This is a genomic window from Clostridium sp. OM05-9, assembly GCF_003481465.1.
Classification (GTDB): domain Bacteria; phylum Bacillota; class Clostridia; order Lachnospirales; family Lachnospiraceae; genus Coprococcus; species Coprococcus ammoniilyticus.
Map to the genome: position 1 here is coordinate 130587 of NZ_QULF01000003.1, position 57671 is coordinate 188257.

At 43.4% G+C, this 57671-nt stretch carries 63 protein-coding genes and 6 pseudogenes; 66 read left to right on the top strand and 3 right to left on the bottom strand.

Translation table 11 applies throughout. The features are described from left to right. From DXB77_RS05995 to DXB77_RS06255, 47 genes and pseudogenes are all read left to right on the top strand, one after another. Positions 1-1008 (top strand): annotated as a pseudogene (locus tag DXB77_RS05995) (hypothetical protein); the annotation flags it as partial. 138 nt (positions 1009-1146) lie between these two features. Continuing rightward, entirely contained in the window at positions 1147-1608 is a 462-nt protein-coding gene (locus tag DXB77_RS06000; protein ID WP_243100152.1) for a DUF5640 domain-containing protein, read from the top strand. Next, positions 1548-1922, top strand: a complete 375-nt coding sequence (locus DXB77_RS06010; RefSeq protein WP_001129922.1) for a TnpV protein — start codon at positions 1548-1550, stop codon at positions 1920-1922. The genes DXB77_RS06000 and DXB77_RS06010 overlap by 61 nt, the downstream gene beginning before the upstream one ends. Before the next feature lie 366 nt (positions 1923-2288). Continuing rightward, complete coding sequence (tet(O), locus tag DXB77_RS06015; protein WP_005357924.1) at positions 2289-4208, top strand: tetracycline resistance ribosomal protection protein Tet(O); 1920 nt, start codon at positions 2289-2291, stop codon at positions 4206-4208. 51 nt (positions 4209-4259) lie between these two features. Further along, entirely contained in the window at positions 4260-4433 is a 174-nt protein-coding gene (locus tag DXB77_RS06020) for a cysteine-rich KTR domain-containing protein (protein ID WP_002779755.1), read from the top strand. A 490-nt stretch (positions 4434-4923) separates the two neighbouring features. After that, complete coding sequence (locus DXB77_RS06035; protein WP_105116765.1) at positions 4924-5433, top strand: sigma-70 family RNA polymerase sigma factor; 510 nt, start codon at positions 4924-4926, stop codon at positions 5431-5433. A gap of 94 nt (positions 5434-5527) precedes the next feature. Next, complete coding sequence (locus DXB77_RS06040) at positions 5528-5953, top strand: sigma-70 family RNA polymerase sigma factor (protein ID WP_000323895.1); 426 nt, start codon at positions 5528-5530, stop codon at positions 5951-5953. Positions 5954-6036: 83 nt separating this feature from the next. After that, positions 6037-6511 (top strand): annotated as a pseudogene (locus DXB77_RS06045) (sigma-70 family RNA polymerase sigma factor). A gap of 154 nt (positions 6512-6665) precedes the next feature. Further along, positions 6666-7691: an AAA family ATPase gene (locus tag DXB77_RS06050; RefSeq protein ID WP_001170964.1), complete on the top strand. Its 1026-nt coding sequence runs from the start codon at positions 6666-6668 to the stop codon at positions 7689-7691. Between the two features lie 524 nt (positions 7692-8215). Next, entirely contained in the window at positions 8216-9181 is a 966-nt protein-coding gene (gene mobV / locus DXB77_RS06055) for a MobV family relaxase (RefSeq protein WP_001820668.1), read from the top strand. Between the two features lie 8 nt (positions 9182-9189). Next, on the top strand, positions 9190-10044 hold the full coding sequence (locus tag DXB77_RS06060; protein WP_000743700.1) for a ParB/RepB/Spo0J family partition protein: 855 nt from the start codon (positions 9190-9192) through the stop codon (positions 10042-10044). 45 nt (positions 10045-10089) lie between these two features. Then, entirely contained in the window at positions 10090-10320 is a 231-nt protein-coding gene (locus DXB77_RS06065; protein ID WP_001206986.1) for a PC4/YdbC family ssDNA-binding protein, read from the top strand. A 71-nt stretch (positions 10321-10391) separates the two neighbouring features. Beyond that, entirely contained in the window at positions 10392-10583 is a 192-nt protein-coding gene (locus tag DXB77_RS06070) for a hypothetical protein (protein ID WP_001820669.1), read from the top strand. Between the two features lie 54 nt (positions 10584-10637). Further along, positions 10638-12494 carry a recombinase family protein gene (locus DXB77_RS06075; protein WP_001820670.1) on the top strand — a complete coding sequence of 619 codons (1857 nt, stop codon included), beginning with the start codon at positions 10638-10640 and terminating at the stop codon, positions 12492-12494. 59 nt (positions 12495-12553) lie between these two features. Further along, complete coding sequence (locus tag DXB77_RS06080; RefSeq protein ID WP_347559476.1) at positions 12554-12796, top strand: macro domain-containing protein; 243 nt, start codon at positions 12554-12556, stop codon at positions 12794-12796. Positions 12797-13024: 228 nt separating this feature from the next. Then, entirely contained in the window at positions 13025-13753 is a 729-nt protein-coding gene (locus DXB77_RS06085) for a MerR family transcriptional regulator (RefSeq protein WP_055223570.1), read from the top strand. Next, a complete protein-coding gene (locus tag DXB77_RS06090) occupies positions 13753-14640 on the top strand; it encodes a CPBP family intramembrane glutamic endopeptidase (RefSeq protein ID WP_118662835.1) in 888 nt (295 codons plus the stop codon). The genes DXB77_RS06085 and DXB77_RS06090 overlap by 1 nt, the downstream gene beginning before the upstream one ends. A 160-nt stretch (positions 14641-14800) precedes the next feature. Beyond that, positions 14801-15535 (top strand): MerR family transcriptional regulator, encoded by a 735-nt coding sequence (locus tag DXB77_RS06095; protein ID WP_118662836.1) that lies wholly within the window; start codon positions 14801-14803, stop codon positions 15533-15535. A gap of 118 nt (positions 15536-15653) precedes the next feature. After that, a pseudogene (locus tag DXB77_RS06100) lies at positions 15654-16031 on the top strand (site-specific integrase); the annotation flags it as partial. Positions 16032-16085: 54 nt separating this feature from the next. After that, positions 16086-16388 (top strand): type II toxin-antitoxin system RelB/DinJ family antitoxin, encoded by a 303-nt coding sequence (locus DXB77_RS06105; protein ID WP_015553867.1) that lies wholly within the window; start codon positions 16086-16088, stop codon positions 16386-16388. Continuing rightward, positions 16388-16708, top strand: a complete 321-nt coding sequence (locus DXB77_RS06110; protein ID WP_015553868.1) for a type II toxin-antitoxin system RelE/ParE family toxin — start codon at positions 16388-16390, stop codon at positions 16706-16708. Before DXB77_RS06105 ends, DXB77_RS06110 begins: the two co-directional genes overlap by 1 nt. A 66-nt stretch (positions 16709-16774) precedes the next feature. Continuing rightward, the gene (locus DXB77_RS06115; RefSeq protein ID WP_004851524.1) at positions 16775-17359 is read left to right on the top strand and encodes a hypothetical protein; all 585 of its coding nucleotides are present in this window, start codon (positions 16775-16777) and stop codon (positions 17357-17359) included. Positions 17360-17524: 165 nt separating this feature from the next. Further along, entirely contained in the window at positions 17525-18193 is a 669-nt protein-coding gene (locus DXB77_RS06120; RefSeq protein ID WP_008402220.1) for a hypothetical protein, read from the top strand. A gap of 270 nt (positions 18194-18463) precedes the next feature. After that, positions 18464-19099, top strand: coding sequence for a CHC2 zinc finger domain-containing protein (locus tag DXB77_RS06130; RefSeq protein WP_008402222.1), 636 nt, complete (start codon positions 18464-18466; stop codon positions 19097-19099). 16 nt (positions 19100-19115) lie between these two features. Beyond that, complete coding sequence (locus DXB77_RS06135; protein ID WP_118662912.1) at positions 19116-20339, top strand: virulence-associated E family protein; 1224 nt, start codon at positions 19116-19118, stop codon at positions 20337-20339. 266 nt (positions 20340-20605) lie between these two features. Further along, positions 20606-20770 (top strand): transposon-encoded TnpW family protein, encoded by a 165-nt coding sequence (locus DXB77_RS06140; protein WP_004853612.1) that lies wholly within the window; start codon positions 20606-20608, stop codon positions 20768-20770. A gap of 112 nt (positions 20771-20882) precedes the next feature. Beyond that, entirely contained in the window at positions 20883-21329 is a 447-nt protein-coding gene (locus DXB77_RS06145; RefSeq protein ID WP_226801020.1) for a hypothetical protein, read from the top strand. A gap of 147 nt (positions 21330-21476) precedes the next feature. Next, a pseudogene (locus DXB77_RS06150) lies at positions 21477-22379 on the top strand (TraM recognition domain-containing protein); the annotation flags it as partial. A 129-nt stretch (positions 22380-22508) separates the two neighbouring features. Then, on the top strand, positions 22509-22769 hold the full coding sequence (locus DXB77_RS06155; protein WP_008402226.1) for a Maff2 family mobile element protein: 261 nt from the start codon (positions 22509-22511) through the stop codon (positions 22767-22769). Positions 22770-22882: 113 nt separating this feature from the next. Further along, positions 22883-23551, top strand: coding sequence for a response regulator transcription factor (locus DXB77_RS06160; protein WP_118098757.1), 669 nt, complete (start codon positions 22883-22885; stop codon positions 23549-23551). Continuing rightward, entirely contained in the window at positions 23548-24561 is a 1014-nt protein-coding gene (locus DXB77_RS06165) for a sensor histidine kinase (RefSeq protein WP_118662839.1), read from the top strand. The genes DXB77_RS06160 and DXB77_RS06165 overlap by 4 nt, the downstream gene beginning before the upstream one ends. Positions 24562-24672: 111 nt before the next feature. Continuing rightward, positions 24673-25440, top strand: coding sequence for an ABC transporter ATP-binding protein (locus DXB77_RS06170; RefSeq protein WP_118098759.1), 768 nt, complete (start codon positions 24673-24675; stop codon positions 25438-25440). After that, complete coding sequence (locus DXB77_RS06175) at positions 25430-27637, top strand: ABC transporter permease (RefSeq protein WP_118575385.1); 2208 nt, start codon at positions 25430-25432, stop codon at positions 27635-27637. The genes DXB77_RS06170 and DXB77_RS06175 overlap by 11 nt, the downstream gene beginning before the upstream one ends. A gap of 161 nt (positions 27638-27798) precedes the next feature. After that, a complete protein-coding gene (locus DXB77_RS06180) occupies positions 27799-28242 on the top strand; it encodes a sigma-70 family RNA polymerase sigma factor (RefSeq protein WP_118592188.1) in 444 nt (147 codons plus the stop codon). Beyond that, on the top strand, positions 28235-28435 hold the full coding sequence (locus tag DXB77_RS06185; RefSeq protein WP_015536790.1) for a helix-turn-helix domain-containing protein: 201 nt from the start codon (positions 28235-28237) through the stop codon (positions 28433-28435). Before DXB77_RS06180 ends, DXB77_RS06185 begins: the two co-directional genes overlap by 8 nt. A 585-nt stretch (positions 28436-29020) precedes the next feature. Next, on the top strand, positions 29021-29419 hold the full coding sequence (locus DXB77_RS06195) for a plasmid mobilization relaxosome protein MobC (protein WP_002569238.1): 399 nt from the start codon (positions 29021-29023) through the stop codon (positions 29417-29419). Then, the gene (locus DXB77_RS06200; RefSeq protein ID WP_118662840.1) at positions 29391-31013 is read left to right on the top strand and encodes a relaxase/mobilization nuclease domain-containing protein; all 1623 of its coding nucleotides are present in this window, start codon (positions 29391-29393) and stop codon (positions 31011-31013) included. The genes DXB77_RS06195 and DXB77_RS06200 overlap by 29 nt, the downstream gene beginning before the upstream one ends. A gap of 184 nt (positions 31014-31197) precedes the next feature. After that, positions 31198-31410, top strand: coding sequence for a hypothetical protein (locus tag DXB77_RS06210; protein WP_005927784.1), 213 nt, complete (start codon positions 31198-31200; stop codon positions 31408-31410). Continuing rightward, positions 31400-32143, top strand: a complete 744-nt coding sequence (locus tag DXB77_RS06215) for a phage replisome organizer N-terminal domain-containing protein (RefSeq protein ID WP_118592189.1) — start codon at positions 31400-31402, stop codon at positions 32141-32143. The genes DXB77_RS06210 and DXB77_RS06215 overlap by 11 nt, the downstream gene beginning before the upstream one ends. Next, the gene (locus tag DXB77_RS06220) at positions 32140-32994 is read left to right on the top strand and encodes an ATP-binding protein (RefSeq protein WP_118662841.1); all 855 of its coding nucleotides are present in this window, start codon (positions 32140-32142) and stop codon (positions 32992-32994) included. Before DXB77_RS06215 ends, DXB77_RS06220 begins: the two co-directional genes overlap by 4 nt. Beyond that, positions 32991-33179, top strand: coding sequence for a transposon-encoded TnpW family protein (locus tag DXB77_RS06225; RefSeq protein ID WP_002569233.1), 189 nt, complete (start codon positions 32991-32993; stop codon positions 33177-33179). Before DXB77_RS06220 ends, DXB77_RS06225 begins: the two co-directional genes overlap by 4 nt. Positions 33180-33290: 111 nt before the next feature. Beyond that, positions 33291-34901 (top strand): recombinase family protein, encoded by a 1611-nt coding sequence (locus DXB77_RS06230; RefSeq protein WP_118097225.1) that lies wholly within the window; start codon positions 33291-33293, stop codon positions 34899-34901. A 114-nt stretch (positions 34902-35015) separates the two neighbouring features. Next, the gene (locus DXB77_RS13445) at positions 35016-35135 is read left to right on the top strand and encodes a hypothetical protein (RefSeq protein WP_347475348.1); all 120 of its coding nucleotides are present in this window, start codon (positions 35016-35018) and stop codon (positions 35133-35135) included. Beyond that, positions 35084-35302: pseudogene (locus DXB77_RS06240) on the top strand (SDR family oxidoreductase); the annotation flags it as partial. The gene DXB77_RS13445 and the pseudogene DXB77_RS06240, both read left to right, overlap by 52 nt. A 92-nt stretch (positions 35303-35394) precedes the next feature. Beyond that, positions 35395-35700: a thioredoxin gene (gene trxA / locus DXB77_RS06245; protein WP_008402246.1), complete on the top strand. Its 306-nt coding sequence runs from the start codon at positions 35395-35397 to the stop codon at positions 35698-35700. 12 nt (positions 35701-35712) lie between these two features. After that, positions 35713-36033 (top strand): rhodanese-like domain-containing protein, encoded by a 321-nt coding sequence (locus DXB77_RS06250; RefSeq protein WP_008402247.1) that lies wholly within the window; start codon positions 35713-35715, stop codon positions 36031-36033. 1 nt (position 36034) lies between these two features. Continuing rightward, positions 36035-37726, top strand: coding sequence for an FAD-dependent oxidoreductase (locus tag DXB77_RS06255; RefSeq protein ID WP_118662843.1), 1692 nt, complete (start codon positions 36035-36037; stop codon positions 37724-37726). A 121-nt stretch (positions 37727-37847) separates the two neighbouring features. Here the strand turns inward: DXB77_RS06255 and DXB77_RS06260 are convergent, their stop codons facing one another. Beyond that, positions 37848-38507 carry a Crp/Fnr family transcriptional regulator gene (locus DXB77_RS06260; RefSeq protein ID WP_226801021.1) on the bottom strand — a complete coding sequence of 220 codons (660 nt, stop codon included), beginning with the start codon at positions 38505-38507 and terminating at the stop codon, positions 37848-37850. A 118-nt stretch (positions 38508-38625) separates the two neighbouring features. On the opposite strand from DXB77_RS06260, the gene DXB77_RS06265 reads away from it, so the two are divergent. The 19 genes and pseudogenes from DXB77_RS06265 (at position 38626) to DXB77_RS06355 (ending at position 55428) form a co-directional block, all read left to right on the top strand. After that, positions 38626-39399, top strand: coding sequence for a DUF134 domain-containing protein (locus DXB77_RS06265; RefSeq protein WP_118662844.1), 774 nt, complete (start codon positions 38626-38628; stop codon positions 39397-39399). Positions 39400-39587: 188 nt separating this feature from the next. After that, positions 39588-39797 (top strand): DUF6219 family protein, encoded by a 210-nt coding sequence (locus DXB77_RS06270; RefSeq protein WP_008402252.1) that lies wholly within the window; start codon positions 39588-39590, stop codon positions 39795-39797. 3 nt (positions 39798-39800) lie between these two features. After that, on the top strand, positions 39801-40256 hold the full coding sequence (bcp, locus tag DXB77_RS06275; protein ID WP_008402253.1) for a thioredoxin-dependent thiol peroxidase: 456 nt from the start codon (positions 39801-39803) through the stop codon (positions 40254-40256). Then, positions 40256-41005: a peroxide stress protein YaaA gene (gene yaaA / locus DXB77_RS06280; RefSeq protein WP_118662845.1), complete on the top strand. Its 750-nt coding sequence runs from the start codon at positions 40256-40258 to the stop codon at positions 41003-41005. Before bcp ends, yaaA begins: the two co-directional genes overlap by 1 nt. Before the next feature lie 127 nt (positions 41006-41132). Continuing rightward, positions 41133-41540, top strand: a complete 408-nt coding sequence (locus DXB77_RS06285; RefSeq protein WP_008402256.1) for a transcriptional repressor — start codon at positions 41133-41135, stop codon at positions 41538-41540. Continuing rightward, positions 41533-42714: a rubrerythrin gene (rbr, locus tag DXB77_RS13375; protein ID WP_118662846.1), complete on the top strand. Its 1182-nt coding sequence runs from the start codon at positions 41533-41535 to the stop codon at positions 42712-42714. The genes DXB77_RS06285 and rbr overlap by 8 nt, the downstream gene beginning before the upstream one ends. Positions 42715-42741: 27 nt before the next feature. Then, entirely contained in the window at positions 42742-43686 is a 945-nt protein-coding gene (locus DXB77_RS06295) for an L-lactate dehydrogenase (protein WP_118662847.1), read from the top strand. Positions 43687-43713: 27 nt separating this feature from the next. After that, positions 43714-44088, top strand: coding sequence for a desulfoferrodoxin family protein (locus DXB77_RS06300; RefSeq protein WP_118662848.1), 375 nt, complete (start codon positions 43714-43716; stop codon positions 44086-44088). 550 nt (positions 44089-44638) lie between these two features. Further along, on the top strand, positions 44639-44794 hold the full coding sequence (locus DXB77_RS13265) for a hypothetical protein (protein WP_242997342.1): 156 nt from the start codon (positions 44639-44641) through the stop codon (positions 44792-44794). A gap of 79 nt (positions 44795-44873) precedes the next feature. Then, positions 44874-45212 carry a hypothetical protein gene (locus DXB77_RS13270; RefSeq protein ID WP_226801023.1) on the top strand — a complete coding sequence of 113 codons (339 nt, stop codon included), beginning with the start codon at positions 44874-44876 and terminating at the stop codon, positions 45210-45212. Between the two features lie 30 nt (positions 45213-45242). Continuing rightward, on the top strand, positions 45243-45449 hold the full coding sequence (locus tag DXB77_RS13115) for a GNAT family N-acetyltransferase (RefSeq protein ID WP_226801024.1): 207 nt from the start codon (positions 45243-45245) through the stop codon (positions 45447-45449). A gap of 32 nt (positions 45450-45481) precedes the next feature. Beyond that, positions 45482-45610, top strand: a pseudogene (locus tag DXB77_RS06320) (linear amide C-N hydrolase); the annotation flags it as partial. A gap of 337 nt (positions 45611-45947) precedes the next feature. After that, entirely contained in the window at positions 45948-47945 is a 1998-nt protein-coding gene (locus DXB77_RS06325; protein ID WP_118662849.1) for a LacI family DNA-binding transcriptional regulator, read from the top strand. A gap of 472 nt (positions 47946-48417) precedes the next feature. Beyond that, a complete protein-coding gene (locus DXB77_RS06330; protein ID WP_117808616.1) occupies positions 48418-49434 on the top strand; it encodes a sugar ABC transporter substrate-binding protein in 1017 nt (338 codons plus the stop codon). Positions 49435-49602: 168 nt separating this feature from the next. Then, a complete protein-coding gene (locus DXB77_RS06335) occupies positions 49603-51102 on the top strand; it encodes a sugar ABC transporter ATP-binding protein (RefSeq protein ID WP_118662850.1) in 1500 nt (499 codons plus the stop codon). 1 nt (position 51103) lies between these two features. Then, positions 51104-52123 carry a ribose ABC transporter permease gene (gene rbsC / locus DXB77_RS06340; protein ID WP_008402271.1) on the top strand — a complete coding sequence of 340 codons (1020 nt, stop codon included), beginning with the start codon at positions 51104-51106 and terminating at the stop codon, positions 52121-52123. Between the two features lie 21 nt (positions 52124-52144). Then, a complete protein-coding gene (locus DXB77_RS06345; RefSeq protein ID WP_008402272.1) occupies positions 52145-53623 on the top strand; it encodes a glycoside hydrolase family 32 protein in 1479 nt (492 codons plus the stop codon). 21 nt (positions 53624-53644) lie between these two features. Then, entirely contained in the window at positions 53645-54610 is a 966-nt protein-coding gene (locus DXB77_RS06350) for a carbohydrate kinase (RefSeq protein WP_117808615.1), read from the top strand. Between the two features lie 332 nt (positions 54611-54942). Then, a complete protein-coding gene (locus DXB77_RS06355; RefSeq protein WP_117808614.1) occupies positions 54943-55428 on the top strand; it encodes a YaiI/YqxD family protein in 486 nt (161 codons plus the stop codon). A gap of 130 nt (positions 55429-55558) precedes the next feature. On the opposite strand, the gene DXB77_RS13275 is transcribed toward DXB77_RS06355, so the two are convergent. Further along, positions 55559-56833, bottom strand: a complete 1275-nt coding sequence (locus tag DXB77_RS13275; RefSeq protein ID WP_243100153.1) for an ATP-binding protein — start codon at positions 56831-56833, stop codon at positions 55559-55561. 15 nt (positions 56834-56848) lie between these two features. Further along, on the bottom strand, positions 56849-57583 hold the full coding sequence (locus DXB77_RS06365; RefSeq protein ID WP_118662851.1) for a LytTR family DNA-binding domain-containing protein: 735 nt from the start codon (positions 57581-57583) through the stop codon (positions 56849-56851). Positions 57584-57671 lie beyond the last annotated feature (88 nt).

The following is a 57671-nucleotide window of genomic DNA, read 5'->3' on the forward strand; positions in this document are numbered from 1 at the left end:
GCGCATACCGCCGGCGAATGGATTATCGACACCCCGGCAACAGCTACCACAAGCGGCTCAAAGCATAAGGAATGCACCGTCTGCGGTTATACGATGGCAACTGAAACCATCCCGGCAACCGGCGGCGGTGAGCATACTCACAGCTACGGCAGCGAGTGGAAGAACGATGCCGACAACCACTGGCATGAGTGCTCCTGCGGCGATAAGAAAGATACAGCAGCGCATACCGCCGGCGAATGGATCATCGACACCCCGGCAACTGCTACAACCGACGGCTCAAAGCATAAGGAATGTACCGTCTGCGGTTATACGATGGCAACCGAAACTATCCCGGCAACCGGCGGCGGTGAGCATACTCACAGCTACGGCAGCGAGTGGAAGAACGATGCCGACAACCACTGGCATGAGTGCTCCTGCGGTGATAAGAAAGATACAGCAGCGCATACCGCCGGCGAATGGATCATCGACACCCCAGCAACTGCTACAACCGACGGCTCAAAGCATAAGGAATGCACTGTTTGCAAGCGTGTACTGGAAACCGGTACGATTCCGGCAATCGGCAGCGGTGAGCATACCCACAACTACAGCTCTGACTGGAAATCCGATTCTATTAACCACTGGAAAGAATGCTCCTGCGGCGATAAGGCTGATGTTGCAGCACACAGCTTTAAGTGGGTGGTAGATAAGGAAGCAACTGCAACCAAAAAGGGTTCCAAGCATGAAGAATGCAAGGTTTGCGGCTATCAGCGTCCAGCGGTAGAGATTCCGGCTACCGGAACACCGACAGAGCCTACTGATCCTACAAAACCGACCAATCCGAGCAAGCCTGATGATACAACAAAGCCCGGAAGCACCAACGGCAGCGAAAAATCTCCTCAGACCGGAGATAACAGCAATATGATGCTGTGGTTTGCGGTGCTGTTCGTAAGCGGCTTCGGCGTATTGGGAACTGTCATTTACGGCAAAAAAAGAAAGAACAAGCTGAATAATTCAGCTACAGACCTTTAAGCAAAAGGCGGTGACGGGAGGTTCCCGCCACCGCCTTTTTGCTGAGTCTGAGATTGGAGAAATGTTATGCAGGATTATCAATCCCCACGTTCCGGCGAACACCGGCAACCAGGGCGGTATTTGAGTGAATCGGAACGAATGGCTCAAAGAAATAAGAAAAAAAAGAAAAAGCAGAAACAACGCCGTATGCTGTTTGGCGGTGCTGCCGCTGCATTGATTGTTATAGTAGTTGTCATTGCACTTATCGTGAAAGGCTGCTCCGGCAGAACGGATGCGCTTGCGGGCACTTGGGATTTTGACGGAACTACGACATATGAGTTTGACGGAAATGGAACCGGCGCAATGGTGCTTCCCTCCATATCCTACGACTTTACATATACGATTGACGGCAATAAGCTCGTAATCGACTATTCAAATGAATCTGTACACGATTCTACTTATGAATTTACCGTTGACGGCGATATCCTCACAATGGTCGGAGGATGTAGGACGGATTTTGCGGACATTCAAAATAAAAAAGAATGTGGAGGTAACAGACAATGGCAAAATCATTATTTGAGGAACTGGGCGGCAAATACGAAAGGCAAGGGGATTATTTGATACCGTGCTTAACTGTACCCGCCGAAGAAGAACAGGCAATAGGCATCTGGGGGCAACGGCATTTAGATTATCTAAAACAGTACCGTAAAGTTACATACACCAATCTTCTTACAAGCGGCAGGCTAAACGCCTACCTTGCCGACATCAACAGACAGGCACAGGAACGCTTTGAAAGGCTCATAGAGGGTATGAAACAGGCACAGGGCATAACGGAACAGCTAAAGGCAGAAAACGCCTTAGAATGGACAGGATGCCTCAATAACATAAGGGCTTGTGCGAGGGAGATTGTGGAAAAGGAAATTATTTTTGCATAAACAGATGATTAGTGGCAGGGGGAAATCCTGCCGCTTTTTCTGCTTTAGTTTGTCAGCTTGACAAATAAAGGGTTAAGGAATATAATTAGATTCAGTATTATACAAGGAGTTAATAAATATGCGGCAAGGTATTCTTAAATAAACTGTCAATTTGATAGTGGGAACAAAAAGTAGCAGTCCCGTTTCACTTTTAATATGGGGCTTAGTTTTTTGTACCCAGTTTAAGAATACTTTTATCATGTAATTTTATATGCCCGAAAACATATAAGTGTTTTGGGGCTATTGGAGTTATTTACCCAGTGATAGGAGTATTTATCACTGGGTATTTTTATGCCCTTTTTTGGGTGTTGATAGGAGGAAAATCACATGAAAATAATTAACTTAGGCATTCTGGCTCACGTTGACGCAGGAAAGACAACATTAACGGAAAGTTTATTGTATACCAGTGGTGCAATTGCAGAACTAGGGAGCGTAGATGAAGGCACAACAAGGACAGATACAATGAATTTGGAGCGTCAAAGGGGAATCACTATCCAGACAGCAGTGACATCTTTTCAGTGGGAGGATGTAAAAGTCAACATTATAGATACGCCAGGCCATATGGATTTTTTGGCGGAAGTATACCGTTCTTTATCCGTATTAGACGGAGCAGTATTATTAGTTTCTGCAAAGGATGGCATACAGGCACAGACCCGTATACTGTTTCATGCACTACAGATAATGAAGATTCCGACAATTTTTTTCATCAATAAAATTGACCAAGAGGGGATTGATTTGCCAATGGTATATCGGGAAATGAAAGCAAAGCTTTCTTCGGAAATTATAGTGAAGCAAAAGGTTGGGCAGCATCCCCATATAAATGTAACGGACAATGACGATATGGAACAGTGGGATGCGGTAATTATGGGAAACGATGAACTATTAGAGAAATATATGTCAGGGAAACCGTTTAAAATGTCAGAACTGGAACAGGAAGAAAACAGGAGATTCCAAAACGGAACGTTATTTCCCGTTTATCACGGAAGCGCTAAAAACAATCTGGGGATTCGGCAGCTTATAGAAGTAATTGCCAGTAAATTTTATTCATCAACGCCTGAAGGTCAATCTGAACTATGCGGGCAGGTTTTTAAGATTGAATATTCAGAGAAAAGGCGGCGTTTTGTTTATGTGCGTATATATAGCGGAACATTGCATTTGAGGGATGTTATTAGAATATCTGAAAAAGAGAAAATAAAAATCACAGAGATGTATGTTCCGACAAACGGTGAATTATATTCATCCGATACAGCCTGCTCTGGTGATATTGTAATTTTACCAAATGATGTTTTGCAGCTAAACAGTATTTTGGGGAACGAAATACTGTTGCCGCAGAGAAAATTTATTGAAAATCCTCTCCCTATGCTCCAAACAACGATTGCAGTAAAGAAATCTGAACAGCGGGAAATATTGCTTGGGGCACTTACAGAAATTTCAGATGGCGACCCTCTTTTAAAATATTATGTGGATACTACAACGCATGAGATTATACTTTCTTTTTTGGGGAATGTGCAGATGGAAGTCATTTGTGCCATCCTTGAGGAAAAATATCATGTGGAGGCAGAAATAAAAGAGCCTACTGTTATATATATGGAAAGACCGCTTAGAAAAGCAGAATATACCATCCACATAGAAGTCCCGCCAAATCCTTTCTGGGCTTCTGTCGGGTTGTCCATAGAGCCGCTCCCTATTGGAAGCGGAGTGCAGTATGAAAGCAGAGTTTCACTTGGATATTTAAATCAATCGTTCCAAAATGCGGTTATGGAGGGGGTTCTTTATGGCTGCGAGCAGGGGCTGTATGGATGGAAAGTGACAGACTGTAAAATCTGTTTTGAATATGGATTGTATTATAGTCCTGTAAGTACCCCCGCAGACTTTCGGCTGCTTTCCCCTATCGTATTGGAGCAGGCTTTAAAAAAAGCAGGGACAGAACTATTAGAGCCATATCTCCACTTTGAAATTTATGCACCGCAGGAATATCTCTCACGGGCGTATCATGATGCTCCAAGGTATTGTGCAGATATTGTAAGTACTCAGATAAAGAATGACGAGGTCATTCTGAAAGGAGAAATCCCTGCTAGATGTATTCAAGAATACAGGAACGATTTAACTTATTTCACAAATGGGCAGGGAGTCTGCTTGACAGAGTTAAAAGGATACCAGCCAGCTATTGGTAAATTTATTTGCCAACCCCGCCGCCCGAATAGCCGTATAGATAAGGTTCGGCATATGTTCCACAAGTTAGCTTAACAGCTTGCAAAAGTCATATAAAATGAGATTTGAAAGGATTAGAGACTAATTATGATGAAATGCGAATGGATATTGTGTCCTGTTTGTGGGAGCAAAACCCGTAATAAAATTAGGAAGGACACTGTTTTGGAGAATTATCCCCTTTATTGTCCAAAATGCAGACAAGAAAGATTGATTAAAGTTGACAACTTGAAGATAACTGTCATCAAAGAGCCAGACGCTTAAGACGCAGAGCCGATGAAATTGTGGAACAATTCACGAATCATCGGCTCTTTTTGTTTCGTATTTGAAAGAACAAACTCACCAAATAAAAAAAACGATATTCGGGTGGGTTATTTTGTTATACCCTAAATTACCCTCTGAATTTGTTTTTAAATTTGGAGGGATTTTTTTATGTCCTTTTTTCGGGCAGTTATCTATCTGCTCATACGAAGCAAAATTTATCAATACATAGCATATCAGAGAACGGCAGGAAACCAGTTAAAAAAATTTCTGCCAGTGCAACGGTACTTCTCACCTTGAAAGTAGAAGTACAATCTCCATACAATAGAATTACTATTTCCTATAACCGTAAAGGTCACAGAGCCTTTGCGGTTTTTCTTTTGTCGATTTTTGTTGGAAAGTGCCGTAGGGCTGTTTCTGATATGCGGTGTCGTTCTCCGCCTCTCCATCTGGATTTTTTACATTTCAAAAATTCAGATGGGAGGTATTTATGGTGAAATATGCACCAAGAAAGGTATATATCAGAGAAAGTGGCGGCTATGTGGAATTATCCTACACGGAGTTCTGCCGTTGCAGGGAATCCGACCAGACCTATATGGACAAGCTGTTTATCCCCATTCAAGGCTGTCTGCTTGAAGTCGTGAGGGAGCAATACACAGACTTCTACCGTGACAAGGAACGGTGGCGTTATCTGCAAAAATTAGATACAAAGAATAGACTGCTATCTCTCGACGGATTTACGGACAGCGAGGGGAATCCTCTGGACTTTATCACTGATGAAGCGGTGGACATTGCAGAAACCGTTGTCAATGCGGTCATGGTGGACAGGCTGAAAGCCGCCCTGCCTTTGCTGTCGGATAGTGAACAGGAGCTGATACAGGCAATCTTTTTTGACGGACTTTCCGAGCGTGAAGTCGGGGCGAGGTTGGGCATAACCCAGAGCGTTGTAAACAAACGCAAAGCCAGAATCCTAATAAAACTAAGAAAGATAATAGAAAATTAAAATTTAAGGCGTTCAGCCCCCTTGTTTTTTCCTTTGGGAAGATGAGGGGGCTTTTCTCTGCCCTCTCAATCAATTCTGATTGGAGGAAGTAAGAATGGCATACAACCACGGACGGGAGGACAGGAAATGGCGTATCTGGAAAGAAGCGGAGGAAAAGCTGCTGCGTGAGTGCGGCGTTGATGAAGCGACCATTGAGCAGATACGCATGGCGGACAGGGCAGACTTCAATTCCAACAGGCGGTTTTACCGATGGACGAATGACGTTGCGGAATATCTTGAGGACATGGCAGGCAGGGAGCGGCAGGCGGAAGTGGGTACGGTTGCGGAGTTACTGGAAGAGATTGAGAGCGAAAATCTCTATCAAGTATTAGTCACGGTGGACGGGCGTACCTTGAAAATCGTCCTGCTGAAAATGCAGGGGTATTCCACAAAGGAGATTGCCCCGCTTGTGCATTTGACGACTGGTGCCATCTATGCGAGGTTAGACCATCTGCGGAAGAAGCTGCGGAAAATTTTATAGCTTCTAAAACAGCCTGCCATCCTGCGGGCTACTGGGTGAGGGATGGAAATCCCCTCACTCATTTTTTGCAGGAGGACAACAGGATGGCATACAGGGTTAAGGCATACACGCTTCGGGAGGAATCCACGGAAAGCGGCACAAGGTATTTTATCAGCTTTAAGGACGGGCAGGGCAAATCCCACGAGTTGGAAGTGTCGGAACAGTTCTTTATGGAGTTTCGGCAGATGGAGCGCAGGAACAGGAATCTTTTCTAATGGGACGAGCGGCACAGGGAGTTTAACGAGGTATGGGACGAAACCCTTTACAGACGGGCGTTGCGTGTGCCTAAGAGCCTTGATGAACGCATGGTTGAGGAAGAACGGAATGAAACGCTCTATAAGGCGGTTGGGAGCCTTCCAGAGATACAAAGGCGGCGTTTCCTGCTCTACTACGAGTATGAGTTCAATTTTTACCAAATCGCCGCTATGGAGCATTGCACCGCTTCGGCAATACAGAAATCTGTTGCGATTGCAAAGGAGAAAGTAAAGGCGGAAATTGAAGAAATATCTCCAACCGTGACCGACACCGCCCGAAAAAGAAATCTGTTTTTTATTTGTGTGGGATTGGCGGCATTACATACTCTCACTTTTTTCCGTGGGAGTAAATCTATTTTTAAGGAGGTCAACGCCTATGTGCAACGAAAACAAAGACACCGCCCGAAAGGAGGAAAGCCATGCAGAAGTTACAGACAGTCAACGCCGAAACGCTCCTTTATGAACCGCTTGAGAAACCATCCTTTGTGGTGGACAGCCTTATCCCGACAGGCTTATCGCTGTTCTGCGGCTCACAGAAGATAGGCAAAAGCTGGCTCATGCTGAAGCTATGCTTATGCGTGTCGCAGGGAATCCCTTTATGGGATATGCCGACAATGGAGGGCGATGTGCTTTACCTCTGCCTTGAGGACACGTTCTGCCGCATACAGGACAGGTTATTTCGTTTGACGGACGAAGCAAGCGGGCGGCTCCACTTTGCCGTGGCAAGCTGCAAGCTGTCAGACGGTCTTATCGTGCAGCTTGAAGATTATCTGAAAGATTACCCAGACAGCAGGCTCATTGTCATTGATACCTTGCAGAAAGTCCGTACAGCTTCAAAAGACAATGCCTATGCAAGCGACTATGGGGACATCTCCCTCATCAAAGACTTTGCCGACAGGCACTCTCTGGCGGTCATTGTCGTACACCACATCCGAAAGCAGAATGACAGCGACGTGTTCAACAAGGTGTCTGGGACGACAGGATTAACGGGGAGTGCGGACGCTACCTTTGTTCTGGAAAAGGAGAAACGTGCGTCTGACACCGCCAAGCTGTATGTGACGGGCAGGGACACGCCTTATCAGGAATACACGCTGCGTTTCCGTGATTGCCGTTGGGAGCTTGTGGAGCGGAAAACGCAGGAGCAGCTTGCGAAAGAAACGATACCAGATGTCCTTTTTCGGTTGGTGGATTTTATGAGGGATAAGGAAGAATGGATAGGCACGGCAACGGAACTGTTAGCCGCTATGGGGGAAACGGAAACCATACCCACGGTGATTACGAAATGGCTGAATGAATACCGCACCACATTTTTAAGCGAGAACCGTATCTGCTACCAGTACAGCCGCAGGAAAGACGGCAGGCGGATTGCCCTTGCAAGGAGGGCGGGTGACAGCGGTGATGGTGGTGACAGCGATATTAGGATACCCCCCTGTTACTGTCATTGACGCTTAAAGCCATGTAAAGCTGGCGGCTCTGCCCTGCGGGTGACAGCAGTGACGGTGGTGACAGTGATTTTAGGATACCCTGCCGCTGTCATCCCTACGGGAGAACACCCCGTAAACGCAAAATGCAGGCGTGAGATTTACTCGCCCTTTTCGGTCGTGTAAAACCACCCCTGCGGTCAGAAAAATCATTCCGATTTTTCCGACTGCGTTTACAGGGTGTAACACACTACACTTTGCCCTGCAAAGTCGTGTGCCAGACGTTCCCTCTGGACTCCCTTAAGGCAGGGCTGTGCCCTGCTATCCTACGCCTTACGGCTTCGGATAAAAGAATGGCGGCATGACGGTGACGGCTCTTGCGAGGGGGGTATCCCAAAAACACCGTCATCATCGACATGACCGTCATGCAGGGGGTGAGGGTGACAGTTGCGGCAGTCGGCAGGGGGTATCCCAAAACTGCTGTCACCACCGTCACCGCTGTCACCCCAAAGGACGGTCACCCGCCGAAAGAAAGGAGGAATCCGCCTATGCCTTATGCAATCCTGCGTTTCCAGAAACGAAAAGCGGGCGGCGTTGCGGCTTGTGAACGCCACAACGAGCGGAAGAAAGAAGCCTACAAAAGCAACCCAGATATAGATATGGAACGCTCTAAAAACAATTACCATCTCATAGCACCACCAAAGTACACCTACAAGAAAGAGATTAACCGCATGGTAGCCGAAGCGGGGTGCAGGACAAGGAAAGACAGCGTGATGATGGTGGAAACGCTCATCACAGCTTCACCAGAATTTATGAACCAGTTACCGCCCGAAGAACAAAAAGCGTATTTCCAGACGGCTCTTGACTTCATTTCGGAGCGTGTTGGAAAGCAGAATATCCTCTCCGCTGTCGTCCATATGGACGAGAGAACGCCCCATATGCACCTCTGCTTTGTGCCGATTACGCCAGACAATAAGCTGTCAGCGAAAGCTATCTTAGGCAACCAGAAATCATTATCCGAGTGGCAGACCGCCTACCATGAGCGGATGTCCTCACGGTGGAATCAGCTTGAACGGGGGCAGTCCTCAATGGAAACCAAGCGGAAACACGTCCCCACATGGCTCTATAAATTAGGCGGCAGGCTTGATAAACAGTATGAAGAAATCGTGTCTGCCCTATCCGACATCAACGCCTTTAACGCAGGGAAGAAAAGGGATAAAGCGTTAGATTTACTCTCTGCATGGCTGCCAGACGTGGAGAAATTCTCTAAGGAAATCGGGAAACAGCAGGCGTATATCGACAGTTTGAAAGAGAGAATTGGGCAGGAATCAGACTATGCGGGGCGTATGCGTGATGAAAAGTACGAGCAGGAACTAAAGGTGCAGAAAGCGAATCAGAAGATATTTGAATTGCAGAGAACCAACGAGCAGATGGGGCGGCTGCTGTCAAAAATACCGCCCGAAGTGTTGGAAGAATTGCAGAAAAATCATAGAAGCAGAGCGAAAGAAAGGTAGATATGTGAATGAAGAAACAGGATTTTAAGGTGTTAAAGACCAAAGACTTGTACCCGTTCCCCGACAATCCGTTTCATGTGGCAGAAGATGAAACACTGTCAGAGTTAGCGGAAAGCATCAAGGAATTTGGCATTGTCACGCCGATAATCACACGCCCGAAAGAGGACGGGGACGGTTATGAAGTGATTGCAGGACAGCGGCGTGTCCGTGCTTCTGAACTTGCAGGGATAAATACCGTGCCTGCGTTTGTCCTGCCCTTAGACCGTGACCGAGCCATCATCACCCTTGTAGACAGCAATTTGCAGCGTGAGAATATCCTGCCATCGGAGCGGGCGTTTGCTTACAAGATGAAATCCGAAGCCATGAAGCGGCAGGGTTTCCGCACAGACTTAACCTCGTCACAAGTTGTGACGAAGTTGCGGACGGACGACAAGGTGGCACAGGGCTTCGGCGTGGGCAGGATGACCGTGCAGCGTTTTATCCGCCTGACGGAACTGATACCGCCGATTTTGCAGATGGTGGACGAGGGGAAAATCGCCCTCACGCCTGCGGTGGAACTGTCCTTCTTGAAGAAAGACGAGCAGGAAAACCTCTTTGCCACGATGGAGAGCGAAGAAGCAACGCCCTCACTCTCACAGGCACAGCGGATGAAACAGTTAAGCCAGAGCGGGCGGCTTGACATGGATACGATATTTGCGATTATGACGGAGGAAAAGGGCAACCAGAAAGAAACCTTGAAAATCAACACAAGCAAGCTGAAAAAATACTTTCCGAAGAACACAACGCCGAAGCAGATGGAGGAAACCATCATCAAACTTTTGGAGCGTGAGTTGCAGAGGAAACGCAACCGTGACAGCCGCTAATCTTCTTTTTTCGGGAAGTAAATACAGAGAGTTGAGGTATGGAGAATGAGAGAAATCCAGTATGAAATCGTAAAGGAAATCGCAGTATTGTCTACGGGCGACAGTGGCTACACAAAGGAAATCAATCTCATTTCATGGAATGGGAAAGAGCCGAAGTATGACATCCGCAGCTTTTCCCCGAACCGTGAAAAGTGCGGCAAGGGAATCACGCTGAACGCTGATGAAGCGGCGGCACTCCTTAAAGCATTACAGAAAGAATTAAACAGCGAGGATTAATGGTATCTGATTGGCAGGGCGGGGACATTTCCAAACTCTTCCCTGCCCTGTCTGGAAAGGAAGATTTAAGTATGGGCGAGGATAAGAAAGCAGATAAAAAGAGAAAGCGTATCGTGCCAAAAGCACCAGTGCAGATGATAATCAGCCGTGAATATGTCGGCACACAGACCGTTACAGAAGCGTTTGTCCCGATTATCTCCGAGGATATTCGGAAGAAGATTGCCGAGGGCGACACCTTCGACAATGAGGGGCTGTCCGCTTAGAATGTACGCAATGGGACATGAAAACAGATAGGACAGATACGGAGGTTTTACAGTATGGCAGGAATCAAAGAAGAAAAGAAAATCTATTTAGTCGGCATTTATTGCCGCTTATCTAAAGACGATGGTACGGATAACGAGAGTGCGAGCATTGCGACACAGAAATCCATCCTCACGGATTATGTGAAAAAGCAGGGATGGCACATAGCAAAAACGTATGTGGACGATGGTTATTCTGGTACAAATTTCCAAAGACCAAGTTTCCAGAATATGATAAAAGACATTGAAAGCGGTCTGATAAACTGCGTGATTACGAAAGATTTATCCCGTCTGGGGAGAAACTATCTTGATTGTGGGTTATATCTGGAAGTTTTCTTCCCAGAGCATAACGTGAGGTATATAGCGGTCAATGACGGCGTAGATACCTTGAATAAATCTGCTATGGACATCACGCCTTTCCGCAACATTTTAAACGAAATGTATGCCGCTGACATATCTGTTAAGATAAAATCGGCATATCGGGCGAGGTTTCAACAGGGGAAATTCATGGGAACTACCGCCCCTTATGGCTATATCAAAGACCCTGCCGACCACAACCATCTGCTGATAGATGATAAAGTGGCACATGTTGTAAAAGAGATATTCGACCTTGCATTAAAAGGGAATGGAGTTGCCAAAATTTGCAGACATCTTAATAAACAGCATATCCTACGCCCTGCCGCTTATGCGGCGGAGCGTGGCGAAACAGGCTTTGAACGTCATTTTGAGGGGAACGAGGACAAACGCTATATTTGGAGTGGGAACAGCGTGAGGAGCATTTTAAGAAGCCCGATATATGCGGGAAATCTTGTAGGCTACAAACGGATTGCCGCCAATATGAAAAGCAAGAAACGCCCCTCTAAGCTGCCCGAAGAATGGGAAGTGATACCCAATACCCATGAGGGAATAGTCACGCAGGAGGAATTTGATATTGTCCAACAGCTTATTACAAGTCGTAGGCTTCCACAGAACAAGGGAGGATTTGTAAATATTTTTGCAGGCGTTATCAAGTGTGTGGACTGCGGATGTGCTCTGCGGGCAATGAACGTACACAGGAGGAAACGCCCAGAGATTATCGACTGTGTACAGTATTCATGTAATAATTATGCAAGAAACGGAAGAAGCGAGTGTAGTGCCCACAATATAGAAGCAAGGGATTTATTCAATGCCGTTCTTGCCGACATCAACTGTTTTGCGGATATGGCAGTGAATGATGAAAAGGCGGTCAGGGCCATAGAAAAGCGGCTCACGGAAACAGACCAGAGCAGGGCGAAAGCATTAGAGAAAGAACGTAAGAAGCTGAACAAACGCCTTGCGGAACTGGACAGGCTGTTTTCCTCTCTCTACGAGGATAAGGTCATGGAGCGTATTACCGAGCGGAATTTTGAGATGATGTCGGGGAAATACCAGAAAGAGCAGCTTGAAATTGAAGCAAGGCTGAAAGAGGTGACGGAAACTCTTAATGAAAGCTACGAGAAATCACGGGGAATCCGTGACTTCCTCGCCCTTATCCGAAATTATCAAGGCTTAAAAGAACTGGATGCAACAGTTATAAACGCACTCATAGACAAGATACTTGTTTCGGAGCGTGAGAAGATGGCAGACGGAACAGTGAAGCAGGAAATCAAGATTTACTATAAATTCATCGGCTTTGTCGATGAATTACATATCATACCTACAAAACGGTGGGCAGCAATGCCCGCTAAAAATTGTACGGTGTGCGGCGTTGAATATGTCCCGGGCTCTGGTGCATCAAGGTATTGTCCTGCTTGTGCCAAGAAGATACGGAGGGAGAAATCAAACGAGAGCAAACGCAGGAGCAGAGAACAGAAAAGGATAGCATGTATGAACTGTCCGCAAAAAATGACCGACTGATATGGAATGCAGGAAGGAATAGAGAAGAGGAACTTCTTGCTAACTGCTATTTTAATTCTATGAAGCTGGCAATGGATAATGGAATCAGGTCTATTGCATTTCCTTCTATATCAACTGGAGTATATAGTTTTCCGGTTGAGTTGGCAGCAAAGATTGCAGTACATACAGTAAATAGGTTCTTGCAGGATAATCCGGATTGTTTTGATCTGGTGGAGTGGGTGCTATTTGATACTATTTATCATTTTACAGCTATTAGTTGTACTGATATATTTTATATATCCTCTTACGGTAAAAAAATATAAAATCATTTACTGGTCTGTATCTGAAGCCTTAGTCATTATTACAGTTCTCTTTTGGGGAATATTTATTGTCGGTCCGATTTGGTTAAAATAAGCAAATTTGAATTTCTCTCGCTGTCTGGTTTGATATAAAAATTTGATTATTTGAAAAAATCAAAAAATAACGTAGCGTGATATATTGCTTGTCACGCTACGTTATGTACTAATATGGACCTTGAAAGGAGGCAGGATATGTCATTATACACAACAGGAGAGCTTGCAAAGAAGTGCAACGTTTCAGTAAGAACGATTCAATACTATGATGAAAGAGGTATTTTGGTGCCAACAGATTTGACGGAAGGGGGACGAAGACTGTTCTCCGAAGAGGATGTTGCCACATTGGAAACGATTTGCTTTTTAAGAGATTTGGATATCTCTATAAAAGATATTGCTGAAATATTGGAATCCGAAGAGTCAAAAAAGGTAATCGAACTTTTGCTTGATGAGCAAGAAAAAAATATTCAGGCGGATGTCAAGAAAAAAACGAAACAATTAGAAAATATTAAAGGCATAAGAAGTTCTTTGGCTTCTTTCAAGGATGGGTCGCAAAAAACAATTCATGACATATCATCGATTATGGAGGAAAAAGAAAAGCGAAAGAAAATGTACAAAAAAATGCTGATCATAGCAATTCCGTTAGAAATTGTCGAAATTGTTACTTTTGTGATTGGTATATTAAAAGGAATCTGGTTGCCATTTTTTGTGGCCATGGCAGTGATTCCTATTTGTGTAGCAATTATGTTTGGCTATTGGTACAAGCGGGTAGAGTATCTCTGTCCGGAATGCCATACCAGATTTCAGCCAAAGAAATTAGAAGCATTCTTTGGAAATCATACGCCAAAGACACGAAAGCTAACTTGCCCTACCTGCAGGAGGAGAATCTGGAGTTTGGAAGTATATAGAAAAGAGGTGGATGCATAATGGAAACAATTAATTTGAGTAAGAAACAATTTGTGATATACATGGCAGTCGCATTTGGACTAGCTTGGATTTTAGAAATGATAGCAAGTGTTTTTAGTAATAATGGAAATCAGATAGTGTTTACTGTTATAGTGATGATTACCATGTTTATGCCGTTCCTTGGTGTACTGGTAGCCAGAATCCCGCTAAAAGGTATGGGATGGGTACCACATTTAAAAGGGAAACTTCGTTATGTATTCTTTGCCCTTTGGATGCCGGCGTTATTAAGTATCCTTGGAGGGGTCTTGTTTTTTGTGATTTTCCCGGATACATTTGACTCTGAATTTATGACGTTAAGAGGTCTTTTAGAGGAAGCGGGAGCGTTGGAACAGTTCGAGGCACGGGGTATCACGATACCAATGTATCTGCTGATTACGTCTGTTCAAGCTGTGACAATTGCACCATTTCTGAATATGTTTGTCGCATTAGGCGAAGAGGTTGGTTGGAGAGGTGCGCTGTATCCATATTTGAAGAAGAAGCTGGGTGTTACTAAGGGTCGAATTGTAGGTGGTACTATTTGGGGGGCTTGGCATTGGCCGATTATGATTTTGGCTGTATATGAGTATGGTAAAGAATATATTGGCGCACCGGTACTTGGTCCGATTGTGTTCTGTGTCGCTACTATTATGATGGGGATATTATTTGATTATGTATATGAAAAGACAGAGACCATCTGGTTGCCATCTCTTATGCATGGTGCTACCAATGCATTTACTATTTTTGCATATCTGGTAAAACCTGATTATTCCAATATGGCAATACTGGGACCGGCATATATCGGTATTATCAGTATGATTCCGATGATTGTTATGGCGGTCATTATTTGTGTAAAGAAGAAGAGGGATTGAGTATTAAATGGATATTCAATCGCACTAACAAATTTCAGTTTGTAGAATCAAGAAAATCGGAATTTATCAAACTGTTAATTTTGAAAATTTCTTTGAAAAACTATTGACTCCTACGCAACGTAATAGTTTACGATATGTTTATCGAGAGGAGAAAATGACAATGATGACAGTGAATGAGGTAAGTAAATTAACAGGAGCGAGTATACGCACTCTGCAGTATTATGATACCATTGGTCTCTTAAAACCTATTGAATATACAGAGTCAGGTTATAGGTTGTATGACGATACATCCTTGGAAAGGCTGCAACAAATTTTACTGTTTAAAGAATTGGAATTTCCGCTTAAGGAGATTAAAAAGATAATTGATGCCCCTAACTTTGACAGGAATAAAGCATTAGAGCAGCAGATTGAATTGCTTACTATGAAAAAAGAGCATCTTGAAAATCTTATTAGTTTCGCTCGAGGAATAAAAGGAATAGGAGTGAAATATATGGATTTTAAAGTATTTGATACAACAAAGATTGATGAGTATTCTAAACGAGCAAAAGAACAATGGGGACAAACCTCTGAGTATAAGGAGTTTGAAGAGAAAACAAAGAACTGGACGAAAGATGATGAAGCTACTGTTGCAAATGAGTTTATGCAATTATTTGTTGAATTCGGACAAATGAAAGAAATGGACCCAGAAGATGAACAGGTGCAGTTGCAGGTAAGGAAACTTCAGGATTACATTACAGATCATTTTTATACATGTTCAGATAAGATTTTATGCGGTCTTGGAAGAATGTATGCCGGTGGAGGAGAACTTACGGAAAATATTGATGATGTTGGAGGAGTTGGCACAGCAGAGTTTGCAAGTAAAGCTATTGATATATTTTATATGAGCGGAAGGTAAATCCCAGTAATACGCTCTGTTGATGTGCTGGTTTTTCTACGATATACTCCTTCAAAAAGGAGTGTGCTCTTATGGGTAGAGAAATTTATGACATCATCAATGACATGGCAGAAGTATTAAATGCATCGCAGATGGCAAAGGAGACAAAGAGAGGAAAGCATATTTTGATGCTAAGACCAAAATTCATTTGTTGAATTATATTGAATCAAGGATAGATAATAATATAGCGTTATTTGTGTCGTTAAACAAACCATACAGTAGACTTACTGAAAGCGGTGTGGAGTTACGATTACGAGAAATGGGGAAGAAGTTAGGTGTAGAAAAGGTACACCCACATAAGTTCAGAAGGACTATGGCCACCAGAGCAATTGAGAAAGGTATGCCGATTGAACAGGTACAGAAAATTCTGGGACATGAGCAAATAGATACAACGCTCAGATATGCAATGGTTAATCAAAACAATGTGAAGCTATCGCATCAAAAATATATTTCATAGATTGATTTGTAACGCAAAAGACGTTACAATAAAAGAAAGATGGAGGTGTATTCTATGGGAAAAACAGCAACATTAAATATAAGAGTAAATCCAGATGTAAAAGAAAATGCAGAAAGTGTATTGGCACAATTAGGGATACCAATGGCTACTGCTATAGATATGTATTTAAAACAAATATCATTAGTAGGAGGAATTCCCTTTTCTATTGTATTACCAAAAGCGGCTAATTCAGTGAATGCAGATATGATGTCTGTTACACAGATTCATCAAAAGTTAGAAAAAGGATATGCCGATATAGAGAAAGGAAATGTTGAGGATGCAGCTAGTGCGTTTGTGGCATTTAGAGAGAGGCATTAATGAAGCAATATAAGGTAGAGATTACAAAAGAAGCTTTGCAGGATATGGAAGATATATACAATTATATTGCTATAGATTTGCTTGCTCCGGATAATGCAATGGGACAATATAATCGCATTGCTGATGAAATACTTACATTAGACACTTTCCCGGAACGATTTAGGATTATGGATTCTGAGCCGGAAAAGAGAATGGAGTTGCGTAGAATGCTCGTCGATAATTATTCAGTATTTTACACAATCCGTGACGAAAGGGTAATTGTAACGGATGTGTTATACACGGCATCTGATATAGAAGCACGTTTGAGAGGCGAGCTATAAAAGCACGCGTTTATTTGAATTTGTCGACTTGTTAATTTCCAATTTTTAGTGATAGGGAGATACACAATGAATGGTTTGATTATAAAGGTACTCAGCATAAGTATTGCGGTAGTAACCGTAGTATACTTGATTATTTATAAAGGAAATACCATGATTACAAAGATATTTAGCGTGTGTATTATAGCAGCAATGGTAATATACTGGATTGTTTATGAAAGAAATACAAGAAAGCGAAAAAAACAGGAATTACAGCGTGATGACTATTTATTTGCGAAAGAAAACGATTTGCCGTTACAGATAAATTGGAATGAGATAAATGACTTTTTGTCAGATTCCGGATATGGTGTAAATATGCCAATGGAGAATTGGTTTATGATGGATTGGGCGAGACAGCCCTGTGTGGAGAATGGTATAAAAGAAGGAAAGTTTTCTATGAAAGGGTTTCGAGTGTTACAAGCTTTAAGTAACGATATGAAACACATTTTTTATGATGTGAGGTTTAATTATGACCGTGGTCCGGATATAGAAGATAAAAATAGGAAGTACGAAGCCGTAAAAAAGGTGTTGGATACAAAATACGCCGGTTTGTCAGAAGAAGTACGGAAAAATATATATGACCAATTTGTTAAGATATATGAAAGAAAAATCTAATTACAATACAAAGGAGGAAGCCGTTGGTTTTTTAATGAATGAAACTAATCTTACATATGAAGAATGTTCTAAAGCCAACGATTTCCATATTAGACTAAATAAGAAAAATTAATATACAATTCCAGTTTATAGAGTTAAAAAATATAAGTTAAGGAGGCATGTATTATGAAAAAAGTAATCTATCTGCTTGTATTATGTATGGTGCTGGGAATGGCTGGATGTGGAACGAATCAAGAAAATAAAGAACCTGTGTCTGGAAATGTGTCCGTAGAAACAGAAAATAAAGAAAATGATGATGTAGTACAAAATGAGCAAATAGCAGATACTGGCTCATATCCTCCATGTGTTATGGTTGATGGTGTTATATATAAAGACACAGGATATGTAGCGTCAATGCCTGGTTGTGGAACAATGGATGGAGAAATTGTGTCAACAGTGGCAGGGACAGAGTTACCATCTGAAAATAATCAATCAAATTTCGGAAGCGGATATCATTATCAAAGGAGTTCTGAAGGTCAGCTCATAGTAGTCATTGATGACGAACGAATCATATTTAGAGATATTGAAAAAGATGATACGTCTATTCCAATAGAGGTTATCAATTTTAATGCAAAAGTAAAAGAAATTACCGATGATGGAGAACTTCTTGTAACGCATGTGAGTACAGCTGAAGGCTTTTGTCAGATGAATGATGGAGAGTATTATGTATCGGCAGAAAATTTAGCGGAAGATGTTCAGGTGGGAGATATCGTTACAATATGGTTTAATGGAATGATTCAAGAAACATACCCTGCTCAATTGGGGGTAGTTTATAGAATCATTAAAACACAATAATTAGTCAAATTCCAGTTTGTAGGGAACAACAGATAAGACAATTTTATAATAAAACAGCGTCAGAGCATTTATGTGTAAAAAGCATGAATGCTCTTTTTTGTGCATTTATGGATAAAGAACAGGAAAGCAGCTTTTGGACAAGTTGTCCAGAAGTTCAAATAAAAATGAAGGAGGACACCTGATGTATAGCAAAAATGGTATTCCGTGGGTAAGACCACCCACACATGACAGAAAGCACAAAAAAGCAAGGGGAGAGGAATTGGGATAAGCATGAATGTATTTGCAGTAGTGAAAGAAAATGTCACTGCAAGGCAGGTGGCTATGCAGTATGGCATCAAAATCAACCGGAGTGGGCTGGCTTGTTGTCCGTTTCATAAAGACAAGACTCCCAGCATGAAGATTGATAAGAGATACTATTGTTTCGGCTGTGGAGATACCGGAGATGCGATAGATTTTGTGGCAAAATATTTCGGGCTTGCACCAAAGGAAGCTGCAATGAAGATTGCATCTGACTTTGGACTGAATTATGACGCAACCAACCGGGCACCACCGAAAAAGATGGCACCAAAGAAAACACCGGAGCAGATACTGGATGAAGAGCAGAAGCAGTGTTTTTGTGTTCTGTCAGACTATTATCATCTGTTAAGGAAATGGAAAACAGAATATGCACTGAAGAGCATGGATGAGGAATGGCATCCCTGCTTTGTAGAAGCTCTGCAGAATATCAGTAAAGTGGAATATCAGCTTGATACTCTCCTTGAAAAGGATATCCCTGACAGAGCTTCTGTTGTTTCTGACATTGGAAAGGGGGTGAAGTCGATTGCAGGAAGAATTGAAGAGTATCGGAGAAGTCAGGGCGATGCTGGAGAGCACAGAAAAGGGAGAAGTCAGGAAAACAGTCGGTAACTATCGTCTGATTTTGATGAATGACCCTAATCTGCAGGGTGCATTCCGTCTGAACATGTTTACGGATAAAATCGACATTACAAGGGATTTGGGATGGTATCGTGAAAGCGACAGCCTGACGGATGTTGATTTGAAATTCCTTGTTGTCTACCTTGAAAAGCATTATGGATTATCCAACGAAAAGCGGATTGAGGATGTGATAAAGGTCGTGGCAAATGAAAACAGATACCATCCGGTTCTTGACCGCATCAATTCCATAACATGGGATGGCAGGGAGAGGATACGCTATGCACTGCATCATTTCTTAGGGGCAGAGGTCAGTGAGTACACCTATGAGGTAATGAAGCTTTTTATGATAGGGACGATAGCAAGAATTTCATGCCTGGGCATCAAGTTTGAAGTAATGCTCTGCCTGGTAGGTGGTCAGGGAGCCGGTAAATCCACTTTTCTGCGTTTCCTTGCCATGGAAGATGACTGGTTTACGGATGACTTGAAGAAAATGGATGATGATAATGTATACCGAAAAATACAGGGGCATCTGATTATAGAGTTCCCTGAAATGGTGGCAATTCTCAATGCCAAGAATGTGGAAGATACCAAGTCCTTTATGAGCAGACAGAAAGACACTTACAAGACCCCATACGACAGGCATCCCAAAGACCACAAGAGGCAGTGCGTGTTTGCCGGTTCATCAAATTCGCTGGATTTCCTGCCTATGGACAGGTCGGGAAACCGAAGATTTCTGCCTATTCTTTGCAATATGGAAGAGGCGGAAACTCATATACTCGATGATGAAAAGACATCAAGGGAATATATCGACCAGATGTGGGCAGAGGCTATGGAAATCTACAGGAGTGGCAAATGCCAGCTGAGGCTTCCGAAAGAGATGGAAAAAGAGCTTTGTGAGTATCAGAAGCAGTTTATGCAGGAAGATACCAAGAAAGAGCTGATTCTTGACTATTTGGAGCATTACGAGGGAAGCATGGTATGTTCAAGGCAGTTATATTCTGAGGCATTGGGAAATGACGGAAATCCGGCACAATGGGAAATTCGTGAGATTAATGACATTATGAATAACTGCAGTGATTGGATTGCCTTTAGTAATCCAAGACATTTTCCTGAACCATACCGCAGGCAGAAAGGATGGGAGAAGCCTGACAACAGAGGTCAGGATTTTCAACCGATAACCAAGGAGCAGATGGAGCAGTTATCATTGCCACCGGAGTGGATGGAGAGATAAATGCCTGATAGGTTGTCGGCTGGTTGTCTATCCCGTTGCCAACCCCGTTGTCGGTTCTATGTTCTATAAAACCTTATATTTACTATGTTTTTAAGGGATATATATAGTTCTGACAACGAAAGCAACGGAATATTTGAGAAAAAGTAAATTTAGGAAAAGTAACTATAAATAAAAGGAATTGAGAGTTTTTAGAGGTCGGTTGTCAGCTTCCGGTTGTCAGCTGAAAGAGGCTCTTCCTTACCAGGCAGACATAAAGGAGAACACAAATGGAGAATAGAAAATCACACACACCGGTAGCACTCAGAAAGCAGATAGGTGGCACAATGTATGTTGTGAGAGTGCATTTCAATGAGGATGCCGAAGAAAGCATGAAGGACAAGATAAAGAGGCTGATTGAGAATGATGTTAGGGCAAATCAGCATACGGCATAGGTAGAAAAGCATATGGAAAACTTGCATATATTGTGGTATAATTAGTATGTTCAATAAGAGCGAAAAATAAGAATATTCTTAACAGATGAATTTATGGAAGGGGGAATTTATCATGAGGAAGAATGTAAAAATCATTGTTGGTGTCGTTGTGCTTATTCTTGTACTCGTTGTTGGTTCTTTTGTAGGACTCATAATTAACCGTACCAACGACCATAAATTTGGGAGATATGTATCAACGGAAGGTCCTTGGGGAATGACTGCCACCTGGGTATCGGAGGACAGTGCCAGTTATCTTGTCTGCAAGAAGGAAAACGATGAACCGTTTGCCAATGTTACAGCCTATTTTCAGGGTGTGGACGGTTGGCAGGCCTATGAGTTGAATAGCATCGATAGAATTGTTTATCTGGACATTGTAAAAGATGGCGTTGTTGTTGACGGCACCAGCGGCTATATGAAATTTGATGGAACTACATTTACTATTACAGATCTGGACAAAGATACCTTTGGTGCAGATGAATTTCATTATGTCATTACCGATAAGGAGTTCAGTCCCGAATAAAGTGTCAAACCTATTCCAGTTTGGGCATGAGGTTGCCGAAAATCAAAAGTGAATAAAAATGACTTTATAGCCATTGTGGAGAAATCTACAGTGGCTTTTTTCATGCAATGAAATGTATGGGTACTAAAAAGTCTTTGACATTTTGTTTCAGGTAAGACAGCCAAGAGTATTCTGGTTTCCTGTGGTGCGAGACTTGCACCATTTGACATCAAGGAAGTCAGGGAGATAACAGCATATGATGAACTCGACTTAGGGGACATCGGTAGAAGAAAGATAGCATTGTTTGTCATTATTTCGGATACAGATGATTCCCTTAATTTTTTGGTATCAATCATGTACACACAGCTTTTCAATCTGCTCTGTACGATTGCAGACGATGAATACCATGGAAAGCTCCCGGTACATGTTAGGTGTATCTTAGACGAGTTCACAAACATCGGACAGATTCCGAAGTTTGACAAGCTGATTGCAACCATACGAAGCAGAGAGATATCGGCTTCCATTATCCTACAGTCTAAGGCACAGTTAAAGTCAATTTATAAGGATAACGCAGAGACGATCGAGGGTAACTGCGATACATTTCTGTTTTTAGGTGGCAAGGAAAAGTCAACATTAAAAGATCTGTCGGAAGTGCTGGGTAAGGAAACTATTGACACATACAACACATCTGATACCAGAGGAACATCTCAGTCCTATGGTCTGAACTATCAGAAACTTGGACGAGAGCTTATGAGCCAAGACCGCCTGGCTCTTATGGATGGCGGCAAATGTATATTGCAGGTGCGTGGAGTAAGACCGTTCTTTTCAGATAAGGTTGATATAACCGCACACGAGATGTACAAAGAGCTTTCGGATTTTGACAAGAAAAATCAATTTGATATTGAGAAATATGTTTCCGAATATGGCAGACCGAAGTTTTCCAAGAAGGATAAGTTCATAGAACTTGACCTTACCGGAGTGAAGTATCCGGATGATCTGGTGAACTTTGCCATAGAGGAAGCCGGGATGATGAAGAAAGCAGAGCAAAACGAAGCAGCGGCTTTACAGTAAAAAGAATAAATGAGGGGAGAATCCTTCATGTGTGTATTTGCCGCTGCTCCTGATCTATCACCACAATAGACCGCTCTTATTATATCACGGAGGGTCGAAAAATAAGAGATTAAAAGGAGATTATTTATTATGAATTTACTTATGAATTATGCCATGACTGCCATGTCAGGCTCTAACTTACTTTCAAGTGTTGCGTCATTTTTTGCTTCACACAAGCTGCTTGCAAACCTGCTTATCCTGCTTGACTATACATCGTTCCTTACAAGCGGTGTATCAGCACTCAAGGTCGTTATCATTGCAGTAGGCGGTGGTCTTGCAGTTCTTGGCGTTGTAAATCTGCTTGAAGGTTATGGTAATGATAACCCGGGTGCAAATGCTCATGTGCGGTAAAGTAACACACAAAAATTTGATAGACAACCGCCCATTATTCCGTTACTATTCTTCAATATGGATTGAGAAAACCTCTCTGATACAGTATAATAAAGTGTCAGGGAGGTATCTCTATGAAGGAAAAAATACTAATCATTGAAGATGATTTTACGATACAAACACAGCTTAAAACTCTTTTGTCTGGGAATGGATATGAAGTATTTGCAGTTACGGATTTTTCCCAAACAATAGAGCAGTTAAAAGAAGCTGCGCCACATCTGGTTATTCTGGATATAAAACTTCCGGGGAATAACGGTTTTGAAATATGCTCGGGGATTCGCACCTTTTCAGATATTCCGATTGTATTTGTAACAAGCAGTAATACAGATATGGACGAACTGAACAGCATTATGCTGGGTGGAGATGCGTTTATCACAAAGCCTTATAATCCCGCTATTCTTCTTGCTAAAATTGCTGCATTGTTAAAGAAAGCCTACCGTTCCCCTCAAACAGAAATTTATATGTGGAGAGAAGCTACCCTGCATTTGGAGAGTAGCATGATAGAGTACAAAGGACAGAAAGCAGAATTGACAAAGAATGAATTGAAAATCCTCTACTACCTTTTTAAGAACGCTGGAAAAATCTGTTCCAGAAATGATATTGTGGATTTTCTTTGGGATAATCAGCTTTATGTTGATGATAATGCCCTAAGTGTCAATATTACCCGCATTCGTGACAAACTGGCAACAATCGGACTTGTAGATTTCATTAAAACAAAACACAGGCAAGGATATACATTATGAGTGGAAAACAATATTTGAAAAATCAACTCCCCGTTATTTTAATCAATCTGTTGGGTATGCTTGCCCTTGCCTTGTTCTTAATTGCAAGCGATAATCCTATCCAAACATTCCTGTTTATTCTTGCGGTCTGGTCGATTGTCCTTGTTTTATCTTTGCTGGCATTTTATTTCTCACGAAAAAAATATCTGAATAAATTGCTCAATATGACGGAGCAATTAGAAGAACGATATTTATTGCCGGAAATCATGCAAGTGCCGGAAAGGGCTGATGAACAGGTTTTTTACCAGATTATGAAAATGGCTGAAAAATCTATGTTGGAACGGATTGGCGAAGTACAGAGGGAACGCAGGGAATATAAAGAATACATTGAACAATGGATACACGAAGTAAAAACACCAATTACAGCCATGAAGCTGCTGTGTGAGAATAACCGTTCTCCCTTTTCCAGAGAGGTATTGGCAGAGTTAGAGAATATCAATCAATATACAGAACAGGCGCTTTACTATGCCAGAAGTGAACACACTGAAAAAGACTATTCTGTCCGTGAAGTCAATTTATGCGATGTTGTGCATAGTGCAATCGCAGATAATAAGTATCTTTTGCGTCAAAGCAATATATCAATTCAGATAGACGATATAGAAACAAAAGTTTACACCGATGAAAAATGGGTGCGGTTCATCTTAAATCAGATTATCGGTAATGCAATCAAATACCATGCAGAGCAGCCTATTTTGCACTTTGGGGCGACAAAAACGAATGACAAGATTGTGCTATCTATCAGCGATAATGGGATAGGTATTCCTAAAAGTGATTTACCCCGTATTTTTGAAAAAGGATTTACAGGTCAGAATGGGCGAACCGGGAAAAATTCTACTGGAATTGGCTTATATCTTTGCAAGCGTCTATGTGATAAACTGGGAATAGGACTTACTGCTTATTCCGAAAACAGAGGAACAACGATTTCACTTATCTTTCAAATGAATGATTTTATTATCGGAGTGCAGGGCTGATAGGTTCTGCACTTCTTACATTTTTGTAAGAACTGTGTAAGAAAACTTGATACAAAAAATGATATACTCCATTTACAATATGGGTATGGAACAGTTAAGGAGGTTTATCCGATGAATACAATTTTGAAGCTGGAGCATATCCAGAAATATTATGGCAATGAGGGAAATATTACCAAAGCCATTAAAGATATTAGTTTTTCTGTGGAAGCCGGAGAATTTCTCGGAATTATGGGTGCGTCCGGTTCTGGAAAGACAACGCTGCTAAACTGTATTTCTACGATTGATACCGTAAGTGCAGGGCATATTTTTTTAGAGGGAACAGATATAACGGAAATCAACCCAAAATCCCTTGCCCGCTTTCGCAGAGAGAATTTAGGTTTTGTATTTCAAGACTTCAATTTGCTGGATACATTGACAATTTCAGAAAACATTGCACTGGCATTAGCAATCAATAAAGTCCCTGCCGGGAGTGTAGAACCCTGCATTTTGGATATAGCCGGAAAGCTGAATATCAGCGATATTCTAAACAAATATCCTTATCAGGTATCGGGCGGTCAAAAACAGCGTTGTGCCTGTGCAAGAGCAATTATCAACAATCCGAAACTCTTATTGGCAGATGAGCCAACAGGAGCATTAGACAGCCATTCCTCACAAATGCTGCTGTCTACCATTCAAAGTATCAATGAACAGCTTAGGGCGACAATTCTTATGGTAACCCATGACGCTTTTACCGCCAGCTATGCCAGCCGTATTCTTTTTTTGAAAGACGGAGAAATCTTTATGGAACTGCGCAAGGGCAACGACAGCAGAAGTGATTTTTTTGATAAAATTCTGAATGTCCTTACCATGATCGGAGGGGGACAGAGCCATGTATGCTAAACTTGTTTTCAGAAATGCAAAACGGTCTGTAAAAGACTATCTGGTCTACATTGTCACAATGACAATCTGTGTTACCTTGTTTTATGCGTTCTTGTCTATTTCCAGTAGTTATTATAGCCCGGATATAGGCAGCGAGTATGATTTTACGCTGTTAAGTGACGGAATGAAAATTGCAATCTGCATGATAACATTACTGTTGTTATTTTTGATACGGTTCGTCAATCATTATATGCTAAGACAGAAGCAAAAGGAGTTTGCTGTCCAGTCCATTATGGGAATGGAACAAAAAACCATTGGCAGGATTTTCTTTGCAGAAACACTGATTATGGGTATGTTTTCCATTTTGATTGGTATTTTTTGCGGTGTATTTTGCTCTCAATTCATTACCGCAATGCTCCTTACTGCTTATGGAAAGCCTTATGAAATCTCATGGACATTATTCCCGGATACCGTTTTGTTGACAGTGGTATTTTTTGTGGCAAGTTTTTTTGTGGTAGGAATTTTCAATACCCGTACCATTCAGAAAACAAAAATTATTGATATGCTTTCCGCAGAGAAAGAGAATGAGCCAGAGCTAAAAAAGAGCCGCTTCATTTCTGTTGTAGTAGTCCTCTTTGAAGTATTTACCGTATGGGGATTGATTACAGGAATACAAAAGGTCTGGTTTTATTATGACCCCCGCTTTGCGTTTTCAGTGCAGCTTATGTTTTGGGAAAATATTCTTTTTCCACTGCTTACTTTGCTGTGGTCGATATTTTGCATAATCAGAAAGAAAAAAAGAGAGTGTTTCATTGCTGGTTTGCTGATATGTTCTGTATTGAACGCTTTTACAGCAGCCAGTGTTGCAGCATTAACAAATAAATATTATCTGCCTTTAGGTGGCGGAACGCTCAATCAATATCTGCTTTTTGTCTTGATTGACTTACTTTTCTTCATTTGTGCCTTCATTTATCTTACCAGTGGTTTGATTGTAGCATGGAAAGAAAAATCGCCGGAACACCGATACCATGAGGAAGCACTTTTCTTTTTCGGGCAGATTACCTCAAAGCTGAATACGACCAGCAATACTATGGCAGTCATTTGTATCACTTTGGCATTAGCAATTTTCATGTTCGTTGCAGCCCCTATTTTGACGGGCTGGTCGTCTGGCTATTTGGATATACGCTCTATGTATGATGTACAGGTATATTCAAAATACAATGATGTTTATGAAGAAGAAAATCTGCCACGGGACAGTTATGAAATCATTACTGATTTTCTGACAGAACATAAAATAGATACAGACTATGATTGCACTTTCAATCTATATCTGCCAGAGAAAGACGATTTTCACAACAGACAGAAATATGATTTTCCGATTGTGGCAATTTCTTTAAGTGATTATAACACCATACGGGAAATGTTGGGTTATGAGCAGATTATTCTGGGAAAAGATGAATTTACAACACAATGGAAAACAATCGCCACCGAGGAAGAACGGGATAGCTTTTTGAAAGAGCATACCAGCATTATGACAGACGCAGGAGAATTGACTCTTTCCGAGCAGTCCTATTATGAGGATCCGATTGGAGAAACAGCATACAATTCCTATACAGATATACTCTATGTACTTCCAGACAGTATTTGTGAAAAGTTGTTGCCCGTAATAAAAAACCGCTATATCACAACAGAAGAAAACATCTCCTATGAAAATGCAAGGGAACTGGAAAAACTTTTTACAGAGGAATACCCAGAGCAAGCAGAAAACGGTGTTATGTATGGAATACGGTTCAGCACATTACAGAGGAATAGTACAATAGCAAATAATTTCGTTTTACGGGCTGCAATGATTTATGGTGCTGTTGTATTGATGATTATATGTCTTACCGTACTTTCCTTGCAACAACTCTTAGACGCAGGACAATATAAATATCGCTTCTCTGTACTCCGAAAATTGGGGGTGGAAGAAAAGCATATCGGAAAACTGATTTTGCAACAATTAAGTGTTTGGTTTGGGCTTCCAATTATCACAGCAATCATTGTAGCTGCTATTGTAATAGCTTACTTTATCCAAACCATATCAGCAGAAATTTCAGCCTATATCGGGTTCGGTGCAGTGATGTTACAAATAGGGGCAACAATGGGGATTTTGGCAATTTTATTGATTTGTTACTTCATAAGTACATGGATTATTTTTAGGCGTTCTGTTAATCCATAGTGAGTGCAATTTATAGCAAACCCAGCCGAGCCAGTCAACGGCAAGTAAATGGGCTACGCCCACCGTTGACAGCCCCGCCTGTCCTTGCTGGTGGGTAATCAAGGGGCGACAGCAAAAAGTGCTGCCGCCCTTTCCCATAATCGAAGAAAGGGGGATTTTCCATGACTGAATACGAAGCCTATCAAGAACATATCCGCTATACCCATGATACCTATTGCCGGATTGTTATTCGCCATGCGTCCTTTGACGCTGCCCGTATGCTGGCAGCGCAGTGGAAACGGGAAATCTCCCTTGAATACTTGACCGAAGAAAAGTTTGTTCCACTAAGCACCATAGATGAGTATTTTCAAGTGCCAGACTATGGCGAAACTTATCCATTCTCCGTCCGGGGGAAGACGATATTTTTAGATAGCTGTTCCCTTGCGGCGGCTCTTGCCGAACTGCCGGAACAGTCGCAGGAGGAAATCTTTTTGTATTACTTCCAGCATTTGAAGCAGAAAGAAATCGGAGAACAAAGCGGCTGGACACGCAGCACAATCGGGCGGCATATCCAGCTTGCCTTGAAGCGGCTGAAAGAAGAAATGGAGGTGCTGTCCCATGAGTAGCCTACTTCTCCCCTATGACACGATAATAAAAGCACATGAGGGCGACCCCATAGCGATACAAGCTGTCCTTGACCGATATGCCGGGTATATCCGCTATTTCTCCAAAATGAACGGCTATTATAATTCTGATATGGAGGACTACATCAGAACAAAGCTGATTGAAAGCCTGTTCAAGTTCCGGCTTGACCGATAACATAAAAACTGAATATCCCGCCGCCCCGCAGCAGCACATGAAGCAGTAAATCCGAAAAAGATTTGCTGCTTTTTTTGCGTCCATTTTTGGCAAATTTCCAAATGTTCCGTATTAGACATTGAAGCTAAAAAGGCTGCCATTTTTTTAGACAGCGGGCAAAACGCAGCTTCCGAAACGCCTTATTGTCGGGAAAGACCGAGCCGCCGGAAAAGTTCTTGCCGGAAAGTCCGTCATTTTTGCTTTTTGCGGTGTTGTAGGGAGTAAGGGGAAGAACGCCAGCCCGCAGCCTTTTATGAAAAAGCTGGTTATAGATTTTCTGAAAAAGTGGCAGTAGGAAGTGAACGGCAGTCCGGCAGTTTTTTAGAGCAAGATTCTACCGCAGTACCAAAATTCGCTTTTCGCTCATTTTGCCCCTGCGGGAATCTTGTTGGGGAGTGCCTTCCCCAAACCCTGCTTATGCGGCTTGCGCCGCTGAAAAATCCCTCAAAATAATTTTTCGGATTTTTCAAAAACAGTTCCGCTTTACACCCTGTTTTTCTCCTATTAGTGAGAGGACACCACGCACAGCCGAAAGGAGGTTTTACCATGCGAAAACGATATAACACGCCGCACCGCAGCCGGGTAGTCAAGACACGCATGACCGAGGAAGAATACGCCGAGTTTGCGGAAAGGCTTTCTGCTTACAACATGAGCCAAGCCGAGTTTATCCGGCAAGCCATAACCGGGGCAGCCATACGCCCCATCATAACCGTTTCCCCCGTCAATGACGAGCTGCTTGCCGCTGTTGGGAAGCTGACCGCCGAATACGGCAGGATCGGCGGCAACTTAAACCAGATAGCCCGGACGCTGAACGAGTGGCACAGCCCCTACCCGCAGCTTGCCGGGGAGGTACGGGCGGCGGTTTCCGACCTTGCTGCCCTAAAGTTTGAAGTCTTGCAGAAAGTGGGTGACGCTGTTGGCAACATTCAAACATATCAGCTCTAAAAATGCGGACTATGGCGCAGCGGAAGCCTATCTCACATTTGAGCATGACGAGTTTACCATGAAGCCCACCCTTGATGAAAACGGGCGGCTGATACCGAGGGAGGATTACCGCATTTCTTCCCTCAACTGCGGGGGCGAGGATTTCGCTGTTGCCTGTATGCGGGCTAATCTCCGCTATGAGAAAAACCAAAAACGGGAAGATGTGAAAAGCCACCACTATATCATCAGCTTTGACCCACGGGACGGGACAGACAACGGCTTGACCGTAGACCGGGCGCAGGAGCTGGGCGAGCAGTTCTGCAAGGAGCATTTTCCCGGACACCAAGCCCTAATCTGCACCCACCCGGACGGGCATAACCACAGCGGCAATATCCATGTGCATATCGTCATCAACTCCCTGCGGATTTATGAAGTCCCGCTTCTGCCCTACATGGACAGACCAGCCGATACACGGGAGGGCTGCAAGCACCGCTGCACCAATGCCGCTATGGAATATTTCAAGAGTGAAGTCATGGAGATGTGCCACCGGGAGGGGCTTTACCAAATCGACCTCCTAAACGGCAGCAAGGAACGGATAACGGAACGGGAATACTGGGCGGCAAAGAAAGGGCAGCTTGCCCTTGATAAAGAGAACGCCACCAGAGAAGCCGCCGGACAGCCGACCAAGCCCACCAAGTTTGAAACGGACAAGGCGAAGCTGCGCCGGACGATACGGCAGGCACTTTCCCAAGCTACCAGCTTTGACGAGTTTTCTTCCCTTTTGCTGCGTGAGGGTGTGACTGTCAAGGAGAGCCGGGGGCGGCTTTCCTACCTCACGCCGGACAGGACAAAGCCTATCACAGCCCGGAAGCTGGGGGACGATTTTGACAAGGCTGCTGTCCTTGCCCTGCTTACACAGAACGCCCGCAGAGCCGCCGAACAGACCAAAGCCATACCCGAATACCCTGCCGCAGTTAAAAAGCCGTCACAAGGGGAAAAAACCACAAAAACCACCCCGGCAGACAACACCTTGCAGCGCATGGTTGACCGGGAAGCCAAGCGAGCCGAGGGCAAGGGCGTGGGCTATGACCGCTGGGCGGCAAAGTACAATCTAAAGCAAATGGCGGCTACCGTTACCGCCTACCAGCAGTACGGCTTTTCTTCCCCGGAGGAACTGGACGAAGCCTGTTCTGCCGCCTATACCGCCATGCGGGAAAGCCTTATAGAGCTGAAGCAGGTGGAAAAGACGCTGGACGGGAAAAAGGAGCTGCAACGGCAGGTGCTTGCCTATTCCAAGACCCGCCCTGTCCGGGACGGGCTGAAACAGCAGAAAAACGCCAAAGCAAAAGCAGCCTACCGACAGAAGCACGAAAGCGACTTTATCATAGCAGACGCAGCCGCCCGTTATTTTAGGGAGAACGGCATTTCCAAGCTGCCAAGCTATAAAGCCCTGCAAGCAGAGATTGAAACCCTTATCAAAGAGAAAAACAGCGGCTACAACGATTACCGGGCAAAACGGGAGGAATACCGCCGCTTACAGACCGTCAAGGGCAATATCGACCAGATTTTACGCCGGGAGCGCAAGCCTGTGAAAAGGCAGGAACAGGAGCGATAAAAACCACCCCAAAATGTACCCGAACCCATACAGAACAAGGGGGCTGCCCCGTACCCTATCCGCAATACCAAAGGATTTTTTAACGGGCTTACAGGGCAGAAAAACCCCGAAAATGATACCGAGATGATACAGAATTATCGCCGATACCGCCACACCAGCGGAAACGGCAGAAAGGAGCGCACCCATGCCAAGAATGAGCAAGAAACGGCGGCTGGAATGGTCCTTTTTCCTGCGGCAAGTAAAAGTCGGGAATACCACCTGCGACCGTATCACATACAACGACCTCTGCCGGGGCTGTACCCATAGCTGCAAGCAGAGCTTCCGGGCGGTTATCATACTCTGCCCCCGCTACTACTCCAAACGCCGGAAAAAGGAGGACAGGGACAATGGCAGATAACCGCAAGTATTACTACCTCAAGCTGAAAGAGAACTTTTTTGACAGCGACTCCATTGTGCTGCTGGAAGATATGAAAGACGGGATTTTATATTCCAATATCCTCTTGAAGCTGTACTTAAAATCGCTGAAAAACGGCGGGAAGTTGCAGCTTGACGAGCATATCCCCTACACAGCGCAGATGATAGCGACACTGACCCGCCACCAGATAGGGACGGTTGAGAGGGCTTTAGAGATTTTCCGGCAGTTGGGGCTTGTGGAGCAGCTTGACAGTGGGGCTTTTTATATGACCGACATTGAGCTGATGATAGGACAGTCCTCTACCGAAGCCGAGAGGAAACGGGCTGCAAGACAGGAAAACAAGGCACTTTTACCGCCCCGGACAAAAGGCGGACATTTGTCCGACATTCGTCCACCAGAGATAGAGTTAGAGAAAGAGATAGAGATAGAAAAAGAGAGAGAGGGAGAAACGGGACACCCCGTCCCCGCCGCTTATGGCAGATACAACAATGTGATACTGACCGATACAGAGCTTTCCGGGCTGAAAACAGAGCTGCCCGACAAGTGGGAGTATTATATTGACCGGCTTTCCTGCCATATCGCTTCCACCGGGAAGCAGTACCACAGCCATGCAGCCACCATTTACAAGTGGGCGCAGGAGGACGCTGCCAAAGGCAAGGCTGCCCCGAAACAGGGCATACCCGATTATTCATGCAAGGAGGGCGAGAGCTTATGAAAAACGAGATTGAAGCTATGATTACGGACATTACAGCCACTACCGCCGAAGCGGAAGACTACACAGGCGAGGACGGGCTTTTATACTGCGGCAAGTGCCATACGCCAAAAGAAGCCTACTTTGCAGAGGGAAAGACCTGTTTCGGGCGTGACCGCCACCCAACAGACTGCGACTGCCAGCGGGCAGCCCGTGAAAAGCAACAAGCCGCCGAAAGCAGACAGAAGCACCTTGAAACAGTGGAGGACTTGAAGCGCCGGGGCTTTACCGACCCCGCTATGCGGAACTGGACATTTGAGCATGACAACGGCAGAAACCCACAGACCGAAACTGCCCGCTTTTATGTGGAGAGCTGGGAAACCATGCAGGCTGAAAATATCGGCTACCTGTTTTGGGGCGGCGTGGGGACAGGAAAAAGCTACCTTGCCGCCTGTATCGCCAACGCCCTTATGGAGAAAGAGGTTGCCGTCTGTATGACAAACTTTGCAACCATACTCAATGACCTTGCCGCCAGCTTTGATGGCAGGAACGAATATATTTCCCGCCTTTGCAGCTACCCCCTGCTGATACTTGATGATTTTGGTATGGAGCGAGGAACAGAATACGGGCTGGAACAGGTTTATAGCGTGATTGACCGCCGTTACCGAAGCGGCAAGCCGCTGATCGCCACGACCAACCTCACGCTGGAGGAATTGCAGCACCCGCAGGACACGCCCCATGCCCGTATCTATGACAGGCTGACTTCCATGTGCGCCCCCGTTCGCTTCACGGGCAGCAATTTCCGAAAGGAAACCGCACAGGAAAAGCTGGAACGCTTAAAGCAACTGATGAAGCAGCGAAAGGAGAGCCTATGACAGAAACCAAACAGACAAGCACCACCAAAACAGACCGCCGCCCGGACTGTGTAACGGAAATCCGCATGGGCAACTCCGTCCTTACCGTTTCCGGCTTCTTCAAGCAGGGCGCAACCGACACCGCAGCCGACAAGATGATGAAAGTGCTGGAAGCGGAAGCTGCTACACAAAAAACGGCGATTTGACCGACCATAAAGAAGCAGATTTGACGCTTTTGCCGCTATACAGACAGCCGCCCCATGTGGTACAATCAAGGTACGGAATAGTGGGGCTGGCTGTCGGAAACGGAGGATTTTATGTTAAGACAGACCAACCAACAACCAATTACCGCCCTTTACCCAAGACTTTCCCATGAGGACGAGCTGCAAGGCGAGAGCAATTCCATTTCCAACCAGAAGCGTATTCTTGAGACCTATGCAAAGCAGAACGGCTTTTCCAATCTGCGCTGGTACACGGACGACGGTTATTCTGGTGCGAACTTTCAAAGACCCGGTTTTCAAGCCATGCTTGCGGACATTGAAGCCGGAAAAGTCGGGACAGTTATCGTAAAGGATATGTCGAGGTTAGGGCGAAACTACCTGCAAGTGGGAATGTACACGGAAATGGTTTTCCCACAGAAAGGCGTCCGCTTCATCGCTATCAATGACGGAGTGGACAGCGCACAGGGCGACAATGACTTTGCCCCGCTGCGGAATATCTTTAACGAATGGCTGGTGAGAGATACGAGCAAGAAAATCAAAGCAGTAAAACGCTCAAAAGGTATGAGTGGCAAGCCAATCACAAGCAAACCTGTGTATGGCTACCTCATGGACGAGGACGAAAATTTCATTATTGACGATGAAGCTGCACCCGTAGTTAAGCAGATATACAACCTCTGCCTTGCCGGGAACGGTCCGACCAAGATAGCCCGTATGCTCACAGAGCAGCAAATCCCCACGCCGGGGACGCTGGAATACCGCAGGACGGGCAGCACCCGCCGCTACCACCCCGGCTATGAGTGCAAGTGGGCGACCAATACCGTTGTGCATATCCTTGAAAACCGGGAATACACAGGCTGCCTGGTAAACTTCAAGACGGAAAAACTCTCTTACAAAGTCAAGCACAGCGTAGAAAACCCGGAGGAAAAGCAAGCGATATTCGAGAACCACCACGAGCCTATCATAGACACCCAAACATGGGAACGGGTGCAGGAGCTTCGCAAGCAGCGCAAACGCCCCAACCGCTATGATGAAGTGGGCTTGTTCTCCGGCATACTGTTCTGTGCAGACTGCGGCAGTGTGATGTATCAGCAGCGATACCAGACGGACAAGCGCAAGCAGGACTGTTATATCTGCGGCAACTACAAGAAACGCACCCATGACTGTACGGCGCACTTTATCCGCACCGACCTCTTGACCGCTGGTGTACTCTCCAATCTGCGGAAAGTGACCAGCTATGCGGCAAAGCATGAAGCCCGGTTTATGAAGCTCTTGATTGAGCAGAACGAGGACGGGGGCAAGCGCAGGAACGCCGCCAAGAAAAAGGAGCTGGAAGCCGCCGAGAAACGCATAGCCGAGTTATCCGCTATCTTCAAGCGGCTGTATGAGGACAGCGTGACCGGGCGCATATCAGACGAGCGTTTCACAGAGCTGTCGGCAGACTATGAAGCAGAACAACGGGAGCTGAAAGAAAGAGCCGCTGCTATCCAAGCGGAGCTTTCCAAAGCACAGGAAGCCACCGTGAACGCAGAAAAGTTTATGAATGTTGTCCGGCGGCATACCAGCTTTGAAGAACTTACCCCTACTCTGCTGCGGGAGTTTGTAGAGAAAATCGTTGTGCATGAGTGCAGCTATGACGAGAACAAGACCCGCAGACAGGACATTGAGATTTATTATTCTTTTGTTGGCAAAGTGGACTTGCCCGAATAACCGCCCGACCTATCCGACACAAGAGCTAAGTGCCGGATAGGAACGGCAAAATTTTTTACACTTCTATTACTTCTTTATCACACATCAGTAAAGTCACAGGGCATGAAGCAGTTTATGGCGGGTGCCGGTGTTATGCTGATTGGTGCGCTTCTTGTACCAAAACTTAAGGACCTTATCCCAGCAAAGGTATTCGTGTTAATGCTGTTGCACCTGGGATTACAGAAACTGATATGATGAAAGCTGTGCCAAAGGAAGTTATCGAACCTATGATTGAAAGAATTCCATTGCGTCGTCTTGGACAGCCAGAAGATATTGCCAATGCGTTTGTGTTTCTTGCTTCAGATGAGGCGAGTTACATTACAGGTGTTATATTAAGTGTAGATGGTATGGCAAGAAGTTAATTTAATGTTGTATGGTGATGTAATCACGGAAAACAAATGAAATTAAGACTATAATAAAGCTACAAAAAGAAAAAGATAAGGAGGACTGTAAAATGTCTGCTATTAATATCAATAAAAATAATTTTGAGAACGAAGTACTGAATTCCGATAAAACCGTTCTTTTAGATTTTTGGGCATCTTGGTGTGCGCCTTGCCGTATGGTAGTACCTATTGTAGAGGAGATTGCAGGTGAGCGTAGGGATATTAAAGTTGGAAAGATTAATGTAGATGAAGAGCCTGAACTGGCAAATAAGTTCAGTATTATGAGCATTCCGACTTTAGTGGTTATGAAGAATGGGAAGATTGTACAGCAGGTTTCAGGGGCGAGATCTAAGAATGCGATTTTAGAAATGCTTTAGAGAGGTGTGCTAATGGGATTTTTTAATTTCTTTAAACAGTCGAATATTAATCAAGGCATAGAAGGATATAAAAGGACTGCTGGTGCAGTTCTGCTGGATGTCCGTACTCCGCAGGAATATCAGGAAGGACATATACCAGAAAGTAAAAATGTGCCGTTGCAGCAACTAGACAATATTGTTTCTGTAGCGAAGAATAAGGATATCCCTCTGTTTGTATACTGTTATTCCGGTTCCCGGAGCCGTCAGGCAACTGGGATGTTGCAACGAATGGGATATTCTAAAGTAAATAATATCGGTGGCATTGCAGCTTACTCAGGAAAGGTGGAAAAATAAGATGAAGGTAATAATCGTAGGAGGTGTAGCAGGAGGAGCTACAGCCGCAGCAAGAATACGCAGACTGGATGAACATGCAGAAATTACTGTGTATGAAAGATCCGGATACATATCCTATGCGAATTGTGGGCTTCCATATTATATTGGAGACGTGATTACAGATCCGGAAGCACTTACACTACAGAAACCAGAGAGTTTTTTTAAACGCTTCCGTATTAACATGAAAATTCATCATGAAGTTATCTCAATACATCCCGAATGTAAAACTGTTTCAGTGAAGAATTTAGAAAACGGTGAAATATTTGAAGAAAACTATGATAAGCTAATCCTATCTCCAGGTGCAAAGCCTACACAGCCGAGACTTCCCGGAGTAGGTATTGATAAACTTTTTACACTTCGTACTGTAGAAGACACTTTTCGGATAAAGGAATATATAAATAAGAATCATCCAAAATCGGCTGTATTGGCAGGTGGCGGTTTTATTGGTCTGGAACTGGCAGAAAATTTGAGGGAGCTTGGCATGGATGTTACGATTGTCCAGGGGCCTAAGCAGCTGATGAACCCTTTTGACCCGGATATGGCATCCATGATCCATAATGAAATGAGAAAGCATGGGATAAAACTGGTACTGGGCTATACAGTAGAAGGATTTAAAGGAAATGACAACGGAGTGGAGGTTCTGTTGAAAGATAATCCATCCCTTCAGGCTGATATGGTAGTTCTGGCAATCGGAGTCACACCAGACACAGTATTAGCAAAAGAAGCCGGTCTGGAACTTGGCATCAAGGAAAGTATTGTAGTGAATGACAGAATGGAAACCTCTGTACCGGATATTTATGCTGCAGGTGATGCAGTTCAGGTAAAACATTATGTTACGGGTAATGATGCGCTGATTTCTTTGGCAGGACCGGCCAATAAACAGGGCAGAATCATCGCTGATAATATTTGTGGCGGTGATAGTCGTTACCTGGGCAGTCAGGGAAGCTCCGTTATAAAAGTGTTTGATATGATAGCAGCCACTACAGGTATCAATGAAACCAATGCCAAAAAGTCAGGATTAGAGGTAGATACAGTAATTCTTTCTCCTATGAGTCATGCCGGTTACTATCCTGGTGGAAAAGTGATGACCATGAAGGTGGTTTTTGAAAAAGAAAGCTATCGTTTGCTTGGCGCTCAGATTATTGGATATGAAGGAGTTGATAAACGTATTGATGTGCTGGCAACAGCAATTCATGCGGGGCTGAATGCAACCCAGTTGAAAGATCTGGATCTGGCATATGCACCACCTTATTCTTCTGCTAAGGATCCGGTAAACATGGCTGGATTTATGATAGACAATATTGCAAAAGGGACATTAAAGCAATGGCATTTGGAAGATATGGACAAGATTTCTAAAGATAAAGATGTGGAGTTGCTAGATGTGAGAACTGTAGGTGAATTCAGCAGGGGGCATATAGATGGATTCAAAAACATACCTGTAGATGAACTGAGAGAACGAATTAGTGAAATTGAGAAAGGAAAGCCTGTGTATCTGATATGCCAGAGTGGTCTGCGCAGTTATATTGCGAGCCGTATTCTGGAAGGAAACGGTTATGAAACGTATAATTTCTCTGGCGGATTCCGATTCTATGATGCAGTGGTCAATGACCGTGCGCTGATTGAAAGGGCATATGCATGTGGTATGGATTATTAAAAAATAATCACGATATTTTTATAATTTTCTTATAGCATAAAAAGATCCCCCATTTATTAGAATGACTTTCATAATTCTGATAAATGGAGGATTCTTCTTTATATGTTATAGAAAAACAGTTTTATGACCTTTGGAGTGTTTCCAGTCTTTTTGGATCAAGGATTGTGATTTTGCCCCGGGAGAGTTTGACGAGACCCTCGCCTTGAAAGTATCGAAGCATTCGAGTGATAACTTCCCTGTGGGAACCAAGATGGTTGGCGATAGTTTCGTGAGTGATTTTCAATTCATTTGTTTCTTCGATAGAGGTCTCTTCTAAAAGAAATGAAGCAACACGCTTATCCAAACTTTTCCACATGATTTGTTCAATCAGCCACATGACATCAGAAAAACGGGTAGCCATTAACTCATTGGTATAGTTTGCGACAGGAGCAGATTCATTCATGATGCCCTTATAGATTTCAGCAGGGATGATCCAAAGATCAGTATCTTTTTCTGCCTCAATGGTTACTTCAAATTGAATGGATCGTATGATACATGAGGCAGATAAAAGACATATATCCATATCGAACAGACGGTAGAGAGTAATCTCTCGTCCTTCATCTGATAATATATAAGTTCGAAGCTGCCCGGATTTAACCAGTAATAATCCGGTACAATCCATGTTCCCGTTGTGAATGATTGTTCCTTTTTTCACATGCTGTGTGATCAAATTGTCTGAAATTAGTTTTTTCTGTGCTGTATTTAAGTCATTCCATAGTGGAAAATAATTTTCGAAGCTCATAATAGTTATCTCCTTTATGAACATAGTATACTTGCTTTTTTAAGATGCGTCAATCGAATAATTGACATATGCCCTTTATAGGACTATTATATAAGAAAAGCCAGAAAGGAGCAATTTCATGCCGAGACCAGTAAAATGCAGAAAAGTCTGCCATTTCCCAAATGTTTTAGAATTCCTTCCGGCAGATGATACTGAGAAAAAAATGCCCATTGTTCTGACGGTAGATGAGTACGAGACAATCCGTCTTTTGGACAAGAAAGGTTACAGTCAGGAGCAGTGTGCGGAATCTATGCAGATCGCAAGAACGACGGTCCAACGGATTTACGAGATTGCCAGAAAGAAAATAGCAGATGCTCTCATTGATGGACATCCGCTTAAAATTGAGGGTGGGGATTTCATAATCTGTGACGGCCAGAGCAGCGACTGTAGCTTTGGAGGATGTTACAATCATGAGATTTATCAAAAATATGCAGTAGAAAAAGGAGAAGGTATCATGAGAATAGCAGTAACATATGAAAATGGACAGATTTTCCAACACTTTGGACACACAGAGACATTTAAGATTTACGATGTAGAGGAAGGAAAAGTGCTACATTCAGAAGTAGTAGATGCGAATGGAAGCGGACATGGTGCATTGGCAGGAGTTCTTAATGCATTAAATGCCGATGTTTTGATCTGCGGCGGAATCGGAGGAGGTGCTCAGACTGCGTTAGCGGCAGCGGGTATTAAGCTTTTTGGCGGAGTTTCAGGAGATGCGGATAAAGCAGTAGAAGCTTTTATCAATGATACGCTTGATTATAATTCGGATGTGAAGTGTTCTCACCATGAGCACAACCATGAGGAAGGACATACGTGTGGTGAGCATGGATGCGGAAGCCATAGCTGTCATTAAGAAGAAAAAAATACAACACGAAAGGATGCGTCAAGGTAATGCCAGAATTATCGTGATACATCCTTTTGTATTTGGAATGATTATTTTTCTTTCACTACTTGTCGAAAGTAATGGATGGAATGTACAATATTGTTAATGATCCAGAGATATTTATTTTGGAAACAGCTTAATCAATTTGGAGGTATAAAATGAAAGCACATAAATATTGGTCAATCGGAGCAATAGTTACAATGGTTGGAACTTTTTATACAGGATATAAAGGGTTAAAAGCAGCACACAAATACTTTGCATTTGGCTCTCTGATATGCTTGATTATGGCAGTCTATTCTGGTCATAAAATGATTTCTGGCAATAAGAGGACAAGAAAACAGATGGGAATGAAAGAAGTGGAGGAATAAAATATGTTAGAAGTAGGAAAAAAAGCACCGGACTTTGAATTGCCGGATCAGAATGGAGAAATGCATAAATTAAGCGATTATGCAGGAAAAAAAGTGATCCTATATTTTTATCCAAAGGATAATACACCAGGATGTACGAAGCAGGCATGTGGCTTTTCTGAGCGTTATCCACAGTTTAATGAGAAGGGAGCTGTTATTCTCGGAGTGAGCAAGGACTCTGTAGCGTCTCACAAGAGATTTGAAGAAAAATACGGACTGGCATTTACGCTATTAGCAGACCCGGATCGTAAAGTTATTGAAGCATATGATGTCTGGAAAGAAAAGAAAAATTATGGAAAAGTATCTATGGGTGTAGTAAGAACTACTTATCTTATTGATGAGCAGGGAATCATTATAAAGGCAAATGATAAAGTCAAGGCGGCAGATGATCCTGAAAATATGCTTAAGGAATTGGCATAATGAAGATTATTTTATCACCTGCAAAAAAGATGATAGTAGATACCGATAACTTAGCACCGGTTGGACTGCCTGTCTATATTGATAAGACAGCAGAAGTATTAAACTGGATGAAAAGCAAATCAAAAGAAGAACTGAAAGCTATCTGGAAATGTAATGACAAGATTGCAGAGCAGAACTTTAACAGATTGGAAAATATGAATCTTTATAACGGGCTTACTCCGGCTGTTTTAGCATATGAAGGGATTGCATTTCAATATATGGCACCATCTGTGTTTGAAATCCAGCAGTTTGAGTATTTGCAAAATCATTTAAGAATCTTGTCTGCGTTTTATGGCATTTTAAAACCAATGGATGGTGTGACTCCTTATCGTCTTGAAATGCAGGCAAAGGTTGGAATTGGAGATGCAAAAAATCTGTATGAGTACTGGGGAGAATTGTTATACCGCTCAGTAATCGATGACAGTAGGATTATCATTAATCTTGCATCAAAAGAATACTCAAAATGTATAGAAAAGTATCTGACACCACAGGACAGATATATTACGGTTGTATTTTGTGAGTTATCCGGAGATAAATTGGTAACAAAAGGTACCTATGCCAAGATGGCTCGTGGTGAAATGGTCAGATTCATAGCGGAAAATAATATTGAAAATCTGGTGGAGATTCAGAAATTTGACAGACTCGGATACTCGTTTAGGTCTGATTTATCTTCAGATTCAGAATATGTATTTGAACGCAAAATAAAATAGTTATTCAGCTAAAAGATGTTCAGTTTGGCAGCTTTTATAATAATGAGAATTATTACTATTTTTATTGACAACAGGATGATAGTGACATATAATCCTTATTGAGAACTAATCCTAATAAGGAGGATGAATGACAAGAAGGAGAAATACCATTCAAAAAGATCTCGTAAGAAATACCGTATACGAAATGAGAAGACACGTTACGGCAAATGAAGTGTATGAATTTATAAAAGAAGCATATCCATCAATTGGAAAAGGAACTGTATATAGAAATCTTGATATATTGGTAGAGGAAGGTGCATTAAGAAAGGTTGAAGTTCTGAATGGACCGAACCGATTTGATTTTACATTGAAAAATCATTACCATGTAAGATGTATAAAGTGCGGTGAAATTTTTGATGTGGATATGGATCAAATACCGGATTTGCTGGAAAGAATTCATAACACTCATGGAATTGAATTTGTGGATTACGATATTTCATTTAAAGGCATTTGCCCGAAATGCAGGGAGAAGGTAAAGGAGGAACAGCATGGATAGGAAAGCAATGTATAAGTTGAGTTATGGACTGTTTATATTGACCGCTAAAGAAGCAGAAAAAGATAACGGATGCATCATTAATACAGCCATTCAGGCAGCTTCGGAACCAAACCAGCTAAGTATCTGTGTAAATAAGTCAAATTATACGCATGATATGATTCAAAGAACCGGAAAATTTACTGTATCAGTCTTAAGTCAGAAGGCACAATTTGAATTGTTCAAACATTTTGGCTTCCAATCAGGAAGAGATACCAATAAGTTTGAAACATTTGAGCAGTGTGCCAGGGGCACGAATGGTATTTATTATATTACAGAAGGTACAAATGCATACATTTCTGTGACAGTTACTAAAACAGAGGACTTGGGTTCACATACGATGTTTATTGGTGAGATAACCGATATGGAAGTTTTAAGCAATGTTCCTTCAGTAACATATGATTATTATCAGAATAATATTAAGCCTAAGCCACAGGAGGTTGGAAAAACAGAGGATGGTCAGACAATATGGCGTTGCAGAATTTGCGGATATGAATATGTAGGCGAGAAATTACCGGATGACTTTATATGTCCTTTGTGCAAGCACCCGGCATCAGATTTTGAAAAAGTAGTAAAGAAAACGGAGGTAAAAGAGATGGCAGAAAACAAATATGCAGGAACACAGACAGAGAAGAATTTACAGGAGGCATTTGCAGGGGAATCACAGGCAAGAAATAAGTATACCTATTTTGCATCTGTAGCGAAAAAGGAAGGTTACGAGCAGATGTCAGCATTGTTTTTAAAGACTGCAGATAATGAGAAAGAACATGCAAAGATGTGGTTCAAGGAATTAGCAGGAATTGGTGATACAAAGGAAAACCTGGCGGCAGCGGCAGAAGGCGAAAATTATGAGTGGACAGATATGTATAATGGCTTTGCTAAAACAGCTGAGGAAGAAGGATTCCCTGAGCTTGCAGCAAAATTCAGGGCAGTAGGTGAGATTGAGAAGCACCATGAGGAAAGATATCGTGCACTTCTTAAGAATATTGAAACTGCACAAGTATTTGAAAAGAGCGAAGTTAAGGTATGGGAATGCCGTAACTGCGGACATATTGTGGTAGGAACTAAGGCACCTGAAGTATGTCCGGTATGTAATCATCCACAGAGCTATTTTGAAGTACATGAAGAGAATTATTAAGGAGATGAGATTATTACGAAGAAGAAAGTGATTAATTCAAAAAAAGCAGTAATGATAGGCTGTGGCTTTGTTGGTTCTGCATCGGTATTTGCTCTGATGCAGAGTGGCTTGTTTACAGAGATTGTCCTTATCGATGCAGATAAGAACAAGGCAGAAGGAGAAGCGATGGATATCAGTCATGGTATTCCATTTGCGAGTCCGATGAAAATATATGCCGGAGATTATGATGATGTGGCTGATGCTGCAATTGTTGTCATATCTGCCGGAGCGGGACAGAAACCGGGAGAGACAAGGCTTGATCTCGTAAATAAAAATGTAGCAATATTTAAGTCAATCATTCCTGAAATAGCAAAGAGAAATTTTGCAGGTATCATGCTTGTAGTTGCGAATCCGGTAGATATCCTGACTCAGGTAGCCATAAAGTTATCAGGACTTCCAGAAAACAGGGTTATTGGATCGGGTACTGTGTTAGATAGTGCCAGATTAAGATATAAGCTTGGTGAGCATTTATCTGTGGACAGCAGGAGTGTTCATGCATTTATAATAGGTGAGCATGGAGACAGCGAAGTTGTAGCATGGTCATCAGCCAATGTATCTGGTGTTCCATTAAGTGAAATGTGTGAAATGCGTGGACATTACAAGCACAAGGAAAACACGGCAGAAATAGCTACAGAAGTCAAGAACAGTGCTTATGCGATTATAAACAAAAAGCACGCTACATATTATGGAATTGCAATGTCTGTAAAAAGAATCTGCGAAGTGATTATGAGAGATGAAAAATCAATACTTCCTGTATCACACATGATTCATGGAGTATATGACATTGACGGAGTATCGTTAAGTATGCCAGCTATTGTAGGTGCAGATGGTATTGAGTCTGATATACCTATTAATTTAAGTGGCGAGGAAGCGTTAAAGCTTAAGGAATCTGCAGATTCATTGAAAAAGATTATGGAGACAATTGAATTATAAATTTTACACCTGGAAGGAGAAAAAGTCATGGAAGTAAGGTATTATATTTGTAAGCATTGTGGAAACATTGTTGAAAAGGTAAAGGATAAGGGTGTACCTGTAATTTGTTGCGGAGAATCTATGCAGGAATTAAAAGCCGGAGTGACAGATGCTGCTGTCGAGAAGCATGTACCTGTATATACGATAGAAGGCAGTCATGTTCATGTCGTGGTCGGGGAGACAAAACATCCAATGCTTGAAGAGCATTTCATTGAGTGGATTACATTAAATACAAACCAGGGAATATATAGAAAACAGTTAAATCCAGGGCAGGAGCCGGCAGCAGATTTTTGTCTTTGCGATGGTGAACAGGTAGAAGAAGTATATGCATATTGTAACCTGCATGGATTATGGAAATGCTAAAAGCATTTATACATATTAAGGTTACAGAACAACACAATGATGAGGTAGAAGATCAAGATGAACAGATTATGGGAACTTTAAAATATCTCACATAGCGGTTAGTTAATCACATTCTGTATGTCGATGGTCAAATTCCAAAAGGCTGATATAGTAAGAAAGGCTGTTATTTTTTAGAGAGTAGCAGCTTTTTTTATTTTGAATATAAAATATGACACATACACTTGACAATATGCATACATGGATGAAATAGGACATTTCTTACTAAAACAGTATGTTTATGGTATACTAGCTAGTAGTAATGCAGTTTCAACCGATATTACATATTATTATAAACAACAGCGTTAGAGCATTTATGTGATTGAAACATAGATGCTCTTTTTTTGTGCCCGTTGGGCAATGGATATGAATGTAACTTTAGGACATTTTGTCCAGAAGTTCAGATAGAGGAAATCAAGGAGGAACACGAGATGTGCATTAAAATGTGTATCTTATGGGTGAGAGCACCCACAGACAGAAGCAGCAGGAAAATATATAACAGGAGGACAGAACAATGGTCGATGAATTGACGCAGGAGTCGTTCCAGACAGGAAAGGCGATTGTGACTGTCAGCGTAGATCTGATTACTGCCATTGCGGATGCGTGTAAGCGGTCTGAACAGCAGAATCCAGGTATGAGCGAGAAACAGAAGCGGCAAGGTTGTCGATAAGGTAATGTCGAATTATAAGGAAACGCATGGCTCATTAAAGGGATTCAACCGATAGGGCAAAGATGTCACGCATATTGATGTGAATGATGAGCGAACAGCGGAGCTTTTGGAGAAAACCTGTAAGAAAAGTCATATTCCAATGGATATGAAAGAAGTAACGAGAGCGGATGGTTCCATCACGCATACTGCATTCTGTGAAGTGAAAAGCATAGACCAGATGGCAGCATTACTGAAGATGGCTTCCGAACAGGTACTTGAGGAGCAGAAGAAAATGACCAAGACACTTGTACTTTACGATGATAAGGGCAAGGAGGTCATGTCGGCTGACTTTGTAAATAATGGTGAGATAAATATGGACGATGTGCGCAATTTCAAAATAGTTGTGGTCATTGTGACCGCTGTCCAGAGCTTTGCCTAAGTATTTTCCGGGATATTTTATAATAAATTTATGGGTGGCGGTCTGTTAATAATCACTTTGATATTTTATAATGTAAGCATTGGTTGTAATTTAGTTGATCATGCAAAGGAGCTTGCAAAGCGGAGGGGGTGCAAGGCCGTCACCCTTGATTCCGGTCTTCCGCGGACAGGGGCACATGGCTTCTACGAACACTATGGATTTGAAAAGAGCTGTTATGGCTTTGAACTGATGATATAAATTATCTGAGGAGATTGGAAAGGAGACAAAATATGTGTACAGCGGCGACATATAAGACAAAGGATTTCTATTTTGGAAGAACGCTGGATTATGAATTCTCGTACGGCGATGAGATCACCGTGACTCCGAGAAATTATCCGTTTGAATTCAGATATATGGGCAGGACGGCACAGAACTTGCCAGATATCCGTTGCTGCAGGGGGAGAACATCAACTGGCAGAATTAAGTATCTGCTGCCCCCGGGACCCGGGAAATACCAGGAAATAACTTGGCGTTTTTATCTTTTTTTCTGCATTTTGTGAAAAATTTGTGCTGTTTTATGTAATGGTGGAGCCGGCAACTGCATGGTGCCAGTAGACATCGCAGAGCCAGTAGTCTGGATGATGACAGTGGTTGCACAAACATAGAAAAGTAGATTATAATATTGGAAAAGGACGTTGCCAGTGGCAATGTACGGAAGCCAGAGTTATATCTGTGATAAGGGAGAAAGGACGAGATATGGGCAAGTCAAAGGTTACAATAAAAGAGATTGCGGATATGGCAGGGGTGTCCATAGCTACAGTTTCCCATGTTATCAACAGGACAAGGTATGTAAGACCTGAGCTTGTGGATAAGATAGAGAAGATTATTGTAGAGACGGGATATCAGAATAAGATAGCAGATAAGGAGAGAAAACTGCTGGTTGGCCGAGAGTCTACGATCGTTGCAGTCATTCCGAACATTGAAAGTACGATATACAGAGATATGGTAGCTTATGTGAAGCAGCTTGTCAGTGTACAGGGATATCAGTTCCTTGTGGCGATAACAGACAATGATCTTAAGGAGGAGACACAGGTGCTTGCCGGACTTCTGGTCAACAAGAAGGTTGCCGGTATCATACATGCGCCGGTGAGCGATGTGGCAGCCAACTACACAAAGCTTATACAGTCAGGCGTTCCATTTGTCTGCGTGGAGAGAAATATACTTGGATCAGGGATAGACTCAGTTGAGTTCCGAGACAGGGAGGCTATATTTAAGGGCGCAGATTATCTGCTCGCGAGTGGACACAAGAATGTTTTGTTTTTCAGAGAGAGTACGGACAGTACCACCAGGGATGAGAGAACAAAAGGTTTCCTGAGTGCTCTGCAGAAATACAATATAAATACAAACGATGCGAATATAGTGGATGTAACACTGGAAAATGGCGAGGATGACTGTATGCTCGTCATCCAGAAGGCGCTCCGCAGATACAGGCCGACCGCAGTTCTTGCGGGGGGCAACAGAATAACGCTCTACCTCATGAAGACACTGAGAGATATGGGGATCGACTGTCCGGGAGAGATATCTGTGGTTGGGTTTGGTGATGAGAGCTGGTCAGAACTTACATATCCTCCGCTTACCATAATCAGAAGAGATGTGAAGGGGTTAAGCACCAAGGCAGTTGGAATGCTTTTTGAGAAAATCAACACAGGTGCGGTCATATCCCATGACTGCTATGCCGATGTGGAACTGGTTGTCAGGAAATCCACCAAGATGCTGGATAATGGACCATTTGGAGATAAGGCAGCTGCCCCTGATTCCGTGGTGCTGACGAAGGAGGAAAAACAGAGGCTGAAGGCAGGACATTTCAGAGTTGCCATATCATTCCATTACACAGGTACGTCATGGGCTGAGCTTCATGAGAAGGGTATCCGTGAGGAGCTTGAGCAGTTCGGGATAGATGTGGTGTCGGTTATGGATGCACACTTTGACTCGGAACTGCAGAATGCGCAGCTTGATGGAATAAGACTTCAGAAGCCGGACGCAGTTATAGCTATTCCGGCGGATGACAGCCGTACCAGAGAGAAGTTTCAGGAACTTTCCAAAGTGTCAAAGCTGGTGTTCATAAGCAATGTTCCGGATGGCATGTCCAAGAACAGCTATGTGTCCTGTGTATCAGTAAATGAGTCGGAGAATGGAACGAACACGGGAAGAATGCTGGGGGAATACTGCAAGGAGAACAAGAAAAAAAAGGCAGGTTTCATTATTCATGGTGCGGCATTCTATGGAACAAGAGTCAGGGATAACGCCGCTGAGAGGATAATCAAGGACAGTTATCCTGATATTGACATAGTTACGATTAGGAGTTTTGGAGAGATATCCAATGCATATCAGGTAGCCCGGGACGTGATAACTGCCAATCCTGAAATTGAGGCAATGTATGTGAGCTGGGATCGCCCGGCACTTCTGGTTATAAAGGCACTCAAGGAGCTTGGCAGGGAGGATGTGGCGGTGTTCACCACGGACCTTGATCATGGAATTGCCAGGTGCATGGAGGAAGGAATCGTCAAGGGACTCAGCACGCAGAGGCCATACGAGCAGGGAAGAGCGGCCGCGGCAGTTGTTGCCAAGTCCCTGGTAAGTGAAGAACAGCTTCCAAAGTATGTGGGAGTTCAGCCGTATCAGGTTGAGCCAAAACAGCTCAGGCTTGCATGGAAGGAAATCTTTCATGAGTCCATGCCGGACAGATTGAGGTGATATGACATCTTTAGTTAGTCCGTGCCGGACAGATTGAGGTGATATGGCAGCTTTAGTTAGTCTGTGTCGGACAGAGTTAGAAACTGTATCTTTTTATCTAAAAAAGAATCCGTTAGAGAGAAAATTGTATCTTTCTGGCGGATTTTTTGCGTTTATACACAAGAGACAAGGTGACAAGTAACGGGTGTCAATCATACACTACAAATCCCATAAGTATGACATCTGGCAAAATATTTACGTAAAAAATGATAAAAGATCCGCGAACCCTATAATACAATAGAGCCTTATTTGTGCAAAATGATGAATAAATAATAAATAAAACACTTGATATTGACAATAACCGACAAAGGTTATATCATCAAAACATGCAAGGGACGAAAAACAGTTTAAAATTTACGTAAATAAACCGGTTAAGAACAGTTTTTCGACAACGAGTTAGCAAAGAAAACACATGATAGTGGAGGTAAAAATTATGAGAAAATTTAAAAAGTTATTAGCAGTTGGAGCATGCCTGTGCATGTCACTCAGTTTACTGGCAGGTTGTGGATCAGGATCAGGAAACGCTTCGGGCAGCGGTTCATCTGATTCAGGTACAAAGCAGGAGAGCACAAAGTCATCTGACCTGTCATTTGCATTTTGTACAAACACACTCAACAATACATTCCAGAGTTCAATTGATGCCAAGCTCAAGGAGCTCTGCGATGCGAACGGAATATCATATACATGTCTTGATCCTGACTACGATCTGAACACACAGCTCAGCCAGTTATCAGACGTGGCAAATAGTGGATACGACGCAGTGTTCATCATCCCGGTTGATTCAGCAGGTATCACATCAGGTCTTGCAGAGATCAAGGATGCAGGAATCCCAATCTTCAATGTAGATACAGCAGTTATCGAGGATGACATAGAGAACTTCGTAACACAGTTCGTTGGAACAAATGCTTACATGGCAGGACAGCTTGTCGGTGAGCAGATGGCTAAGGATTATCCGGACGGAGCAGACATTGCGATCCTTGACTTCCCATCAAATGAGAGTTGTGTAGACCGTGTAAATGGTTTCCTTGACGGACTCGGTGATAACAAGGATAAGTTCAACATCGTAGCACAGCAGGATGGCGAGGCAGCACTTGATGCATCAATGAGCCTTGCAGAGGATATCATCACAGCAAACACAGATCTTCAGGCATTCTTCTGTATCAATGATCCTTCAGCACTTGGCGCTGCAGCAGCAGTTAAGGCAGCCAACAAGACAGGCCAGATTGGTGTATACAGTATCGATGCTTCACCAGATGGCAAGCAGGCACTCCTCGACGGCGAGTTCACAGCAGTTGCATGTCAGGTTCCTGTACAGATTGCTGAGTACGCATTCAACGCAGCACAGAAGTATGTGGGCGGAGATACAACGATCGACGAGAAGAAGGTATATCTTGACTCACACCTCGTACTCAAGGATGAGGCTGAGCAGACAGTTAACGATTGGCAGTAAGGCCGGATCGAAGCCGGCAGTAACAGCACGGGGCTGCCCCCGGCTGGACATACATGACACAACATAGGTGTATATAACACGGGAGAGACCGGGGATCTTAGATCTCCGGCCGAGATCCCGAAAAAGCAGGATAACAAAAGATCTATTTTAGAAACTTGGAGGTTTAATATGGGACAGACAGTTCTGGAAATGATAGGGATAAAGAAAAGCTTCTCCGGAATATATGCTTTAAGTGGCATCGACTTTTCCCTTGAGTTGGGAGAGGTACATGCACTGCTTGGCGAGAATGGTGCAGGAAAGTCCACACTGATCAAGGTCCTCGGCGGAATTTACCAGCCCGACAGCGGAATCATCAAGGTAAATGGCAAGGAGGTCAAGATCAACGGAGTTCCGGCTGCCAGAGAAAATGGTATAGGAATAATACATCAGGAAATCGTACTTGTTCCATATCTTTCGGTGGCACAGAATCTGTTTCTCGGCAGAGAGATAAGGACAAAGCTTGGAACGCTGGACTTTGCAGAGATGAACAGAAGAGCAGAGGAGATGATATCGTCCCTCGGTGTGAATATAAAAGCAGACACGATAGTAGAGAATCTGACCATCGCACAGCAGCAGATGGTGGAGATCGTCAAGGCGGTCTCATTCAACGGTAAGATCATAGTTATGGATGAGCCTACCTCATCACTCTCAAATGAAGAGGTGGAGCAGTTATTTGAGATCATTGAGAATCTCAGAAAGAAACAGGTAAGTATAATCTACATCTCCCACAGAATGGAGGAGCTCTTCAGGATATCTGATAGAGTTACCGTCATCAGGGATGGTGCATACGTAGGAACAAAAAAGACATCTGAGACCAACCCGAATGAGCTGGTTGCGATGATGGTAGGAAGAGATCTGGAGAGCTTCTATGCCAGGGATTACTGTGACATGGACAAGGCAGAGGTTGCTCTGGAGGTAAAGAACCTTTCGCAGACAGATGTCTTTGAAGATATAAGTTTTTCGGTACACAAGGGTGAGATCCTGGGATTCTCAGGTCTGGTCGGTGCCGGACGAAGCGAGATCATGGAGGCGGTATTTGGTGCCACACAGCCTACATCAGGCGAGGTGATACTCGGCGGAAAGCTGGTACACTTCAAGAATCCGATGCAGGCGATTAAGTCAGGCGTAGCCCTGGTTCCTGAGGACAGAAAGAAGCAGGGACTGGTGCTCGGCAACAGCGTGGCGTTCAACCTTACACTCTCATCCCTCAGATTCTATATGAATGGAATCGCCATAAGCGAGAAAAAGCGCGGTGAGGTCATAGACCATTATTCAAAGCGGTTGCGGATCAAGGCGGCGTCACCTGAGATCGAGGCGGGCAGCCTGTCAGGTGGAAATCAGCAGAAGGTAGTTCTGGGCAAATGGCTTGCAACCAAGCCGGATGTGCTCATTCTGGATGAGCCGACCAGAGGCGTTGATGTAAATGCAAAATTTGAGATATACACAGTAATCAATGAACTGGCAAAGGAAGGCATAGCGATAATCATGGTATCCAGTGAGCTTCCTGAGATCATCAACATGTGCGACAACGTATGTGTGGTCAGAGCCGGAAAACTCGTGAAGAAGCTGTCAAAGGACGAGCTCTCACAGGAAGAGATAATGAAATACGCTGCAGGAGGTATCGAATAATATGGGCGAGACAAAGAAGAATTCAAAAGCAACTTCTATATTAAAAAACAATCCCCTGACATCCATAGTCAAGGGCAACATAGGAATCATAGTGGTTCTGATAATCATGTGTGTGGCCGTAGCACTTGCCACAGACAAGTTTTTAACGACCAACAACATCATATCAGTGCTTAGACAGATATCGATCAACACATACATAGCACTTGGAATGACACTCATAATCATACTTGGTCACATTGACCTGTCAGTTGGATCGATAGTAGCTATGTCGGGAACTCTGACCGTAGGTTTTATAGTTAATCAGGGACTTCCTCTCGGCGTAGCAATAGCAGCAGGCCTTCTGGTCGGCACAGCGGCTGGCTTTGTAAGTGGTTTCATAGTAGCCAATTTCAAGGTGCCTGCATTCATCATCACAATGGCCATGATGAACATAGCAAGTGGTATAGCTTATGTCTACACAGGTGGACAGTCAACACGTATCACAAACAAGCTCTTCATCGAGATCGGTACAGGATATCTGTTCAATGTGATCCCACTTCCGGTAGTGTACATGGTAGTTCTCATCATACTGTTCAGCTTCATCCTCAGTAAGACAAAGTTCGGAACATACGTATACGCGATAGGTGGTAACCGCGAGGCCGCAAGACTTTCAGGTGTACCTATCAAGAAGATAGAGATCATAGTGTTTACAATATCAGGACTTCTCTCAGCATTCGCAGGACTTGTACTCTGTTCAAGAATGTACTCAGGCCAGCCTTCAGTTGGAAGCGGATACGAGCTTGATGCCATCGCAGCCTGTGTACTTGGCGGAACCTCTATGACAGGTGGTAAAGGAAGGATCAGTGGAACAGTATTTGGTGCCATGGTCATCGGAATCATCTCAAATGGTCTTAACCTTATCGGAGTGTCATCATACTGGCAGCTCATCATCAAGGGTCTCATCATCGCATGTGCGGTACTCCTTGATGGACAGAAGGGCAAGCTTGAGCTCCTCAAAAAGAAGAAACTTGCAGCAAACTAGTAGAAAGAGAGGAATGATAATATGGAGATTTTTAGAAAGATGTCCTTCGCGGATTCCACGGGAGATGCAATACCTTTCTACCACGAGGGCAAATATCATATATTCTCACTGACTTCCCCTCCGGGAACAACAGTGTACCCGGCAAGACTCAGAACAACATGGAGCCACAGTGTATCAGATGATCTGGTGCACTGGGAGGAGCTTCCTACAGCGCTCTATCCGGGCGAGGGCGACGAGCCGGATGCATCAGGAGTATGGACTGGATCAGTCATATACGGCGAGGGCAAATACCATGCATTCTATACAGGCTACTGCCTCACCGCAGAGTATCAGCAGACCATATGCCACGCTACAAGTGACGATGGAATCACGTGGGTGAAGGATGCAGCCAATCCGGTCATCACACCTATGATAGAGCTTTACGAGAAGCTTGACTGGAGAGATCCATATGTATTCTACAATGAGGAGGACAAATGTTACTGGATCCTCATATCAGCGAGAAGGTTGGATATGCCGATAACCAGAAGAGGATGTATAGTTCTCTACAGATCAAAGGATCTGGTCAACTGGGAATATTACGGACCGATATATTCACCGGGACACACCAACTGTCCTGAGTGCCCTGAGATGTACAAGATGGGAGACAATTGGTATCTCTCATACTCAAGATTCTCAGAATATGTAAATACAATATACAGAGTTGCAAAGTCACCATTTGGCCCATGGAGAAAGCCAAAGAAGGATGGCATAGGCGGAAGAAGATTCTACGCAGCCAAGTCCATGCAGGATGATGACGGCAGACGCTTCTACTTCGGTTGGGCTCACGACAGAGCAGACAGAAGCGACAGAGGTGAATGGTACTGGGGCGGAACATTCTGCGTGCCGCACGAGGTAGTTGCCACAGCGGATGGAGGACTTGACGTAAAGCTTCCAAAGGAATATGAGCATGTATTTGAGAAGCCTGTGGCATGGGATTACATCCCTGTACTTGGAAATGCAGAGCTTCACGGAGACAGACTGGTTGAGATGGATTCAGTAAGCACATGTACATACGGATTCCTTGGACACAACGAGGAGAGCTACATGCTGAAGTGCAAGATCATGCCTAGAGAGGTGTATGACCATTTCGGTATACTGCTCAAGTCAGACAAGGAAGCAAGCGGATGCCTTCTCCTTGAGTTCGATGTGGCCATGCAGAGAGTGTCATTGGTAAATCTTCCTATGGGAGTTGACCCGTTCTGGGTTCAGTCCTGTCAGGCTGTGCCTCCTGCAACGGAGCCGGGCCCTGATGGAGTCAGAGTGTGCGAGAAGACATTTGACATAACAGAGGGCAGCGAGATAGATGTGAAGATCATCGTTGACCATGATATGGTGGAGGTATTTGTCGGAGAACAGGTGGCATTTACATACAGGATATATGCAAAGCCTGAGTTTGAGACAGGACTTCTGGCACAGGATGCAAGAGTAGAATTCTATGACATAGAGATCACAGGAAAGTAAAATTCACAAGGAGGATCCAACATGGAAAAGAAATATGATGTTGTGGCTCTTGGTGAATTCCTGATAGACTTTACCCCTGCCGGAAGCACTGATTCCGGGATGAAGCTCTTCGAGCAGAATCCCGGAGGCGCTCCGGTAAATATGCTCACGGCAGTCAGCAAGGCCGGACTTAAGACCGCGTTTATAGGAAAGGTCGGGGATGACATGCATGGCAATTTCCTTATTGAGACGGCAAAGCAGGCAGGGATAGATACCAGAGGTATAGTTGTCGATGACACGGTATTTACCACTTTGGCATTTGTCACTCTGGATGAGAACGGAGAGCGTGAATTCTCATTTGCCAGAAAGCCGGGAGCGGACACAATGCTCTGTTACAAGGAAGTGGATGCCGACCTGCTAAGAGACACAAAGGTGTTCCATATAGGTTCGCTGTCTCTCACGGATGAACCGGCCAGAACCACCACATTCCAGGCGGTGAGAGAGGCGAGAAAATACGGAGCGGTGATATCCTATGATCCAAATTACAGAGAGCCGCTGTGGGACAACAGAGAAAATGCGATGGAGAGAATGAAGAGTATTCTCCCGTTTGTAGATATAATGAAGCTTTCGGATGAGGAGACGGCACTCCTCACACCATTTGAAGATCCGAAGGAGGCTGCGGAGTATCTCCTTGGAACAGGCGTCAGACTTGTTGCGGTCACCCTGGGAAGTGAGGGTGTGCTGATATGCAGCAGGGATGGCAGCAGAAAAGTTCCTGGATTTGTCAGCCATGTGGTCGACACAACCGGAGCTGGAGATTCGTTCTGGGGGGCATTTGTATCGCAGCTTATAAGGGCGGACAAGAGCCTGGAGGAATTCAGTATAGACGAGCTTGAAGAATTTGCAAGATATGGAAATGCGGTGGCGAGCCTGTGTGTCGAGAAGCGCGGAGGACTCAGATCGATTCCTGAAGAGAGCGAGACATTTGAGAGACTCGCAGTAAAGTAAGTGTACTACAATTTTTCACATAAAATTTTCCCTTAACCCTGAAGACCGGAGAGTTTCCGGTCTTCTTTTTTGTACAATCTAACATTTGGACAGTATAATCATTCAAAAGTGCATTGACTCATAATTCCATTTTCTATAATATGTGGTTGGTGAACAAAAAAATAATCATTGGTCCTGTGTCAAGATTTAGCACAAAATAAAATGAGAAGTTCTGCCAACTAAGCTGCCGGCAGAGAACATACCCTCTCATACATTTTTTCAAAGCCATTGCGAATAAGGCTTTTCTTAAGTGGGTGAAGGTTGATAAGAATGATTTAGATGGAGAAATAATAATGCAGATATTTGTTGATGCAGATGCGTGTCCGGTAGTGGACATTGTTGAGACGATCGCAGAAAAATATAATATACCAACTACACTTTTGTGTGACACGAACCATGTGCTGTATTCTGATTACAGTGAAGTTATAGTGGTTGGTGCCGGTGCGGATGCAGTAGATTATAAGCTGATCAGCATATGCCATAAAGGGGATATCGTAGTGTCACAGGACTATGGCGTTGCTGCTATGGCACTTGGTAAAGGGGCATATGCCATTCATCAATCCGGTAAGTGGTATACAAATGAAAATATTGACCAGATGCTGATGGAACGGCATCTTAACAAGAAAGCAAGGCGAAGTTCTCATAAGCATCATATGAAAGGACCGAGAAAACGTACAGAAGATGATGATTTACGTTTTGCTCAATCCTTTGAAAAACTTATACGGATGGCAAAGGCAAATGAAGGCAGTTCGAAGGAAAATGATGAACAAAGAAAATAGTTGCATGGCTATTTCTATATTGTATATTTGTTTGTAAAATGGAAAAATGAAGCTGAGAATGATGGCTGGTTGCTGATCATAGCGTGATATGATCATATATGAGCTTTTTGGACGGACAGAGTAAGAAGTATCAGGTTTCTACCAGTGGCAGTAATACTCTGACGGTGAAGATCTCGTCTTTTGCAAAGAACTGGAACTGACCATGATAGGAGTCGGCGATTGCGGCAATATTCTTAGTTCCGAATCCATGTCCTGTCTGTGTGGAGACAGGCATTCCATTTTGAAAAGAAACCGTTCCGATAAACGGATTGCTGATCTGGATCAGAAGTGTCTGATTCCGTTCAGCGAGCTGAACCTGTATGAATTTTTCCTTTGTATCGATCGATGCATGGAGCGCATTTTCCAGAGCATTTGACAAAATGGCACATAGCTTTGTGTCGGACAGAGGGAGTTCCGCAGGGATAGAAGCCTGAACCAGCAGGGAGATGCCCTCTGATTCCGCTTTTGTATCATAGGCGGACAGAAGCAGATTGATCAGCTCATTTGAACAGAAGCGTTTTGGAGTGATCGCATCTAAGTCGGATTGGACGGTTTGTATATAGTCCCGGATCTTATCCAGATTCCCGGTCCTTGCAAGTGCCTGCAAATAAGTAAAATGATGGCGCATATCATGGCGGTAGGAGGCTGCCTGTGTCTGCATGGTGCGCATATGATTCAGATCAATGGCAGCATGTGTAAGCTGCATATGAAGAGATTCTGCCAGGCGTTCTGCCTGTTCCTGTTCTTCCAGTTTATAATAATAATAAAAGATAAAAACAAAATAGAAAATGCAGCAGATGGACGGCATGAACTGAACTACAAATTCGTTGCTGGTATAAAGCATATCGGTATAAATCGTAGAGGCATAATCGAAAAGATAGTAGCAGAGCGGAAGAATGCCAAGAATATAGACGGATTTATTTGCTTTTGGCATAAAATGCTGTGCCAGATTTGCTTCATAGTGGTATAGGAAATAAAAGGTTACAAAGGCACATCCGACATAAACGATCGTATAGATGATCTTATTGTCAGAAAATAAGCGAACGGCCAGTCCGCACCAGAGAGGAATCTGGCAGCACATATAGGCAGTTAAGACACTGACGATTGAAGTGATCCATGAGCATTTGTATATCAGCCAGAGAAAAAGCACCAACGGAAGATGTACAACGACCGGATACAGCCCTCTGGAGATCTCCTGTCCGAAGACTGCGAAAGAAATGATCTGAAGTATTCCGTCGAGGGCACAGAAAACAGACAGAGAGAGTATATTTTTTCGGTTAAAAGGAACACCGGTAAAACATACGCTTGCTGCTGAACCAAAGAGGAATACGGTAATAAAATAAATACTGTCGCAGAGGAAGCTCATATCATTGTCTCCTTATTATTTTCCAAAAGAGTTCGTATAGGCAAAATTTAAAAACTGTTCCGAAATCTTCATGTAGTTATTTCTGGAAAGCGGAATCTTCTGGCCGTCTGTCAGGATGATATCGCTTTTCGTAACATATTGAATGTAATTCATATTTACCGCATAAGAACGGTGTGGATATATAAAGTCCGGATAGGCTTTTAGAATATCCTGAAATTCCGTAAAGGTCATTACGGCAGAGATCATGGTCTGATCTGCCAGATGTAAGGTGATGGTTCTGTGTGTGACCTCACCATAGACCAGAGAGGATACCCGGATCCGGCTGTACTGCTTCTCTGTCGTATAAATGATGAAGCTTGCGGTATCTTTCTCATCCAGTTCGGCAAGAATGGAATCTATGGAGGCAAAAAATTTTTCTTCGGTTACCGGTTTTAACAGATAGTTCTGGGCTTTTACTTCGTAGCTGTCTACCGCATATTCCGGAGAACTTGTCAGGAAGATGATCTCGGTATCTGTCCCGGAAGCTCTGATATTTCTCGCAATCTCAATTCCGTTTTCTCCGGGCATTAAAATGTCCAATATCGTAATATCAAATCGTTTTCCCTGATCGATGGCATCCAGTAATGAGAAGCCATTTTGAAATATATGAATCTGAAACGGTGTGGCATGAAGCTCCTGATATCGTTTGAAAAGCACTGCCAGTATCTGCCGTTCCTGTTTGCTGTCGTCACAAATCGCTATATGTATCAAAAAATCTACTCCTTATCATGGCTTAACAAATATATGATAAGCCGGTCGTTGATCGTCATTTGTACAGGCGTACTCATTGACCTGAGTT

Coding starts and splice junctions, on each gene's coding strand:
- DXB77_RS06000 (WP_243100152.1), top strand. CDS start 1,147: ATGGCTCAAAGAAATAAGAAAAAAAAGAAAAAGCAGAAACAACGCCGT.
- DXB77_RS06010 (WP_001129922.1), top strand. CDS start 1,548: ATGGCAAAATCATTATTTGAGGAACTGGGCGGCAAATACGAAAGGCAA.
- DXB77_RS06020 (WP_002779755.1), top strand. CDS start 4,260: ATGATGAAATGCGAATGGATATTGTGTCCTGTTTGTGGGAGCAAAACC.
- DXB77_RS06040 (WP_000323895.1), top strand. CDS start 5,528: ATGGCATACAACCACGGACGGGAGGACAGGAAATGGCGTATCTGGAAA.
- DXB77_RS06050 (WP_001170964.1), top strand. CDS start 6,666: ATGCAGAAGTTACAGACAGTCAACGCCGAAACGCTCCTTTATGAACCG.
- mobV (WP_001820668.1), top strand. CDS start 8,216: ATGCCTTATGCAATCCTGCGTTTCCAGAAACGAAAAGCGGGCGGCGTT.
- DXB77_RS06060 (WP_000743700.1), top strand. CDS start 9,190: ATGAAGAAACAGGATTTTAAGGTGTTAAAGACCAAAGACTTGTACCCG.
- DXB77_RS06065 (WP_001206986.1), top strand. CDS start 10,090: ATGAGAGAAATCCAGTATGAAATCGTAAAGGAAATCGCAGTATTGTCT.
- DXB77_RS06070 (WP_001820669.1), top strand. CDS start 10,392: ATGGGCGAGGATAAGAAAGCAGATAAAAAGAGAAAGCGTATCGTGCCA.
- DXB77_RS06075 (WP_001820670.1), top strand. CDS start 10,638: ATGGCAGGAATCAAAGAAGAAAAGAAAATCTATTTAGTCGGCATTTAT.
- DXB77_RS06080 (WP_347559476.1), top strand. CDS start 12,554: ATGAAGCTGGCAATGGATAATGGAATCAGGTCTATTGCATTTCCTTCT.
- DXB77_RS06085 (WP_055223570.1), top strand. CDS start 13,025: ATGTCATTATACACAACAGGAGAGCTTGCAAAGAAGTGCAACGTTTCA.
- DXB77_RS06090 (WP_118662835.1), top strand. CDS start 13,753: ATGGAAACAATTAATTTGAGTAAGAAACAATTTGTGATATACATGGCA.
- DXB77_RS06095 (WP_118662836.1), top strand. CDS start 14,801: ATGATGACAGTGAATGAGGTAAGTAAATTAACAGGAGCGAGTATACGC.
- DXB77_RS06105 (WP_015553867.1), top strand. CDS start 16,086: ATGGGAAAAACAGCAACATTAAATATAAGAGTAAATCCAGATGTAAAA.
- DXB77_RS06110 (WP_015553868.1), top strand. CDS start 16,388: ATGAAGCAATATAAGGTAGAGATTACAAAAGAAGCTTTGCAGGATATG.
- DXB77_RS06115 (WP_004851524.1), top strand. CDS start 16,775: ATGAATGGTTTGATTATAAAGGTACTCAGCATAAGTATTGCGGTAGTA.
- DXB77_RS06120 (WP_008402220.1), top strand. CDS start 17,525: ATGAAAAAAGTAATCTATCTGCTTGTATTATGTATGGTGCTGGGAATG.
- DXB77_RS06130 (WP_008402222.1), top strand. CDS start 18,464: ATGAATGTATTTGCAGTAGTGAAAGAAAATGTCACTGCAAGGCAGGTG.
- DXB77_RS06135 (WP_118662912.1), top strand. CDS start 19,116: ATGAATGACCCTAATCTGCAGGGTGCATTCCGTCTGAACATGTTTACG.
- DXB77_RS06140 (WP_004853612.1), top strand. CDS start 20,606: ATGGAGAATAGAAAATCACACACACCGGTAGCACTCAGAAAGCAGATA.
- DXB77_RS06145 (WP_226801020.1), top strand. CDS start 20,883: ATGAGGAAGAATGTAAAAATCATTGTTGGTGTCGTTGTGCTTATTCTT.
- DXB77_RS06155 (WP_008402226.1), top strand. CDS start 22,509: ATGAATTTACTTATGAATTATGCCATGACTGCCATGTCAGGCTCTAAC.
- DXB77_RS06160 (WP_118098757.1), top strand. CDS start 22,883: ATGAAGGAAAAAATACTAATCATTGAAGATGATTTTACGATACAAACA.
- DXB77_RS06165 (WP_118662839.1), top strand. CDS start 23,548: ATGAGTGGAAAACAATATTTGAAAAATCAACTCCCCGTTATTTTAATC.
- DXB77_RS06170 (WP_118098759.1), top strand. CDS start 24,673: ATGAATACAATTTTGAAGCTGGAGCATATCCAGAAATATTATGGCAAT.
- DXB77_RS06175 (WP_118575385.1), top strand. CDS start 25,430: ATGTATGCTAAACTTGTTTTCAGAAATGCAAAACGGTCTGTAAAAGAC.
- DXB77_RS06180 (WP_118592188.1), top strand. CDS start 27,799: ATGACTGAATACGAAGCCTATCAAGAACATATCCGCTATACCCATGAT.
- DXB77_RS06185 (WP_015536790.1), top strand. CDS start 28,235: ATGAGTAGCCTACTTCTCCCCTATGACACGATAATAAAAGCACATGAG.
- DXB77_RS06195 (WP_002569238.1), top strand. CDS start 29,021: ATGCGAAAACGATATAACACGCCGCACCGCAGCCGGGTAGTCAAGACA.
- DXB77_RS06210 (WP_005927784.1), top strand. CDS start 31,198: ATGCCAAGAATGAGCAAGAAACGGCGGCTGGAATGGTCCTTTTTCCTG.
- DXB77_RS06215 (WP_118592189.1), top strand. CDS start 31,400: ATGGCAGATAACCGCAAGTATTACTACCTCAAGCTGAAAGAGAACTTT.
- DXB77_RS06220 (WP_118662841.1), top strand. CDS start 32,140: ATGAAAAACGAGATTGAAGCTATGATTACGGACATTACAGCCACTACC.
- DXB77_RS06225 (WP_002569233.1), top strand. CDS start 32,991: ATGACAGAAACCAAACAGACAAGCACCACCAAAACAGACCGCCGCCCG.
- DXB77_RS06230 (WP_118097225.1), top strand. CDS start 33,291: ATGTTAAGACAGACCAACCAACAACCAATTACCGCCCTTTACCCAAGA.
- DXB77_RS13445 (WP_347475348.1), top strand. CDS start 35,016: ATGGCGGGTGCCGGTGTTATGCTGATTGGTGCGCTTCTTGTACCAAAA.
- trxA (WP_008402246.1), top strand. CDS start 35,395: ATGTCTGCTATTAATATCAATAAAAATAATTTTGAGAACGAAGTACTG.
- DXB77_RS06250 (WP_008402247.1), top strand. CDS start 35,713: ATGGGATTTTTTAATTTCTTTAAACAGTCGAATATTAATCAAGGCATA.
- DXB77_RS06255 (WP_118662843.1), top strand. CDS start 36,035: ATGAAGGTAATAATCGTAGGAGGTGTAGCAGGAGGAGCTACAGCCGCA.
- DXB77_RS06260 (WP_226801021.1), bottom strand. CDS start 38,507: ATGAGCTTCGAAAATTATTTTCCACTATGGAATGACTTAAATACAGCA.
- DXB77_RS06265 (WP_118662844.1), top strand. CDS start 38,626: ATGCCGAGACCAGTAAAATGCAGAAAAGTCTGCCATTTCCCAAATGTT.
- DXB77_RS06270 (WP_008402252.1), top strand. CDS start 39,588: ATGAAAGCACATAAATATTGGTCAATCGGAGCAATAGTTACAATGGTT.
- bcp (WP_008402253.1), top strand. CDS start 39,801: ATGTTAGAAGTAGGAAAAAAAGCACCGGACTTTGAATTGCCGGATCAG.
- yaaA (WP_118662845.1), top strand. CDS start 40,256: ATGAAGATTATTTTATCACCTGCAAAAAAGATGATAGTAGATACCGAT.
- DXB77_RS06285 (WP_008402256.1), top strand. CDS start 41,133: ATGACAAGAAGGAGAAATACCATTCAAAAAGATCTCGTAAGAAATACC.
- rbr (WP_118662846.1), top strand. CDS start 41,533: ATGGATAGGAAAGCAATGTATAAGTTGAGTTATGGACTGTTTATATTG.
- DXB77_RS06300 (WP_118662848.1), top strand. CDS start 43,714: ATGGAAGTAAGGTATTATATTTGTAAGCATTGTGGAAACATTGTTGAA.
- DXB77_RS13265 (WP_242997342.1), top strand. CDS start 44,639: ATGGTCGATGAATTGACGCAGGAGTCGTTCCAGACAGGAAAGGCGATT.
- DXB77_RS13115 (WP_226801024.1), top strand. CDS start 45,243: ATGGGTGGCGGTCTGTTAATAATCACTTTGATATTTTATAATGTAAGC.
- DXB77_RS06325 (WP_118662849.1), top strand. CDS start 45,948: ATGGGCAAGTCAAAGGTTACAATAAAAGAGATTGCGGATATGGCAGGG.
- DXB77_RS06330 (WP_117808616.1), top strand. CDS start 48,418: ATGAGAAAATTTAAAAAGTTATTAGCAGTTGGAGCATGCCTGTGCATG.
- DXB77_RS06335 (WP_118662850.1), top strand. CDS start 49,603: ATGGGACAGACAGTTCTGGAAATGATAGGGATAAAGAAAAGCTTCTCC.
- rbsC (WP_008402271.1), top strand. CDS start 51,104: ATGGGCGAGACAAAGAAGAATTCAAAAGCAACTTCTATATTAAAAAAC.
- DXB77_RS06345 (WP_008402272.1), top strand. CDS start 52,145: ATGGAGATTTTTAGAAAGATGTCCTTCGCGGATTCCACGGGAGATGCA.
- DXB77_RS06350 (WP_117808615.1), top strand. CDS start 53,645: ATGGAAAAGAAATATGATGTTGTGGCTCTTGGTGAATTCCTGATAGAC.
- DXB77_RS06355 (WP_117808614.1), top strand. CDS start 54,943: ATGCAGATATTTGTTGATGCAGATGCGTGTCCGGTAGTGGACATTGTT.
- DXB77_RS13275 (WP_243100153.1), bottom strand. CDS start 56,833: ATGAGCTTCCTCTGCGACAGTATTTATTTTATTACCGTATTCCTCTTT.